This is a genomic window from Mycobacterium sp. ACS4054 (assembly GCF_001667275.1).
Taxonomy (GTDB): domain Bacteria; phylum Actinomycetota; class Actinomycetes; order Mycobacteriales; family Mycobacteriaceae; genus Mycobacterium.
Genome location: NZ_LZHV01000073.1, coordinates 57,672 through 110,737, shown reverse-complemented (window position 1 = coordinate 110,737; position 53,066 = coordinate 57,672). Strand labels below are relative to the sequence as shown.

The 53,066-nt window shown below is 70.0% G+C and carries 45 protein-coding genes (1 of these 45 only partly in view); 25 read left to right on the top strand and 20 right to left on the bottom strand.

Features of this window, described 5'->3' with window-relative positions:
• From A5730_RS23295 to A5730_RS23285, 3 genes are all read left to right on the top strand, one after another.
• On the top strand, positions 1–792 hold a 792-nt coding region (locus A5730_RS23295), incomplete at its 5' end, for a L,D-transpeptidase family protein (RefSeq protein ID WP_067905752.1).
• Between the two features lie 122 nt (positions 793–914).
• Positions 915–1,490 (top strand): TetR/AcrR family transcriptional regulator, encoded by a 576-nt coding sequence (locus A5730_RS23290; protein WP_156745907.1) that lies wholly within the window; start codon positions 915–917, stop codon positions 1,488–1,490.
• Between the two features lie 2 nt (positions 1,491–1,492).
• A complete protein-coding gene (locus tag A5730_RS23285; RefSeq protein ID WP_067905729.1) occupies positions 1,493–3,739 on the top strand; it encodes a molybdopterin-dependent oxidoreductase in 2,247 nt (748 codons plus the stop codon).
• Here the strand turns inward: A5730_RS23285 and A5730_RS23280 are convergent.
• Positions 3,723–5,708 carry a M13 family metallopeptidase gene (locus A5730_RS23280; RefSeq protein ID WP_067905727.1) on the bottom strand — a complete coding sequence of 662 codons (1,986 nt, stop codon included), beginning with the start codon at positions 5,706–5,708 and terminating at the stop codon, positions 3,723–3,725. The genes A5730_RS23285 and A5730_RS23280 overlap by 17 nt on opposite strands.
• Positions 5,709–5,749: 41 nt before the next feature.
• Between A5730_RS23280 and A5730_RS23275 the strand changes: the two genes are divergently transcribed.
• On the top strand, positions 5,750–6,391 hold the full coding sequence (locus A5730_RS23275; protein ID WP_067905724.1) for a hypothetical protein: 642 nt from the start codon (positions 5,750–5,752) through the stop codon (positions 6,389–6,391).
• Positions 6,388–7,071, top strand: coding sequence for a hypothetical protein (locus A5730_RS23270; protein WP_067905722.1), 684 nt, complete (start codon positions 6,388–6,390; stop codon positions 7,069–7,071). The genes A5730_RS23275 and A5730_RS23270 overlap by 4 nt, the downstream gene beginning before the upstream one ends.
• Here A5730_RS23270 and A5730_RS23265 read toward each other — a convergent pair whose 3' ends face one another.
• Both A5730_RS23265 and A5730_RS23260 read right to left on the bottom strand, forming a co-directional pair.
• A complete protein-coding gene (locus A5730_RS23265) occupies positions 7,072–7,596 on the bottom strand; it encodes a hypothetical protein (RefSeq protein ID WP_067820525.1) in 525 nt (174 codons plus the stop codon).
• Positions 7,593–10,640 carry an efflux RND transporter permease subunit gene (locus A5730_RS23260; protein WP_067905750.1) on the bottom strand — a complete coding sequence of 1,016 codons (3,048 nt, stop codon included), beginning with the start codon at positions 10,638–10,640 and terminating at the stop codon, positions 7,593–7,595. Before A5730_RS23260 ends, A5730_RS23265 begins: the two co-directional genes overlap by 4 nt.
• Before the next feature lie 315 nt (positions 10,641–10,955).
• Between A5730_RS23260 and A5730_RS23255 the strand changes: the two genes are divergently transcribed.
• Complete coding sequence (locus A5730_RS23255) at positions 10,956–11,441, top strand: hemophore (protein ID WP_067905747.1); 486 nt, start codon at positions 10,956–10,958, stop codon at positions 11,439–11,441.
• Here A5730_RS23255 and A5730_RS23250 read toward each other — a convergent pair.
• Positions 11,438–12,607 carry a TIGR00374 family protein gene (locus A5730_RS23250; protein ID WP_055401098.1) on the bottom strand — a complete coding sequence of 390 codons (1,170 nt, stop codon included), beginning with the start codon at positions 12,605–12,607 and terminating at the stop codon, positions 11,438–11,440. The two genes, A5730_RS23255 and A5730_RS23250, sit on opposite strands and share 4 nt — an antisense overlap.
• Before the next feature lie 168 nt (positions 12,608–12,775).
• On the opposite strand from A5730_RS23250, the gene A5730_RS23245 reads away from it, so the two are divergent.
• The gene (locus tag A5730_RS23245; protein WP_067905720.1) at positions 12,776–13,912 is read left to right on the top strand and encodes an AI-2E family transporter; all 1,137 of its coding nucleotides are present in this window, start codon (positions 12,776–12,778) and stop codon (positions 13,910–13,912) included.
• Between the two features lie 12 nt (positions 13,913–13,924).
• Here the strand turns inward: A5730_RS23245 and A5730_RS23240 are convergent, their stop codons facing one another.
• Genes A5730_RS23240 through trmB form a run of 3 tightly spaced genes read right to left on the bottom strand, consistent with a single transcriptional unit; the run spans position 13,925 to position 18,344 of the window.
• Entirely contained in the window at positions 13,925–16,801 is a 2,877-nt protein-coding gene (locus tag A5730_RS23240) for an MMPL family transporter (protein WP_067905719.1), read from the bottom strand.
• Positions 16,802–16,850: 49 nt separating this feature from the next.
• Complete coding sequence (locus A5730_RS23235) at positions 16,851–17,555, bottom strand: NYN domain-containing protein (RefSeq protein ID WP_055401169.1); 705 nt, start codon at positions 17,553–17,555, stop codon at positions 16,851–16,853.
• A gap of 9 nt (positions 17,556–17,564) precedes the next feature.
• Positions 17,565–18,344 carry a tRNA (guanosine(46)-N7)-methyltransferase TrmB gene (trmB, locus tag A5730_RS23230; RefSeq protein WP_067905716.1) on the bottom strand — a complete coding sequence of 260 codons (780 nt, stop codon included), beginning with the start codon at positions 18,342–18,344 and terminating at the stop codon, positions 17,565–17,567.
• A 171-nt stretch (positions 18,345–18,515) separates the two neighbouring features.
• Here trmB and A5730_RS23225 point away from each other — a divergent pair, with 171 nt between their 5' ends.
• The 3 genes from A5730_RS23225 to A5730_RS23215 all read left to right on the top strand — a co-directional run bounded on the left by A5730_RS23225 (position 18,516) and on the right by A5730_RS23215 (position 23,134).
• On the top strand, positions 18,516–19,583 hold the full coding sequence (locus A5730_RS23225) for a hypothetical protein (RefSeq protein WP_067905714.1): 1,068 nt from the start codon (positions 18,516–18,518) through the stop codon (positions 19,581–19,583).
• Positions 19,580–21,157: a hypothetical protein gene (locus tag A5730_RS23220; protein ID WP_067905746.1), complete on the top strand. Its 1,578-nt coding sequence runs from the start codon at positions 19,580–19,582 to the stop codon at positions 21,155–21,157. Before A5730_RS23225 ends, A5730_RS23220 begins: the two co-directional genes overlap by 4 nt.
• A 147-nt stretch (positions 21,158–21,304) precedes the next feature.
• Positions 21,305–23,134 (top strand): phosphoenolpyruvate carboxykinase (GTP), encoded by a 1,830-nt coding sequence (locus A5730_RS23215; protein ID WP_067905711.1) that lies wholly within the window; start codon positions 21,305–21,307, stop codon positions 23,132–23,134.
• A 13-nt stretch (positions 23,135–23,147) separates the two neighbouring features.
• Here A5730_RS23215 and A5730_RS23210 read toward each other — a convergent pair whose 3' ends face one another.
• Complete coding sequence (locus A5730_RS23210; RefSeq protein WP_067905709.1) at positions 23,148–24,236, bottom strand: sensor domain-containing diguanylate cyclase; 1,089 nt, start codon at positions 24,234–24,236, stop codon at positions 23,148–23,150.
• A gap of 151 nt (positions 24,237–24,387) precedes the next feature.
• Here A5730_RS23210 and fadD4 point away from each other — a divergent pair, with 151 nt between their 5' ends.
• Together fadD4 and A5730_RS23200 are read left to right on the top strand one after the other, a co-directional pair.
• Positions 24,388–25,905: a fatty-acid--CoA ligase FadD4 gene (fadD4, locus tag A5730_RS23205; protein WP_067905707.1), complete on the top strand. Its 1,518-nt coding sequence runs from the start codon at positions 24,388–24,390 to the stop codon at positions 25,903–25,905.
• A gap of 47 nt (positions 25,906–25,952) precedes the next feature.
• Entirely contained in the window at positions 25,953–26,849 is an 897-nt protein-coding gene (locus A5730_RS23200) for an enoyl-CoA hydratase/isomerase family protein (protein ID WP_067905744.1), read from the top strand.
• 7 nt (positions 26,850–26,856) lie between these two features.
• Here A5730_RS23200 and A5730_RS23195 read toward each other — a convergent pair whose 3' ends face one another.
• Positions 26,857–27,300: a CD225/dispanin family protein gene (locus tag A5730_RS23195; RefSeq protein WP_067905705.1), complete on the bottom strand. Its 444-nt coding sequence runs from the start codon at positions 27,298–27,300 to the stop codon at positions 26,857–26,859.
• 116 nt (positions 27,301–27,416) lie between these two features.
• Entirely contained in the window at positions 27,417–28,562 is a 1,146-nt protein-coding gene (locus A5730_RS23190; RefSeq protein WP_067905742.1) for an acyl-CoA dehydrogenase family protein, read from the bottom strand.
• Positions 28,563–28,592: 30 nt separating this feature from the next.
• Here A5730_RS23190 and A5730_RS23185 point away from each other — a divergent pair, with 30 nt between their 5' ends.
• The 3 genes from A5730_RS23185 to A5730_RS23175 are packed head-to-tail and all read left to right on the top strand — an operon-like array spanning position 28,593 to position 32,103.
• Positions 28,593–29,594, top strand: a complete 1,002-nt coding sequence (locus tag A5730_RS23185; RefSeq protein WP_231994779.1) for a MaoC family dehydratase — start codon at positions 28,593–28,595, stop codon at positions 29,592–29,594.
• A 17-nt stretch (positions 29,595–29,611) separates the two neighbouring features.
• Positions 29,612–30,805: a CoA transferase gene (locus tag A5730_RS23180; protein WP_067905701.1), complete on the top strand. Its 1,194-nt coding sequence runs from the start codon at positions 29,612–29,614 to the stop codon at positions 30,803–30,805.
• A complete protein-coding gene (locus A5730_RS23175) occupies positions 30,799–32,103 on the top strand; it encodes an amidohydrolase family protein (RefSeq protein WP_067905699.1) in 1,305 nt (434 codons plus the stop codon). The genes A5730_RS23180 and A5730_RS23175 overlap by 7 nt, the downstream gene beginning before the upstream one ends.
• A gap of 7 nt (positions 32,104–32,110) precedes the next feature.
• Here A5730_RS23175 and A5730_RS23170 read toward each other — a convergent pair whose 3' ends face one another.
• Complete coding sequence (locus A5730_RS23170) at positions 32,111–33,010, bottom strand: alpha/beta hydrolase (protein WP_067905697.1); 900 nt, start codon at positions 33,008–33,010, stop codon at positions 32,111–32,113.
• Positions 33,011–33,071: 61 nt separating this feature from the next.
• On the opposite strand from A5730_RS23170, the gene A5730_RS23165 reads away from it, so the two are divergent.
• The 7 genes from A5730_RS23165 to A5730_RS23135 all read left to right on the top strand — a co-directional run bounded on the left by A5730_RS23165 (position 33,072) and on the right by A5730_RS23135 (position 40,314).
• The gene (locus A5730_RS23165; protein ID WP_197506329.1) at positions 33,072–33,902 is read left to right on the top strand and encodes an alpha/beta fold hydrolase; all 831 of its coding nucleotides are present in this window, start codon (positions 33,072–33,074) and stop codon (positions 33,900–33,902) included.
• Positions 33,903–34,060: 158 nt separating this feature from the next.
• On the top strand, positions 34,061–34,729 hold the full coding sequence (locus tag A5730_RS23160; RefSeq protein WP_067905695.1) for an SAM-dependent methyltransferase: 669 nt from the start codon (positions 34,061–34,063) through the stop codon (positions 34,727–34,729).
• A 187-nt stretch (positions 34,730–34,916) separates the two neighbouring features.
• Positions 34,917–36,095 carry an alpha/beta hydrolase gene (locus A5730_RS23155; RefSeq protein ID WP_067905694.1) on the top strand — a complete coding sequence of 393 codons (1,179 nt, stop codon included), beginning with the start codon at positions 34,917–34,919 and terminating at the stop codon, positions 36,093–36,095.
• A 44-nt stretch (positions 36,096–36,139) separates the two neighbouring features.
• The gene (locus tag A5730_RS23150) at positions 36,140–37,549 is read left to right on the top strand and encodes a wax ester/triacylglycerol synthase family O-acyltransferase (RefSeq protein WP_067905692.1); all 1,410 of its coding nucleotides are present in this window, start codon (positions 36,140–36,142) and stop codon (positions 37,547–37,549) included.
• Positions 37,550–37,654: 105 nt separating this feature from the next.
• Positions 37,655–38,431, top strand: coding sequence for a crotonase/enoyl-CoA hydratase family protein (locus A5730_RS23145; protein WP_067905690.1), 777 nt, complete (start codon positions 37,655–37,657; stop codon positions 38,429–38,431).
• A 96-nt stretch (positions 38,432–38,527) separates the two neighbouring features.
• Positions 38,528–40,021 carry a class I adenylate-forming enzyme family protein gene (locus A5730_RS23140; protein WP_067905688.1) on the top strand — a complete coding sequence of 498 codons (1,494 nt, stop codon included), beginning with the start codon at positions 38,528–38,530 and terminating at the stop codon, positions 40,019–40,021.
• The gene (locus A5730_RS23135) at positions 40,018–40,314 is read left to right on the top strand and encodes a hypothetical protein (RefSeq protein ID WP_067905686.1); all 297 of its coding nucleotides are present in this window, start codon (positions 40,018–40,020) and stop codon (positions 40,312–40,314) included. Before A5730_RS23140 ends, A5730_RS23135 begins: the two co-directional genes overlap by 4 nt.
• A gap of 4 nt (positions 40,315–40,318) precedes the next feature.
• On the opposite strand, the gene A5730_RS23130 is transcribed toward A5730_RS23135, so the two are convergent.
• The 4 genes from A5730_RS23130 to A5730_RS23120 form a co-directional block, all read right to left on the bottom strand.
• Entirely contained in the window at positions 40,319–40,885 is a 567-nt protein-coding gene (locus A5730_RS23130) for a TetR/AcrR family transcriptional regulator (protein ID WP_055404545.1), read from the bottom strand.
• 89 nt (positions 40,886–40,974) lie between these two features.
• Positions 40,975–41,106 (bottom strand): hypothetical protein, encoded by a 132-nt coding sequence (locus A5730_RS25320; RefSeq protein ID WP_255353617.1) that lies wholly within the window; start codon positions 41,104–41,106, stop codon positions 40,975–40,977.
• Between the two features lie 210 nt (positions 41,107–41,316).
• Positions 41,317–42,798 (bottom strand): aldehyde dehydrogenase, encoded by a 1,482-nt coding sequence (locus tag A5730_RS23125; protein ID WP_067905684.1) that lies wholly within the window; start codon positions 42,796–42,798, stop codon positions 41,317–41,319.
• Positions 42,799–42,893: 95 nt separating this feature from the next.
• The gene (locus A5730_RS23120) at positions 42,894–43,673 is read right to left on the bottom strand and encodes a class I SAM-dependent methyltransferase (protein WP_067905683.1); all 780 of its coding nucleotides are present in this window, start codon (positions 43,671–43,673) and stop codon (positions 42,894–42,896) included.
• A 57-nt stretch (positions 43,674–43,730) separates the two neighbouring features.
• Between A5730_RS23120 and A5730_RS23115 the strand changes: the two genes are divergently transcribed.
• Positions 43,731–44,897, top strand: coding sequence for a glycosyltransferase family 4 protein (locus A5730_RS23115; protein ID WP_067905682.1), 1,167 nt, complete (start codon positions 43,731–43,733; stop codon positions 44,895–44,897).
• Here A5730_RS23115 and A5730_RS23110 read toward each other — a convergent pair.
• Entirely contained in the window at positions 44,877–46,571 is a 1,695-nt protein-coding gene (locus A5730_RS23110) for a hypothetical protein (protein ID WP_067905681.1), read from the bottom strand. The two genes, A5730_RS23115 and A5730_RS23110, sit on opposite strands and share 21 nt — an antisense overlap.
• Before the next feature lie 8 nt (positions 46,572–46,579).
• Positions 46,580–47,854 carry a DUF3068 domain-containing protein gene (locus tag A5730_RS23105; protein WP_197506328.1) on the bottom strand — a complete coding sequence of 425 codons (1,275 nt, stop codon included), beginning with the start codon at positions 47,852–47,854 and terminating at the stop codon, positions 46,580–46,582.
• A 147-nt stretch (positions 47,855–48,001) separates the two neighbouring features.
• Between A5730_RS23105 and A5730_RS23100 the strand changes: the two genes are divergently transcribed.
• Positions 48,002–49,183 (top strand): acyltransferase, encoded by a 1,182-nt coding sequence (locus tag A5730_RS23100; RefSeq protein WP_156745905.1) that lies wholly within the window; start codon positions 48,002–48,004, stop codon positions 49,181–49,183.
• Here the strand turns inward: A5730_RS23100 and A5730_RS23095 are convergent.
• Genes A5730_RS23095 through A5730_RS23085 form a run of 3 tightly spaced genes read right to left on the bottom strand, consistent with a single transcriptional unit; the run spans position 49,180 to position 52,160 of the window.
• Complete coding sequence (locus A5730_RS23095) at positions 49,180–49,656, bottom strand: YbjN domain-containing protein (RefSeq protein WP_067905678.1); 477 nt, start codon at positions 49,654–49,656, stop codon at positions 49,180–49,182. The two genes, A5730_RS23100 and A5730_RS23095, sit on opposite strands and share 4 nt — an antisense overlap.
• A 49-nt stretch (positions 49,657–49,705) precedes the next feature.
• The gene (locus tag A5730_RS23090; RefSeq protein ID WP_067905676.1) at positions 49,706–51,187 is read right to left on the bottom strand and encodes an AMP-binding protein; all 1,482 of its coding nucleotides are present in this window, start codon (positions 51,185–51,187) and stop codon (positions 49,706–49,708) included.
• A complete protein-coding gene (locus A5730_RS23085) occupies positions 51,180–52,160 on the bottom strand; it encodes a phosphotriesterase (protein ID WP_067905674.1) in 981 nt (326 codons plus the stop codon). Before A5730_RS23085 ends, A5730_RS23090 begins: the two co-directional genes overlap by 8 nt.
• A 98-nt stretch (positions 52,161–52,258) precedes the next feature.
• Between A5730_RS23085 and A5730_RS23080 the strand changes: the two genes are divergently transcribed.
• Positions 52,259–53,066, top strand: the beginning of a protein-coding gene (locus A5730_RS23080; RefSeq protein ID WP_067905672.1) for an acyl-CoA dehydrogenase family protein. Its footprint extends 890 nt past the window's final position; only the first 808 of its 1,698 coding nucleotides appear in the window; it begins with the start codon at positions 52,259–52,261; the stop codon falls past the right edge of the window.

Sequence of the window (53,066 nt, the reverse complement as noted above, 5' to 3'; positions counted from 1 at the left end):
CCGCCCCCGTGGATGCCCCCGGCCGCGCAGCCGGCGGCGACCTCGGCCGACGGGCAGAACCCCGCACCGTTCACCGGCACGGCGCCGTTCGGCCCGCCGTCGTTCGTCCCCAAGGGCGGTTCGACCGTGGGCGTGGGCCAGCCGATCATCATCAACTTCCCCGGAACGGTCGAGAACGCCGACGCGGCGATCGCCGCCGTGCACGTCTCGTCGGTGCCGCCGGTCCCGGGCAAGTTCTACTGGATGACCCCGACGCAGTTGCGCTGGCGCCCCATCAATTTCTGGCCCGCGCACACCGCGGTCACCGTCGACGCCGGCGGGACCGTGTCCACCTTCCAGACCGGTGACACGCTGATCGCCACGGCCGACGACGCGACCCATCAGCTGACCATCACCCGAAACGGCACCGTGGAGAAGACCTTCCCGATGTCGATGGGCATGACGTCGGGCAACCACCAGACCCCCAACGGCACCTATTACGTGCAGGACAAGAAGGCGTCGGTGGTGATGGACTCCTCCACCTACGGGGTGCCGGTGAATTCGACCTACGGCTACAAGGTGACGGTGGAGGACGCGGTCCGCTTCGACAACGTCGGCGACTACGTGCACAGCGCGCCGTGGTCGGTGGACGACCAGGGCAAGCGCGACGTCAGCCACGGCTGCATCAACATCAGCCCCGCCAACGCGAGGTGGTTCTTCGACAACTTCGGTCCGGGTGACCCGATCGTCGTGAAGAACTCCAGCGGCGGCTCGTACAAGAAGAACGACGGCTCCGCCGACTGGATGAACTAAGCGCTTAGTCCAGCAGTCGCAAAATCGCCCATTCCGATCCGGAATTGGGCGATTTTGCGTCTGCTCGCCAATGCGAGCTGGGGGCTTTCGCGGGCCGGGCGATTATGTATAGCATCATACATATGCGCAGTCCACGCGAGCGGATGGTGGTCTCCGCCGCGCTGTTGATCCGGGAGCGGGGCGCGCACGCCACCGCGATCTCCGACGTCCTGGAACACAGCGGCGCGCCGCGCGGATCGGCCTACCACTATTTCCCCGGCGGGCGAACCCAATTGCTCTGCGAGGCGGTCGATTACGCGGGCGAGCATGTCGCGGCGATCATCGCCGAGGCCGAGAACGGGCCGGCGCTGTTGGACACCTTGATCGACAAGTATCGCCGGCAGCTGCTCGACAGCGACTATCGCGCGGGCTGCCCCGTGGTCGCGGTGTCGGTGGAGGCGGGGGAGGAAGAGCGCATGGCGCCGGTCGTCGAGCGCGCCGCGTCGGTGTTCGACCGCTGGACCGGCCTGATCGCGCAGCGCTTCATCGCCGACGGGGTGGCGCACGAGCGGGCCGCCGACTTGGCGGTGCTGGCGACCACCGCGCTCGAGGGCGCGATCGTGCTGGCCCGCGTGCGCCGCGACCTCACCCCCCTCGACGTCGTGCACCGCCAGCTACACCGCCTGCTGTCGGCCGAGGCGACCAGGAAGGACGTCTGACAATGACCGGTGAATGGAAGTCCACGGCCTGCATCCTCTGCGAATGCAACTGCGGCATCGTCGTGCAAGTCGAGGACCGGCGGCTGGCGCGCATCCGGGGCGACAAGGCGCACCCCGCGTCGCAGGGCTACACCTGCAACAAGGCGCTGCGGCTGGATCACTATCAGAACAGCGGCGCTCGGCTGACCTCGCCGCTGCGCCGGCGCGCCGACGGCAGCTTCGAGGAGATCGACTGGGACACCGCGATTGTCGAGATCGCCGAGGGGTTCAAGCGGATCCGGGACAGCTACGGCGGGGACAAGATCTTCTACTACGGCGGTGGCGGCCAGGGCAATCACCTGGGCGGGGCCTACAGCGGCGCCTTCCTGAAGGCCCTGGGGTCGCGCTATCGGTCAAATGCCTTGGCGCAGGAGAAGACCGGTGAGGCCTGGATCGACGGGCAGCTGTACGGCGGTCACACGCGAGGTGAATTCGAGCACGCCGAGGTGTCGGTGTTCGTCGGGAAGAACCCGTGGATGTCGCAGAGCTTCCCCCGCGCCCGGGTGGTGCTCAACGAGATCGCCAAGGACCCGGCCCGCTCGATGATCGTCATCGACCCCGTCGTCACCGACACCGCCAAGATGTCCGACTTCCATCTGCGGGTCCAGCCCGGCACCGACGCGTGGTGCCTGGCCGCCCTGGCGGCGGTCCTGGTCCAGGAAAACCTCTGTGACGAAACGTTTCTCGCCGAGCACGTGCGCGGGGCGGAAGGTGTCCGGGCCGCGCTGCGCGCCATCAACGTCGCCGACTACGCGCAACGGTGCGGGGTGGACGAGGAGTTGTTGCGGGCGGCGGCGCGGCGCATCGGCGCGGCCGCCAGTGTCTCGGTGTTCGAGGACCTCGGGGTGCAGCAGGCGCCCAACAGCACGCTCTGCTCGTATCTGAACAAGCTGCTGTGGATCTTCACCGGCAACTTCGCGAAAAAGGGTGGCCAGCACCTGCATTCGGCGTTCGGGCCGCTGTTCGGCCAGTTCTCCGGTCGCACGCCGGTGACCGGCGCCCCGATCATCGCCGGATTGGTGCCCAGCAACGTCGTGCCCGAGGAGATCCTCACCGACCACCCGGACCGGTTCCGGGCCATGATCGTGGAAAGCAGCAATCCCGCGCACTCGCTGGCCAACTCGGCGGCCTGCCGGGAGGCCTTCGAAGCGCTGGAGCTGATGGTCGTCATCGACGTCGCGATGACCGAGACGGCCCGGCTGGCGCACTACGTGCTGCCCGCGGCCTCCCAGTTCGAGAAGCCGGAGGCCACGTTCTTCAATCTGGAGTTCCCGCACAACGCCTTTCAGCTGCGCCGGCCGCTGTTCGAACCGCTGCCCGGAACGCTGCCCGAGCCGGAGATCTGGGCGCGCCTGGTGCGGGCGCTGGGCGTCGTCGAAGACGCGGACCTGCGACCACTGGCCGAGGCGGCCCAGCGCGGCCGACAGGCGTACACCGAGGCGTTCCTGACCGCCACCGCGACCAACCCGACCGTCGCGAAGCTGCTGCCCTACGTCCTCTACGAGACCCTCGGGCCCACCCTGCCGGACGGCCTGCGCGGCGCGGCCGCCCTGTGGGGGCTCGCCCAGAAGGCCGCGCTCACCTATCCCGAGGCCGTGCGCCGCGCCGGTCACGCCGACGGCAACGCCCTGTTCGACGCGATCCTCGACAGCCCGTCCGGGGTGACGTTCACCGCGCACAACTATGAGGACGACTTCGTGCTGATCAGCCATGCCGATCACAAGATCGCGCTGGAGATCCAGGAGATGCTCGACGAATTAAGTGCGTTGGCCGCCGCGCCGCCGCAGCTGACCACGCCGGAATTCCCGATCGTGCTGTCGGTGGGGGAGCGCCGCGCCTACACCGCCAACGACATCTTCCGCGACCCGTCGTGGCGCAAGCGCGACGCGGACGGGGCGCTGCGCGTCAGCGTGGAGGACGCCCAAACGCTGGGCCTGGTCGACGGGTGCCGCGTCCGCATCAGCACCGCGGCCGGCAGCGCCGAGGCCACCGTCGAGATCACCGAGACCATGCTGGCCGGGCACGCGGCCCTGCCCAACGGTTTCGGGCTGGACTACGTCGACGGCGACGGGCGCACCATGGTTCCCGGCGTCGCCCCGAACGCGCTCACCTCGACCGACTGGCGCGACCCCTTCGCCGGCACGCCGTGGCACAAGCACGTGCCGGCCCGGATCGAACCGGTGCCGGCCGCCGTCAGTTCCAGATCCTGACCCGGCGCTGCTTCTCCAGGAACAGCGCGTCGCCCTCGGCCACGTCGAAAGCGTCGTAGAACGCGTCCATGTTGCGGATGACGCCGTTGCAGCGGAACTCCGGCGGTGAGTGCGGATCGGTCGCCAGCCGCCGGATCGCTTCGGCCGCACGGGATTTGGTGCGCCACACCTGCGCCCAGCCGTAGAACACGCGCTGCACTCCGGTCAGCCCGTCGATGACGGGCGCGGGCCGGCCCTGTAGCGACAGCTGGTAGGCCAGCAGGGCGATCGACAACCCACCCAGGTCGCCGATGTTCTCCCCGACGGTGAACGCGCCGTTGACGTGGTGGCCCTCGCCCAACCCGCGCGGCGTGTAGGCGTCGTACTGCTCGATGAGAGCCTTGGTGCGGGAACCGAATTCGGCGCGATCGGCGTCGGTCCACCAGTCCACCAGGTTGCCGTCGCCGTCGTACTTGGCGCCCTGGTCGTCGAAGCCGTGCCCGATCTCGTGCCCTATCACCGAGCCGATCCCGCCGTAGTTGGCGGCGTCGTCGGCGTCCGGGTCGAAGAACGGGGGCTGCAAAATTGCCGCGGGAAAGACGATTTCGTTCATCCCCGGGTTGTAGTAGGCGTTGACCGTCTGGGGCGTCATGAACCACTCGTCCTTATCGACCGGGCCGCCCAGCTTGGCCAGCTCGCGGTCGTGGTTGACCGCGTAGCCGCGAAGGAAGTTGCCGTAGAGGTCGTCGCGGTCGATCACCAGCGCGGAGTAGTCGCGCCACTTCGCCGGGTAGCCGACCTTGGCGACGAATTTGTCCAGCTTCGCCAGGGCGCGCTCCCGGGTCTGCGGGGTCATCCAGTCCAGCTCGTGGATGGACTGGCGGTACGCCGCCTTCAGGTTGTCCACCAGGGCGTCGATGCGAGCCTTGGCGTCCGGCGGGAAATGCCGCTGCACGTAGAGCTTTCCGACGGCGTCGCCCATCAGGCTCTCCACCAGCGACACCGCCCGCTTCCAGCGCTCGCGGATCTGCTCGGCGCCGGTGAGCAGGCGGCCGTAGAAGTCGAAGTCCGCGGCGACCAGGTCGTCGGTCAGCCAGGACGCGCGGGCGCGGATCAACCGCCAGCGGGCCCAGCTCTTCCACACCTCGATGTCCTCGTTGCGCCACAGCTCGGCGAACGCGCGCAGGTAATCCGGTTGGCGCACAATCACTTCGGCGAGGCCCTCGGGGCCGGCACCCAGGGCGGTGGCCCAGGCGGCCCAATCGAACCCCAGCGATTCGTCGCGCAGTTGCGCGAACGTGCGCAGGTTGTAGCTGAGGTCGGCGTCGCGGCGCTTGACCACGTCCCAGTGCGCCTCGGCGAGCCTGGCCTCCAGCGCGACGATGCGCTCCGCGTCCCGGATGTGTTCGGCCGCGTCACCGCCGAACACCAGGGCGAACATCCGCGCGATGTGACCCGGGTAGGCCTCCAGCACCTCGGCGTGCCGCTCCTCGCGGTAGTAGGACTCGTCGGGCAGTCCGAGGCCGGATTGGGTGAGGTGCACCAGGTAACGGGCGGAGTTCTTGGCGTCGGTGTCGATGTAGGCCGCCACGCCGCCGCCCACCCCGGTGCGCTGCAGCGCGCCCACGGCGGCCGTCAACGCGTCCGCGTCGGCGGCGTCGTCGATGGTGGCCAGCTCGTCGCGCAGCGGTTGCAGGCCGCGCCGCTCGACGGTCTCCTCGTCGAGGAAGCTGGCGTACAGGTCGCCGATGCGTTGCTGATCGGTGCCGGGGGCGGCGCCGGTCTGGCTGGCCTCGATGATCAGGTCGCGCACCTGCTCCTCGGCGCGGTCATAGAGCTGACGGAACGCCCCGTCGGTGGCCCGGTCCGCCGGGATGTCGTATTCGGCCAGCCAGCGGCCGTTGACGTGACCGAACAGGTCGTCCTGGGGGCGGGTGTTGGCGTCGACGTGGCTCAGGTCGATGCCCGAGCGAATGGCCTCTACAGTCACCCCGCCATCCTTCCATCTTTCCCGGGTGCGACGATCGGGCCATGTCAGACGGCGAGCGAACCGAAGCAGCGACGGAAGAGGTGGACCTCGAAGATCCCGACGAAGCCGTCGACGAGGAATCCGCCGACGGCCCGATGTTCTCCCCGTACGGCATCGCGTCGGCCGTCCTGGGGGTGCTGTCGGTGGCGGCGGTGGTGTTCGCATTCGTCCTGTGGTCCGGGCACCGCGACGACATGGCCGAACGCCGCTACCTCACCCAGGTCATGCAGACCGCGGCCGACTGGACGGGCGTGCTGATCAACATGAACAGCGGCAACGTCGATTCCAGCCTGCAACGGCTGCACGACGGGACGGTCGGCGAACTCAACACCGACTTCGACGCGGCCATGCAGCCCTACCGGCAGGTGGTGGAAAAGCTGCAGTCCAAGAGCGCCGGGCGGATCGAGGCGGTGGCCGTCGAGACGGTCCACCGCGACCTGGACACCCAGCCCGGTAGCTCGCGGCCCGTGGTGACCACCAAGCTGCCGCCGTTTGCCAGCCGCCTGGACTCGGTGATGCTGGTCGCGACGTCGGTCAGTGAGAACGCCGGCGCCAAACCGCAGACGGTGCACTGGAATCTGCGCCTCGACGTGTGCGACGTGGAGGGCAAGCTGATGATCTCGGGGCTGGAGTCGATCCGATGAGAAACGTCTGGCGCCTGGTCGCCTTCGACATCCTGGCCCCGCTGGCGGCCATCGCGGCGTTGCTGGCGATCGGGCTGGTCCTGGGCTGGCCGCTGTGGTGGGTGTCGGTGTGCTCGGTGCTCGTGTTGCTGATCGTCGAGGGCGTCGGGGTGAATTTCTGGCTGCTGCGGCGCGATTCGGTCAGCGTCGGCACCGACGACGACGCGCCGGGCCTGCGCCTGGCCGTCGTCTTCCTGTGCACGGCGGCGCTGGTGGCCGCGGTGTTCACCGGTTACACGCATTGGACCCAGTCGGACCGCGAATTCAAGGACGACTCCCGTGACGTGGTGCGCGTCGCCACGGGGATGGCGGAGGCGATGGCCTCGTTCAGCCCGGGCGCCCCGGACAGCTCCATCGACCGGGCCACCGCGCTGATCGTCCCGGAGCACGCGGCCGCCTTCAAGGAGCAGTACACGAAGTCCAGCTCGGAGCTGGCCCAGCACAACGTCACCGCGCAGGCCGCAACGCTGGCGGCCGGGGTCGAGGCGCTGGGGCCGGCGGCGGCGAGCGTGGCGGTGATCCTGCGGGTCACCCAGAACGCGCCGGGGCAACCGCCCAACCAGTCGGCGCCCGCGCTGCGGGTCGCGCTGACCAAGCACGGCGACACCTGGCTGGTCTCGGACGTGCTGCCGATCAGGTGATCAGTTGGACTCCGCCGAGCGCGTCGACTTCACCTTGACGAACCGGTCCGACAGGCGGCGCATCCGGATCATCAGCGCCGCCGACGGGCTGGTGCTGCCGTCCAGGTAGGCGGCGAGTTCCTCGGCGCTCGCCCCGATGCGGGAGGCGAATTCCTGTTGCGCCAGACCGGATCGGTCGATGAGCAGCCGCACATGCCGGGCCACCTCGGCGCGCTCGTTGGCCTCCAGGTGGGTGCGGGCGCGTTCGAGCACCTCCCACAGCGCCTTGGAGATGCCGTAGGGGCGGGTGCCGTCGAGCACCTCCTCGACCTGGCGGGCGGTGCGCCCGTACGGGTCGCGCTTCAGCGCGGCGGCGATGCGTTTCCAGGTGGCGATGTCGCCGCCCTGCAGGGCGGCGCGAATGGCCGAGGTCGGCCAGAACTCCACCGGCTGGTCGGGGTCGGGGGCGGGCGCACCGTCGCGGCCGCGCGGCTCGGCGGCCGGCCGGTGGGGCGGTGCGGGGCGTCGGTCAGGTGCCAACGTCACCTCGCCTCCTCCAGCATCGCTACGGCCACCGACAGGCAGCGCTGCCTGATCTCGTCCCAGTCCGAGCGGGCGGCGTCCTCGGACCCCTGCTTGTCGTCGAAATCGCAGGGATCGGGATCAGCGAGTCGACGGACCAGCTGGCTGGCGATCCACTGCCGCCTGGGCGACTGACAACAGTAGTACCTGTCCATGCCCGCCAGCACCACGGCGGCGGTCTCGGGCTCCAACGTTTCAACCATATCCGCAAAGTCGGCGTAATCGCGGCGGCTGTTACGGCACATGATGAGGTAGCCCTTGAGGCGCAGCGTCTCGGCGCCGGTCGGGACCAGCAGCCGGTCGCCGGTGGGCAGCTGCACGTGGGTGGTTTCCACCGGGCTGCGGCGCTCGTAGAGCGACCGGTCGGCGCAGTCGTTCTCGTTCTCCAGCGCGTCGATGGCGACCGACAGCCGCCCCCGCCACAACGTGACGGGGTGCACGGGCCGGTCCGCGCCGACGATGGCCTTGGCGATGCCGTTGCGCGAGGTCAGCCCCCCGACCAGCTTCTTGGCCCCGGCAGCGCCGTTGGTGTGCCCGTTGGTGCCGGTCCTGCGGTCGGCGGCGCCCACCCCCGCGCCCGCCTTCTCGTCGTCGATGTTGACCTGATGGGGGATCTGACCGGGGTCGCGGCCGCGATCCGGGTCGGCGCCGGCCACCGCGGCGCCCTGCCGCTGTGTGCCGTTGCGCCCACACCCGGTGAACGCCAGCGGATCGGTCACGCAGATGGCATCGGGCGCCAAGTGCTTGAGCTTGGCGGCCGACTTGAGCACCATCCGCAGGTCGGCGTTGGGCGCCGTCAGGGCCGAGATGTCGTCGGGGATGACCACGACGTCGGCCAGGTCGACCGCGGGCAACGGTCGGTCGAAGTCGACCGACGGCAGAATCCGGGACAGCCACCCGGGGATCCACCAGTTCCACTGAGCGAACATCGCCATCAACGCCGGGACCAGCACCAGCCGCACGACGGTGGCGTCCACCGCGATCGCCACCGCGCAGGCGACGCCGATCTCGGCGACCAGCGGCATGCCCGCGAACGCGAAGCCGACGAAGACCGCGATCATGATCAGGGCCGCGCTGGTGATGGTGCGGGCGCTGGTGCTCACGCCGTACGCGACGGCGTCGCGGGTGTTTCCGGAGTGCAGGAAGCGTTCCCGGATGCGGGTCAGCAGGAAGATCTCGTAGTCCATCGACAACCCGAAGGTCATCGCGAGCACCAGCGGCGGGACGGTGCTGTCGATCGAGCTGATCTGGGCGAAGCCGAGGTCCTTCAGCCAGCCCCACTGGAACACCATCACCAGGCTGCCGTACGCGGCCGCGACCGACAGCAAGGTCATCAGCACGCCCTTGAGCGCCAGGAACACCGAGTGCACGGACACCAGCAGCATCACGAACGCGATCAGCGCGACGATGGCCAGCACCAACGGCTCGGTCTGGGAGACCTGGTCGTCGAAGTCCTTGATCAGGGCGGTCGGGCCGCCGACGTCCACTCGCGCGGTTCCCCGGTCGGGCACCTTGGGCAACTGCGCGCGCATCCACCCGACGGTCTCGCGCGCCCGCATGTCCTCGGGGTCAACCGACAGCACCGCCGACAGCAGGGCGCTGCCGTTGTCCTCGGCGAACTGCGGCGGGGCCACCGAGACGATGTTGGGCGCCTGCGTCATCCGCTGCCGGATCGCGCCGATGGTCTGGCCGTGTTCGGGTGAGGCCGCGCCACCGTCCGGGAACGTGATCAGCACCCGAACCGGGCCCAGGGCGCCGGGGCCGAGGGCCTCGGCCGCCGCGCCCACCCCGGCGCGGATTTCGTGCGACGAGTCGAACTGGCGCAGCAGGCTGTTGCCCAGCACCATCGAGGAAGCCGGGGCGGCCATCACGAGCAGCACCAGCGAGGCCGCCAGCGCCGACATCCACGGCCGCCGCATCACCCAGCCGATCCAGCGGTTCCAGAACCGGGATTGGGCGCCGTCGGGCCGGCGGGACCAGTGCAAAAACGCCGACCTCTTGGCGGCCGACCGGCCGAACGTCGCCAGCGCCGCCGGGGTCAACGTGGTCGACGTCAGCATGGCGACCGCGACGGCCAGGATCGCCCCGGTCGCCATCGACTTCAACGCCGGGGTATTGATGACGTAGATCCCGGTGAGTGAGGCGACGACCGTCATCCCGGACAGCACCACCGCCAGCCCCGAGGTCGCCATCGCCGCGTCGACTGCGTCCTGCGGCTCGCGGCCGGACCGCAGCTCCTCGCGGAACCGCATCAGGATGAACAGCGAATAGTCGACCGCGAGCGCGATTCCGAACATCGACACCGTCGACGTCACGAACACCGACATGGTCGTGTAGGACGACAGCAGGTAGACCAGGCCCATGGTGACCACGACCGTGCAGACGCCGAGCGCGAGCGGTATCGCCGCGGCGGCCAGCGAGCCGAACACGGCCAGCAGCACGATGAGGATCACCGGCAGGTTCCAGCGCTCGGCGGCGGCGATGTCGTGCTTGGTGTTCTGCGCGGCGGCCGCGCTGAGCGCGCCCTGCCCGATGACGTACAGCCGCACCCGGCCGTCCGCGGTCTGGCCGGGCTGGTCGCCGTTGACGCCGACCTTTTTGCGCAGCTGCTTGGCGACGTCGCTGGTGTTGCGGGAGTCCAGCCGCAGCGACAACACGTACGGCCGGTCGGGTTGCGGCGGCCGCTGGGTGGGGTTGGGGACCTCCGAGACGCCGGGCAGCTCGGCGGCGGTGCTCCGCAGCAGCGCGACGGCGTCGTTGATGTCGGCGTAGCTGGCATCCGGCCGCGGGGCCGCCACCAGGGCCAGCGAGGACGAGCCCTGGTCGTGGTAGAGCTCCTCGAGCTGGTCGTGGACGAGCAGCGACTGCGAACCGGCCACCTCGAAACCGCCGCCGGTCAGATTCCCCGACTGCGTCAGGGCCAGATAGACCGCCGGAACCAAAGCCAGCAACCAGCCTGTGAAGACCAACCAGCGGTACTTACGCAGGCTGCGGCTGAGGCGCATCATCAACTGCTGGATTTCTTCACTCCCCTCGCGCAACGCGTGCAGGCGAGGATACCGCAGCCGCCTGTGGATGATGTCGGCTTCGTAGTTCCTGAGCTGCAGCGACGGGGTTGTTGTCAAGACGCCGCCAACTCGTTGTGAAGCGGTTACCGGGTGGGAGTTTCCTCACCCGCGATCGCGCGGGCTGGCAGGGGCGCGACCGACGATGGCAGGATGTCGGATGGCCCGCGGGGCCATGGGGAACTCCGCGTTCGATGGGCCGTCTAATGCAGCCGTTTGCAGGCGTCGGTGCTGCGCGCGAACACCAAAGGAGTTTCCATGACGAGAGCCACCGCGACCGGGCGGCGCAGGATCGTCGCCGGGCTGATCGCCGCCGCCGTGCCGGGCGCCGCCCTGGCCGTCCTGGCGGGGGCCCCGGCGACCGGCGCCAACGATCCGTGCGCGGCCAGTGAAATCGCCCGGACGATCGGTTCGGTCTCCAAGTCGATGGGCGACTACCTGGACGCGCACCCGGAGACCAACCAGACCATGACCTCGATGCTGCAGCAGCAGGCCGGCCCGCAGTCGATGACCGGCCTGAAGTCCTACTTCGAGGCCAACCCGAAGGTCGCCGGCGACATGACCTCGATCGCCCAGCCGTTGACCAACCTCTCGCTGCAGTGCAAGCTGCCGATCTCGCCCACCCAGGCGATGGGCATGATGCAGCAGGCGCAGGGCGCGGCCGGTGGTCTGCCCGCGCTGCCGGGTAACGCGGCGGGGGCGCTGCCGCTGGCCGGCCCGCCGCGGGGCAACACCGCGGGCTAGTTCCCGGCTTCGGGGCTGCGGTCCGGCGGTAACGGGCCCTGCAGGGCGGTCTCGGTCGGATCGTTGGCGGCCGGGACCTGCGGCGCCGGCGGCTCGAGTTCCGGCGCGGCCTCCTCATCGTCCGGGACGGTGACGTTCTCCGTGCGGAACACGAAGAAGAACACCACCCAGCCGATCGCCGAGATGAACAGCCAGCTGATCAGCCGGTAGATCAGCATGGCCGAGATCGCGTTGGGCAACGACATGCCGCTGGACACCAGGCCCGGCACCAGCACCGCCTCGACCACCAGCAACCCGCCCGGCATCAGCGGGATGGTGCCGACCGCGCGGGCGGCCGCGTACGCCACCGTCAGCCCGGCGACCGACGCGTGGTCGCCGGCGGCGTAGGCCGCGAAGCCGAGGCAGGCCACATCGGCGATCCAGTTGAACATCGACCAACCGAACGCGGTGCCCAGGTCGCGGCGGCTCAGGCTCACCGATTCGAGCTGCATCAGGGTCTCGCGCCACCTCGCCAGGCCGGTGTCGGCGGGCCGGCCACGCACGGAGTTCACCCACGACAGCAACCGGCAACCGATCCCGTCGATCAGCTCCGGTCGCGACGCGACCGCCTGGGCGAGGATCAGCAACGCGACGAAGCCGCCGAGGGTGAACAGCAACGAGAACGGGTTGTTCTTGGCGCCGAGGAAGAACGCGCCGCCCAGGCCCAGCAGCGCCAGCCCGACGGCCTGCAGGACACCCGCCATCACCAGCTGCCAGGACGCCACCACCGTGGAGGCGCCCCAAATCCGTTGCTGCCGAAACAAAAACGTCGCCGAGAGCACCGGCCCGCCCGGCAGCGTGGTGCTCAACGAGTTGGCCGCGTAGAAGGCGGCCTCCGACCGCAGTTGCTTGACGTGCACCCCGGCCGATCGGAGCAGGGTGCGCTGGATTTGCGCGAAGCTGTGCATCGACGCGGCCGACGCGACGACCGATGCCAGCAGCCACCACCAGTTCGCCTCGTACAGGCTCGTCCAGGCCTTGGCCAGCTGACGCCAGCCCAGGGCGACCTCCACGGCAAGCACGATCGCGACGATCCCGAGGATCACCCAGCGCACCCACCAGTACTTCCCGCGCGGGGTCTCTTCGCGCGGGAAGTCGAGATTGCGGGCCGGTGCGTCGTGCGGCACGTGATTTAGGGTAACGGTGCAGGTGGCGCGGGGATCGTCGCGCGGGGCCGACCGTGTCTGGGAAGTTCCGGGGTCGTAACCGGATCGTGGCGGCATGGCCGCGCCCGGGTGGCGCGCGGTGGAGTCCGCGCACGTTTGGCGACGCCGCCGGCCGGATAGGCTCACGCCATGCCAGCAAACACCGACGACGCTTCGGTCGAACCCATTGTCCGCAAGACCGCAGCCTGGGCCTGGCGTTTGCTGGTGATCCTTGCCGCGTTGGTCGCCCTGCTGTGGGTGGTGAAGAAGCTCGAGGTCATCGTCGTCCCGGTACTGGTGGCGCTGCTGCTCAGCGCGTTGCTGCTGCCGGTGGTCGACTGGCTGGATCGACGCGGCCTGCCCCGCGGCGGCGCGGTGACACTCGTGCTGTTCGGCGGTTTCGCGCTCCTGGGCGGCATCCTGGCGTTCGTCGTCAACCAGTTCGTGGATGGTTTGCCGGGCCTGACCGAACAGGTGACCCACAGCATCGAATCCACCCGGCGCTGGCTCATCCACGGGCCGGCGCACCTGCGCCGCGAACAGATCGACAACGCGGGCAACGCCGCGATCGAGGCGCTGCGCAACAACCAGGCGAAGCTGGAAAGCGGCGCCCTGTCCACGGCGGCCACCATCACCGAACTGGTCACCGCGGCGGTGCTGGTGCTGTTCACGCTGATCTTCTTCCTCTATGGCGGGCGCAACATCTGGGCCTACGTCTCGAGGATCGTTCCGGCCGACGTCCGCGACCGGGTGAGCGAGGCGGGCCGTGCCGGCTACGGGTCGCTGACCGGCTACGTGCGGGCCACCTTCCTGGTGGCGCTCACCGACGCGGCCGGGGTAGGCACGGGCCTGGCGATCATGGGCATACCCCTGGCGCTGCCGCTGGCCTCGCTGGTGTTTCTTGGCGCCTTCATCCCGTTGATCGGTGCGTTGGTGTCCGGGCTGCTGGCCGTGGTGGTCGCGCTGTTGGCCAAAGGCATTGTCTACGCGCTGATCACGCTCGGTCTGCTGATCGCGGTGAACCAGCTCGAGGCCCACGTGCTGCAACCGCTGGTGATGGGGCGCGCGGTGTCGATTCACCCGCTCGCGGTGGTGCTGGCGATCTCCACCGGCGGCGTGCTCGCCGGCATCGTCGGCGCGCTGCTCGCCGTCCCGACGGTGGCGTTCCTCAACAACGCGATCCAGGTGCTGACCGCCCCGGACCCGGCCGCCGAAGCCGAGAAGCAGGCCGAGGAGGCCGACGAGGGCGCGATCTTGCAGGCGGAACCGGACGAACCCGCAACCTAGCCGGACCGGGGTCTACAGCCGTCCCTCGCGACGCAGCAGGTCCTGGGCGGACACGCCGCCGCCGGAGCGCCGGCGCTGGCGCGCGTCGCCGTTGTCGCCCTGTGGGTGCGAGGTGAGCTTCTCGGTGGCCGGTTCGGAGTCGTTGCCCTCCGACCGTGCGGACGGAAACGCGGTGGTCGGTTCGGCGTCGCCCGTGTCGTCAGATCGATTGCCGGGCACCGGGATTGCGCGGGTCTGGCCGCCCGATGGCGGCGGCGGCGCCGCGGGGCCCGGGGTGGGAGGCCGCGCGGGTGCCGGCGGCGCCGCGTTGGCGGGGCCGGCGTTGGGCACCGAAAGCCGCGTCGTCTTGGCTTCCGTCGGCGGCCGGGCCTGCGACCGCGCGGCGTCGGGCGCCTGCGCCGGGGCGCGCATCGCCGCGCCCGCGGGCACTTCCTGACCGGGTTTCGGCTCGGCCGGGCCCGGACGCGTCGCGCGCGACGGCTCGAGGGCCGCGGGGTGGGTGGGATCGTGCGGTGCGCGCGGCGCGGCGGCGACCAGGCTGGCCGACACCGGCGGGCGGGCGGGGCGCCCGTTGAGGGTCGGCCGCTTGCGCTCGTCGGGCAGGTCGATCTCGCCCAGCCCGATCCGGTTCTGCAGCCGCCTGGCCCAGCGCGGGGCCCACCAGCAGTCGTCGCCGAGCAGTTTCATCACCGACGGCACCAGGAACATCCGGACCACGGTGGCGTCCAGCAGCAGCGCCGCCATCAGCCCGAACGCCAGGTATTTCATCAGCACCAGGTCGGAGAACACGAACGAGCTGGCCACGACGGCGAGCACCAGGGCGGCGGCCGTGATCAAGCGCCCGGTCGTCGCGGTGCCGATCCGGATGGCCTCGGCGGTCGACATGCCGCGCTCGCGCGCCTCGACCATGCGGGACACCAGGAACACCTCGTAGTCGGTGGCCAGGCCGAAACCCACCGCGACCACCAGCGAGATCACCACCACCATCAGGGGGGTGGGCGTGAAGTTGAGCACGCCCGACAAATGGCCGTCGACGAAGATCCACGTCAGGATGCCCATCGTCGACCCCAGCGTCAGCGCGCTCATGAGCACCGCCTTGACCGGCAACACCACCGACCCGAACGCCAGGAACATCAGCAGCAGCGTGGCGCCCAGCAGTAGCACCAGCATCAGCGGAGCCTTGTCGAACAGGCTGTGGATGCTGTCCTGCTCCAGGGCCGGAGTACCGCCGACATAGAGGTTGAAGCCCTTCGGCGGATTTATCGCCCGGAGTTCGCTGATCTTCTTGGCGGCGTCGTTCTTATTGACCAGGCCGTTCTGGATCACGCGCACCGAGCCGTCCTTGGGCACCGTCGTGCCGTTCGGTCCGGCGACGCAGGGGTTGCCGGCAATGGTCGGGCACGGCCGCTCCTCCCAGGTCTTGTCGGTGAACCCGCCGATCGAGGAAATCCTGTTGCGGATGTCGGCGACCTGTTGGTCGGTGACCTTGCTGTGATTGGTGCTCTGGATCACCATCGTCAGCTGTTCGGTGCGGTAGCCGGGGAAGAGCTTGTCGAAGTGTTCCTGCGCCTGACGCACGGGATTGGTTGGCGGCAGGTACTTTTCGCTCATGCCGCCGAACGACAGGTTGCTCAGCGGGATGACCAGCAAAATCATGGCGACGGCGATCGGGATGGCGAACGCCAGCGGCCGCTTCATCACCCAGTTGACGAGCTTGCCCCAGAACCCGGCCTCGACCTCTTCGCGGGTCTTGGTCTTCTGCAGCCGGTCGGCCAGCCAGTTCAGGTAGGCCCGCGACCACTTCCAGTTCCGCAGGAAGGGCACCCGGAATGCGGTCCGCACGCCCAGTGCGTCGACGTGGCGGCCGAGGATGCCCAGGCAGGCCGGCAGGAACGTGATCGACAGCAACGCGGCGAGCCCCACGGCGGCGAAGATCGCGTAGGTCAGCGAGTGCACGAAGCCCTGCGGCAGCACCAGCAGGCTGGCGCTCGACGCGATGATCAGGACCGCCGAGAACGTCACGGTGCGCCCGGCCGTCATCACGGTGCGCCGCACGGCGGTCTCGGTGTCGTAACCCTCGGCGATCTCTTCTCGGAACCGGCTCACCACGAAGAGCCCGTAGTCGATCGCGATACCCAAACCGATCAGCGACACCACCGGCTGGGCGAAATAATGCACCGGCCCGAACACGGCGACCAGCCGCAGAATGCCCAGCGAACCCGCGATGCTGAGCCCACCCACGATCGCCGGCAGGCCCGCGGCGACCGCACCGCCGAACACCAGGAACAAGACCACCGCCACCATCGGGACCGCGAGGACCTCCATGCGGCGCTGGTCGGTGGCGATGGTGCCGGTCAGGGCGTTGGCGATCGGCTCCAGCCCGGCCAGCGCCACCGTTCCGCCGTCGAGCTTCTGCAGATCGGGCGCGATGGCCTTGTAGTTGTTGAGGATGCTGTCGTCGTCGTCACCCTTGAGCGGGATGGACACGAAGGTGTGCTTGCGGTCCTCGCTCACCATCCCCTTGATCAACGGGTTGGTGCTGTCGGGCGCGGCCAGCCAGCCGGCCCAGCCGACGACCTGGTCGGCGTGGTCGGTCTTGAACTTGTTGAGCTGCGCGACGATCTTGTCCCGCCAGGCCGGGTCGTCCACCGTTTTGCCCTCGGGGGCGGTGAAGGTGGCGACGATGTGGCTGGTGCGGTCGCGGCCGTAGGTCTGGTCGCCCAGCACCGAGGCCTTCACGGATTGGCTGCCCTCGTCGTAGAAGCCACTCTGTGTGACATGCTTGCCAAGGCTCATCCCGAAAACGCCGCCCAGCAGGCACAGAGCTACCGTGACCCCGATCACGATGTACCGGTACCGGTACACAGTTCGACCCCACCAGGCGAACACGCAAGCTCCTTACTGGATCGTTAACGACCCGCGCATCGGTTTTCCAGTGTCACACACGCGCGGTCAACAGAGCGGACAGCGGCCGGAACGGCTGCAGCCATGCTCCCTGGTCAGGCAGCGAATCCAGGCCGATTCGCGGCAACGGCTCCCGGAACACACCGCTGATGTCTTCCAGGTCGACAAAGTCCAAGGTATCCGACGCTAGCGCCCAACTCGCATGTTCGCGAAATCCGATGACCTGGACGGTGACTCCGGTGCGGGCGATTTCCTCCAGCGGTTGACGAAACGCCTGTCCGTCGGCCGAGGCCACCACCAGCGCCGCCAGCCCCTGGCTGCGCCGCAGTTCGATGTGGGCGAGCATGTCGCGGTCGACGTCGCTGTCCTCGTCGATCTTCGGCTTGGCGAATACCGCGAACCCCACGTTGCGCAGGGCGTCCACCCACGGGCGGACGACGTCGGCGCTGCCCGGCGCGATGTTGGTGAACACGGTGGCCTCGGGTTCGACCACGACGCCCGGCCGGCCGGCGCTGACCTCGGCCGTGCGCGCCAGCAGCCAGCGCCCCAGGGCGTCGAACCGCGGGCGCTCCAGCGCGGTGGGGCGCCGACCCAGGATCGAGCCGAGCCCCATGTCGAGGTTGGGCGCGTCCCACACCAGCAACACCCGGCCGCCCGGCGGGGAGAAGCCGCCCAGCGCGTCGTCGGACAACACCGCCACCGGCTGTTCTGCCACGGTCTTTTCTTCCGCCAGGCTCATGGTCATCGCCTACTCATGTCGTAGCCAGATGAATTCGGTGACGGCGCTGCCCGCATCGTGGGCTTTCGTCTCGTATTTGGTGGTCGGCCGCACCACCGAGATCGGCAACCCGCCGGCGTCGTCGACGCGCGACAGCCGCGGCTCGGCATCGCCGAGGGCGCCGATGTGTTCGGCGTAGCCGGCATGGTCCGTCGCGGCATGGAGGACACCACCAGGGAGTAACCGGTCGGCGATCAGGCCAATCGTGCCGGGCTGCAGAAACCGGCGCTTGTGGTGCCGGGCCTTCGGCCAGGGGTCGGGGAAGAAGACGCGCACCCCGGTCAGGGAGCGGGACGGGATCAGCCGCTGCAGCACGTCGACCGCGTTGCCGCGGATCAACCGGATGTTGCCAACCCCCTCGCGGTCGATCGCGCAGAGCAGTTGCGCCAGCCCCCGCTTGTAGATCTCCACCGCGATCACATCTATAGCGGGCTCGTCCTTTGCCATCGCCAACGTCGAAGTGCCGCTGCCGCAACCGATCTCGAGCACCAGCGGCGCCTGCCGGCCGAACCACGCGCGGGTGTCCAGCGGCGACGGGTCATCGCTTTCGCCGCCCCCCAGGGACAGCCCGAGCTCCGGCCACCGTCGTTCCCAGGTCTGCCGCTGGGCGTCGGACAGGGCCGACCGTCGGGAGCGAAACGTCGATGCCGGAAGATAGCGCTGGTCGCGGCGGTCGTCCGATTGCTCCTCCGGCGCGACCCGACACATTCCCACCCCGGGTTGCGCATGCATTTGTCCATCGTGACCCATAACCGAGTGATGTAGCCGCCCCTGGTCCAGATTGATACCCAACAGTTGCCTTCAGCTGGTAACAGTCAGACGGTGGCTCGCATCAAAGTGACGCAAGTGCCACGATTCGGTGGAACTCCGATCGGCCCCCGGGTCGGAACCGTCGCACCGCACGCAGGACATGAGAGGACCATGAGGGGACAAGGACACCGGGATTTCGTCGACGAGCTGGCGCGATTCGCCGCCGGTCACGTCGACCCACGGGTAACAGCCATCGCCGAGCGGACCGCCGCGCCGTTGCGCGTGCGCGTCCGGGGACGCCGCGGCGTGGGTTGCGCCACGGTGGCCCGGGCGCTGGACCGCGGCGGAACGGCCGCGGGGATCTCGGTGACCACCGCCGATGACGCCGACCTCGTCGTGTACGTGACCACCGAGGTGGTCAAGCCCGAGGACATCGACGCGATCGCCGCCGCGCAACGCCCGGTGCTCGCGGTGCTGAACAAGGCGGACCTGGCCGGGCCGCTCGCCCGCGGCGACGGGCCCATCGCCACGGCGCGCACCCGTTGCGCCGAGCTCGCCGAGGTCGCCGGCGCGCCCATGGTTCCGCTGGCCGCGCTGCTCGCCGTCGCCGCGCTCGACGGCCTGGACGCCCCGCTATGGGCGGCGCTGCGGACGCTGGCCGCGCATCCCGGTGCGGCCGCCGCCCTCGACGGCTCGTTCGCCGGCTTCCTGTCCGCGGACAACCCCGTGCCGGCCGAGATGCGGCTGCGCCTGCTGGCCACCCTGGATCTGTTCGGCATCGCGCTCGGCGTCGCCGCGGTCCGGCAGGGCCGGACGCCCGCGCAGGTGCGGGCGCTGCTGCGCCGGACGAGCGGGGTCGACGCTGTGCTGTCCCGCCTCTCGATCGCCGGCGCCGAGACGCGCTACCAGCGGGTGCTCGAGGCCGTCGCCGACCTGGAGGCGCTCGCGGTGGGCGACGAAACCATCAGCGGGTTCCTGTCCCGCGACGAGACGGTGCTGGCCCGCATGGCGGCCGCCGTCGACCTGGCCGCTGCGGCCGGGCTGGACCAGGACAACGCGGGACCGGCGGATTGGGACGGCGACCCGTCCGCGCACCTACCGCGCGCGGTGCGCTGGCAGCGGTACAGCCGAGCGGCGGAGAGCGACCTGCACCGCGCCTGCGGGGCGGACATCGCCAGGGGATCGATGCGGCTGTGGTCGCAGACCTGCGGTTCGCTGGCCCGGGGGGACTGGCGGTGAGCGGCGAGACACACGACGATCCGGTGGCCCAGGTCGACGCGCTGGTGGCGGGCATCGGACCGGAGCTGGACGCCCCGGCCATCCACCGCCGCGACGTGGTGCTGGTGACCGGGCCGTGGATGGCCGGGGTCAGCGCGGTGGCCGCGGCGCTGGCCGAACGGCTGCCGGAGCACAAGTTCGTCGAGTCTTCGGAACTGGGGCCCGGTGACGTACCGATGGCGGTGGTGTTCGTGGTGTCCGCGGCGGCCCATCTGACGGCGTCGGACTGCGCGCTGCTGGACGCCGCCGTCGCGCAGACCGATGCCGTGGTCGGCGTGGTGTCCAAGATCGACGTGCACCGGGGGTGGCGCGACGTCGTCGCCGCGAACCGGGAGACGCTGGCCGCGCACGCGCCGCGCTACGGCGAGGTGGCATGGGTGGGCGCGGCCGCACTGCCCGACCTGGGCGAGCCGAACGTCGACGACCTGGTGGCGGCGCTCTCGGCGCGGCTGGCCGACCCCGAGCTCGCCCGCCGAAACAGGTTGCGCGCCTGGGAGTTCCGGCTCAACACGGTCGCGCAGCGGTTCGACCGCGATGCCGACGGCGCCGGGCGGCGGGCGCGGGTCGACGCGTTGCGCGCCGAGCGCAGCACGGCCCTGCGGCAGCGGCGCGAGGCCAAGACCGAGCGCACCATCACGCTGCGCGGCCAGATCCAGCAGGCCCGCGTTCAGCTGTCCCACTTCGCGCGCAACCGCAGCTCGTCGGTGCGCAGCGAACTGCAGGAAGACGCGGCCGGGCTGTCCCGGCGCGCCATGGCGAACTTCGAGGCGCACGCGCGCGGGCGGCTGGACGAGGTGGTCGCCGAAGTCAACGACGGCACCGCCACCCACCTCGCCGACGTGGCGCAGGTGGTGGGGGTCGCGACGACGCTGCCGCCGCTCGAGAAGCTCCCGACGGTCGACGTCCCGCCGCCCCCGCTGAAATCGCGGCGGCACGAGACCTGGCTGATGCTGCTGCTGGGCGCCGGGTTCGGCCTGGGCGTCGCGCTGACCCTGAGCCGGCTGCTGAGCGGACTGGCCGCCCGCCTCAATCCCGCCCTGTCCGTCGCCGCGGCCGTGGCCTGCGTGGCGATCGGGCTGGCGGTCACCCTGCTGGTGGTCAACCTCCGCAGCCTGCTGCACGACCGGGCGGTGCTGGACCGCTGGGCGGGTGACGTGACCTCCACGCTGCGGTCGGTGGCCGAGGAGCTGGTGGCCACCCGGGTGCTGGTGGCCGAGTCGGTGCTGAGCAAGGCGGTGCTGGCACAGGACGAGGTGGAGAACGCGGAGGTGAGCGACCAGGTCAGCGCCATCGACCGGGAGCTGCGCGCGCACGCCATGGCCGCCTCCCGCGCCGCCGCGGCGCGGGACCGGGAGATGCCCACGGTGCGGGCCGCCCTGGACGCGGTGCGTGCGGAACTCGGCGAATCGGGTATACCTGCGGCTGATGTGCCCGCTTCGGACGTGAAAAAGGACGCGTCGAGCGAGGCGACCGAAAAACCGGCTTCTTTCAGCGGGGATGGCGATTCCGAGGGATCTTCTGAATCGTTGTTGTGAGAAGGCTTATACCTGCCCGAGACTTCCCCGACAAGTTGCTCACGATAACCTGTAGTTAACGCCACCATGTCCACCGTTGTGTGGGCGACCGCATACGCGATGGCTGTAACGAGAAGCCCGAGACGCAGAAGAATTCAGGAGACTTCGATGACCTCAGCGACCATTCCCGGTTTGGACAACGCGCCCACGAAACATCAGGGGCTGCTGTCGTGGGTACAGGAGGTCGCCGAGCTCACCCAGCCGGAGCGCGTGGTGTTCACCGACGGCTCGGCCGAAGAGTTCGACCGGCTGGCCGGTCAGCTGGTCGAGGCGGGCACCTTCACCAAGCTGAACGAGAAGAAGCACCCCAACTCCTACCTGGCGCTGTCCGACCCGTCCGACGTGGCGCGGGTGGAGTCGCGGACCTTCATCTGCTCCGAGCGCGAGGTCGACGCCGGCCCCACCAACAACTGGATGGACCCGGCCGAGATGCGGTCGAAGATGACCGACCTGTACCGCGGCTGCATGCGGGGCCGCACCATGTACGTGGTGCCGTTCTGCATGGGCCCGCTCGGCGCCGACGACCCCAAGCTGGGTGTGGAGATCACCGATTCCGAGTACGTCGTGGTGTCGATGCGCACGATGACCCGGATGGGCAAGGCCGCGCTGGAGAAGATGGGCGACGACGGGTTCTTCGTCAAGGCGCTGCACTCGGTGGGTGCCCCGCTGGAGCCGGGCCAGAAGGACGTGGCGTGGCCGTGCAACGACACCAAATACATCACGCACTTCCCGGAGACCCGCGAGATCTGGAGCTACGGCTCGGGCTACGGCGGTAACGCGCTGCTGGGCAAGAAGTGCTACTCGCTGCGCATCGCGTCGGCGATGGCCCACGACGAGGGCTGGCTGGCCGAGCACATGCTGATCCTCAAGCTGATCTCCCCGGAGAACAAGGCGTACTACTTCGCCGCCGCGTTCCCGTCGGCGTGCGGCAAGACCAACCTCGCGATGCTGCAGCCGACCATCCCCGGTTGGCGCGCGGAGACCCTGGGCGACGACATCGCCTGGATGCGGTTCGGCAAGGACGGCCGGCTGTACGCGGTCAACCCGGAGTTCGGCTTCTTCGGGGTGGCGCCGGGCACCAACTGGAAGTCCAACCCCAACGCGATGCGCACCATCGCCGCGGGCAACACCGTCTTCACCAACGTCGCGCTGACCGATGACGACGAGGTGTGGTGGGAAGGCCTGGAGGGCGAGCCGGATCACCTGATCGACTGGAAGGGTCAGGACTGGTACATCCGCGAGACGGAAACCAAAGCCGCGCACCCGAATTCGCGGTACTGCACCCCGATGTCGCAGTGCCCCATCCTGGCCCCGGAGTGGGACGACCCGCAGGGCGTGCCGATCTCGGGGATCCTGTTCGGCGCCCGGCGCAAGACCACGGTGCCGCTGGTGACGCAGGCTCGCGACTGGCAGCACGGCGTGTTCATGGGCGCCACCATGGGCAGCGAGCAGACCGCCGCCGCCGAGGGCAAGGTCGGCACGGTGCGCCGCGACCCGATGGCCATGCTGCCGTTCCTGGGCTACCACGTGGGTGACTACTTCCAGCACTGGCTCGACCTCGGCAAGAACTCCGACGAGTCGAAGATGCCGAAGGTGTTCTTCGTCAACTGGTTCCGCCGCGGCGAGAAGGGCGAGTTCCTGTGGCCGGGCTTCGGCGAGAACAGCCGGGTGCTGAAGTGGATCGTCGACCGCATCGAGCACAAGGCCGGCGGCCAGGACACCCCGATCGGCATCGTGCCGACCGCCGAGGACCTCGACCTGGACGGCCTCGACGTGGCCGCCGAGGACGTCGCGAAGGCGCTGGCGGTCAACGCCGCCGAGTGGCGCGAAGAGCTGCCCCTGATCGAGGAGTGGTTCGAGTTCGTCGGCGAGAAGCTGCCGACCGGCGTCAAGGACGAGTTCGAGGCGCTCAAGCAGCGGCTCGCCGACGCCGATTAGCTTGCGCTAGAGCTTATCCCGCGCGCCGTGAGTGCGGGCTCGCCCTCTTCTCGGCGTACATCAGTTCGTCGGCCTGGGCCAGCAACTCATCCAAGCTCGCGTGTTCGGCCACGGGCGCCTGCACCAGGCCTATGCTGGCCGAAAGCCGGTAGGGCCGTTCGCTTTTCGCGTTGAACGAGCGGAAGGCCCGGGTGAGGCGCTCCTTGACCGCTTCCGTGCCGCCGTCATTCTCGGTGACCATGACGCAGAATTCGTCGCCGCCCAGGCGCGCGACGATGTCGGACTCGCGGTGCACGGCGAGCAGCACCCGGGCGACATCCTTGATCAGGGCGTCGCCGACGTCGTGCCCCTGTTCGTCGTTGACCCGCTTGAGCCCGTCGACGTCGAGGAACGCGAGCACGCAGTTGTGGCCGAGGTGGTGGGCGCCGCGCAGCTTCTGCTCACCCAGCAGGTAGAAGCCGCGACGGTTGTTGAGCCCGGTCAGTTCGTCGGTGACGGACAGCCGGCTGATCTCCTCGTTGGCTCTCTGAAGCTCCGCGGTGCGGTCGCGCACCCGCTCCTCGAGTTCGGAATAGACCGCGACGTTCTCCATGGCGATCGACGTCGAATCCGCGAGGGCCTGCAGCAGGCGAACCTCCTGCTCGGACGGCGGATGCCGGTGCGCCCAGTAGTTGCCGATGGCCCCGATCGGGTCGAGCTTGCGGATCGGGACCATCACCAGGCTCTTGACGAACGTCGCGCGGTAGATGCCCTGCGGGATGCGCGAATCCCGGAAGATGTCCGGGATGATCGCCGCTTCCCGATGCCGCATCGCCCAACCGCTGATGCAGATCTCGATCGGGAAGCGGCTGCCCTTCCACAGCGGGGCGATGGCGTCCTCGTCGGCGTAGTAGCAGGTGTCGTTGTCGCGCAGCACGAACGTGGCCCCGTCGCAGCCGGTGAGCTCGCGCGCCGAGGTCCGCACGATGCGCTGGATCTCCGGAAGGCTGCGCGCCAGCGACAATTCCTGGACCGCCTGCAGCAGGCGCTCCATGCCGTCGACATAGTCGTACACGCCGAATTGGCCGGTCGGGGAACAGCACGCGGCGGGCACCGTGTCCATGTGCACCTCCGAACCCGTCGCGCCGGCAAACCGCCGGCGTAGAGGCAATGTACCGTACCGGCAAACGCCCCGGGGGGTGGGAATCCGGCGGTGACCGGGATTCGAGCAACCACTTGACACCCGTCAAGTTTTTCGGCGGTACAGTCTGCGCATGCAGATTCGTGAGTATCTCGGGACCGGCAAGCCCGCGATCATTCTTCACCCGTCCGGCACGGTCATCACGTTCGACGAGCTGGAGGCGCGGGCCAACCGGCTGGCGCACTACTTCCGGCGCGCCGGCCTCACCGAGGGCGACGCGGTCGCGATCCTCATGGAGAACAACGAGCACATCCACGCGGTCATGTGGGCGGCGCGCCGCAGCGGCCTGTACTACGTGCCGATCAACACCCACCTGACGGCGGCCGAGGCCGCCTACATCGTCGACAACAGCGCCGCCAAGGCGATCATCGGGTCGGCCGCGCTGCGCAAGACCTGTGAGAACCTGGCCGAGCATTTGCCGGGCGGCCTGCCCGAACTGCTGCTGATCGCTGACGACGACCTCGACGGTTGGCGGCGCTACCCCGAATGCGTTGCGGGCGAACCGGACACCCCGATCGACGACGAGGTCGAGGGCGACCTGCTGCAGTATTCGTCGGGCACCACCGGCCGGCCCAAGGGCATCAAACGCGAGTTGCCGCACGTGCCGCCGGCGGAGGCGCCCGGCATGATGTCCGCACTCGTCGGCTTCTGGATGACGCCCGACTCGATCTACCTGAGCCCCGCGCCGCTGTATCACACCGCGCCGTCGGTGTGGTCGATGAGCGCGCAGGCGGGCGGCATCACGACCGTGGTGCTGGAGAAGTTCGACCCCGAAGGCTGCCTGCAGGCCATCCAGCGCTACCGGGTCACGCACGGCCAGTTCGTCCCGGCGATGTTCACCCGCATGTTGAAACTGCCTGAGGCCGTGCGTCATTCGTACGACCTGTCCAGCCTGCAGCGGGTAATGCACGCGGCGGCGCCGTGTCCGGTCGAGATCAAGAAACAGATGATGGACTGGTGGGGCCCGATTATCGACGAGTACTACGCCTCCTCCGAAGCCCACGGGTCGACGCTGATCATGGCCGAGGACTGGCTGGCGCATCCGGGCTCGGTGGGCAAACCCATGGCAGGCGCCGTGCACATCCTCGACGAGAACGGCGACGAGCTGCCGCCGGGGCAGGCGGGCGAGATCTACTTCGAGGGCGGAATGTCGTTCGAATACCTCAACGACGCGACGAAAACCGCCGCCTCCCGCTCTAGGCACGGGTGGGCAACCGTCGGCGACATCGGCTACCTCGACGACGAGGGCTACCTGTACCTGACCGACCGACGCCACCATATGATCATCTCCGGCGGGGTGAACATCTATCCGCAGGAAGCCGAGAACCTCTTGGTGACTCACCCGAAGGTCTTGGACGCGGCGGTATTCGGCGTGCCCGACGACGAGATGGGGCAGCGGGTCGTGGCGGCCGTGCAAACCGTCGACCCCGCGGACGCCACGGACCGGTTTGCCGACGAGCTGGTGTCCTGGCTACGAGATCGCCTGGCGCACTACAAGTGTCCGCGCTCCATCGCGTTCGAGGCGCAGCTCCCGCGGACCGACACCGGCAAGCTCTACAAGAACGGGCTGATCGAGAAGTACTCGGTGTGACACTGCGGATCGTCGACCTGACGGAGCCGGCGCCGACCGACGACGTCATGCCCGCGGGGGTGGTCGTCGCCGGCGGACAAGTCGCGGGCGCCCCCGAATTCTGGCTCCAGAACGCGACATTCACGCTGACCGAGGAGGGTGACTGCGCGGACCGCCGGGTGGTCGTCGTCGACTCGGTGCCCGAAGCGCTGGCGGAGCTCACCGAGCGCTGCGGCCGGTGGCCGCGGGCCAGCACCGTGTGCGACGACGTCTTGCGCGCGATCGATCCCGCCGGCCCGACGCTGCCCGCCGTCCTGACCGAATCCTTGGCCTACTCGACCTTGCAGGCGGGCCCCGAGTTCGCGCGCTGGCTGGACGAACGCGGCCCGGCCGGAATGCCCCACAGCGCCGATCCGGTGCGGGCGGAGCGCGACGGCGACACGCTGCGCATCGCGTTCAACCGGCCGCAACGCCACAACGCCTTCTCCACCGACACGCGGGCCGCGCTGCTGGAGGCGCTGACCGTCGCGCAACTGGACCCCTCGGTGACAGGGATCGTGTTGAGCGGCAACGGGCCGTCGTTTTGCAGCGGCGGGGACCTCGCCGAATTCGGCACCTTCGCCGACCCGGCGAGCGCGCACCTTGCCCGCACCCGGCACAGCCCCGCGCTGGCCCTCGACGCGCTCACCGCCCGGCTCGGCCGCGCCTGCAGGGCGGAGGTGCACGGCCGCGTGCTGGGCAGCGGGCTGGAGATGGCGGCGTTCTGCGGCCGGGTCGTCGCGCGGGACGACGCGGTGTTCGGGCTACCCGAACTGGAACTTGGCCTGATCCCCGGCGCCGGCGGGACGCTGAGCGTCACCCGCCGGATCGGCCGGTGGCGCACCGCCTATCTCGTGCTGTCCGGCCGCACCATCGACGCACAGACCGCGCTGGCCTGGGGCCTGGTCGACGCCATCTGCGCCTAAAGCGTTGTCAGAAGCCGGAATACGTGGTGGTCGTGGTCGAGGGCAGGTTGGAGACGGCGATCACGCCGATCGCCACATACAGGATCACCATGATCACCGCGAACACCACGCCGACGATGGCGCCGATGATGGCCCACTTCTTGGCGCTGTCGGCCGCCGCCTGGGCCTCGGCGTACCGCCCCTGCGACCACAGCCCGGACACCTTGGTGGAGTACACGATCGAGACGATGCCGAACGGCAGGCAGCACAGCACGGTGCACAGGATGGCCCAGACGAGGTAGTTGTCCGGCTCGGCCTGGCCGGGCCAACCCGGTTGCGGCGCCTGCCAACCCGGCTGTTGGCCCTGCCAACCCGGCTGCTGCCCCTGCCAACCCGGCTGCTGGCCCTGCCATTCCGGCGGCTGACCCTGAAACTCCGGCGAGCCCTCGTACGGCCCTGGGGGATAACTCATGGCAGCCGACTTTCTTTCGACGCAGTAGCTTTTACCCGCCCGCCGCTTTGCTGGCGGATAAGTCAGGCAAGGATACAGCACACCTCGTCGTCAAGCCCGCACATTCGGACTTGCGCTCAGATGCCGCCCCGCGCCACCAGTTGCCCGGCGATCACGTTGCGCTGAATCTCGTTGGTGCCTTCGCCGACGATCATCAGGGGCGCGTCGCGGAAGTACCGTTCCACGTCGTATTCGCATGAGTAGCCGTACCCGCCGTGAATCCGCACCGCGTTCAGCGCGATCTCCATCGCCACTTCGGAGGCGAAGAGTTTGGCCATGCCGGCCTCCATGTCGCAGCGTTCACCGCTGTCGTAGCGCTCGGCGGCGTAGCGGGTGAGCTGCCGCGCTGCGGTCAGTTTGGTCGCCATGTCGGCCAGGTAGTTGCCGACCGACTGATGCTTCCAGATGGGCCGCCCGAAGCTTTCCCGTTGCTGCGCATACGCGAGCGCGTTCTCGAGCGCCGCCGTACCCACGCCCAGGGCGCGGGCGGCCACCTGGATGCGGCCGGTCTCGAGGCCCTTCATCATTTGCGAAAAGCCTTCGCCCAGCTGGCCTCCCAGGACCGCGGACTCGGGCGCGCAGAAGTCGTCGAAGGACAGCTCGCAGGATTCGACACCCTTGTAGCCCAGCTTGGGCAGGTCGCGCGACACCGTCAGGCCGGGACCGTGCTGGACGAGCACGATCGAGATGCCGCGATGGCGCGGGGTGGCATGCGGATCGGTCTTGCACAACAACGCGATCAGCCCCGACCGCCGCGCGTTGCTGATCCATGTCTTGGACCCGTTGATCCGCAAGCCCCCGCGGCCGTCGGGCACAGCGGTGGTCGTCATGTTCTGCAGGTCCGAACCGCCGCCCGGTTCCGTCAATGCCATGGTGGCCCGCAGCTCGCCTGTCGCCATCGCCGGCAGGTGGGCCCGCTTCTGCTCCTCGGTGCCGAACAGCGTCAGCAGCTTGGCCACCACGGTGTGCCCGCCCATCGCGCCGGCCAGGCTCATCCAGCCGCGGGCCAGCTCCTCGGTGACCCGCACGTAGCACGGCATCGATACCGGCGACCCGCCGTATTCCTCGGGAACGGCCAGGCCGAAAATGCCGATCCGCTTCATCTGCTCGATCCACGCCTCGGGATAGGCATTGGCGTGCTCGACGTCGCGGACGGTCGGCTTCACGTCGCGGTCGATGAACGCGCGCACCGTGGCGACCAGCATCTCTTCTTCGTCGTTCAGCTCACTTCTCACATGTGCCATATTGGCCCCGTGACCTATGCGCGTGTACGGGAGGGCGGGCCCTACTTCGACGACCTTTCGGTCGGTCAGGTCTTCGACTGGGCGCCGGCGGCGACGCTGTCGTCGGGATTGGCCGCCGCCCACCAGGCGATCGTGGGCGATCGGCTGCGGCTCGCGCTGGACGCCAACCTGTGCGCGGCCGTCACCGGCCTGCCCGCCCCGCTGGCGCATCCGGCGCTGGTGTGCGACGTGGCGATCGGGCAGTCGACGCTGGCCACCCAGCGGGTCAAGGCCAACCTGTTCTATCGCGGGCTGGTGTTCCACCGGTTTCCGGTGATCGGCGATTCCATCCATACCCGCACGGAAGTGGTTGGGCTGCGACCCAATTCGCCAAAGCCGGGCCGGGCGCCGACCGGACTGGCGGCGCTGCGGATGACCACCGTCGACCAGGACGACCGGTTGGTGCTCGACTTCTACCGATGCGGCATGTTGCCCACCAGCCCCGATTGGCGGCCCGCGGCCGACGCCGCGCCGCCCGACGACCTGTCCGCCATCGGCACCGACGCGCCCGGCCCCGCGGCCGACCCGACGGCGACGTGGGACGGCGCGGCGTTCCGCGACAAGGTGCCCGGTCCGCACTTCGACCCCGGTCTGGCCGGCGCGGTGCTGCACAGCACCGGCGACGTCGTCAGCGGCGCCCCCGAGCTCGCCCGGCTGACCCTGAATATCGCCGCGACACATCATGATTCGCGCGTCGCGGGCGGTCGACTGGTGTACGGCGGCCATACCATCGGGCTGGCCCTCGCGCAGGCGAGCAGGCTGCTTCCCAATCTGGTGACGGTGCTGGGCTGGCAGTCCTGCGACCACACCGGCCCGGTGCACGAGGGCGACACGTTGTACAGCGAGCTGCACGTCGAATCCGCCGAGCCGACCGCCCACGGGGGCGTGCTCGGGCTGCGGTCGCTCGTCTACGCCGTCGGCGAACCGGATCGCGCGGTGTTGGACTGGCGATTCAGGGCGCTGCAGTTCTGAGGAGACCCGCGAGCACAATGGGGGGCGTGAGCTCGGCCGCGTCGATGTGGGGCAGTAGCGGGCTGGCCTACCTGACCGGTCTGCCGGACGGGCCGCCCGACTTCTCCCGCGCCGGCGTGCTGACCCGCGCCGGGCGGGTGGCCGCGGCCGCCGGCGGGCGCTTGGGCATCACCGTCGACGCCGCCGGACTGCTGGCCGGGCGGGCCGCATTGCTGGGCCTCACCCGCGGCGGCCGGGTGTCCGCCGGCGGCGCCACCCGATTGCTGGTCGCCGCCGACGGCTGGTGCGCGATCACGTTGTCACGCCCCGACGACGCCGCGCTGGTCCCCGCGCTGGTGCAAACCGATGACGTTCCCGATGACCCCTGGCCGACGCTGAGGCACTGGGCCGCAACGCAACCGCGCTCGGCGATCCTCGAGCGCGCGGCCCTGCTCGACATCCCCGCGGCGGCTCTGGGCGAAGCGGCGGCCGCGGCGCCGCGGATGCGACCATCGGGCGTCCGTGGGCCGGCCCGCGACGCCGGCGGCCTGCTGGTCGCCGACCTGTCGTCCATGTGGGCGGGCCCGCTGTGCGGACAGCTGCTGGCGCGCGCCGGAGCGACCGTCGTCAAGGTCGAGAGCCCGGCGCGCCCGGACGGCACCCGGGCGGGCAACCCGGCGTTCTTCGACTGGATGAACGGTGAAAAGCTCTCGTATTGCCTGGATTTCGATGCGCAGGCCGACGAGTTGCGCGCGTTGCTCGCCGCGGCCGACGTCGTGATCGAGGGCTCGCGCCCCGCGGCGCTGACCCGGCGGGGGCTTGGGCCGGACCAGATCGAGCCGCGGGCGGGGCGAATCTGGTTGCGCATCAACGGCCATGAAGAGGACGGCCGACCCGCGTTCGGCGACGACGCCGCGGTGGCCGGCGGGCTGGTCGGCGCCGCCGCCGGCGGGCCGGTGTTCTGCGGCGACGCCATCGCCGATCCGCTGACGGGGCTGGACGCCACCCGGGCGGTCGCCGAATCGCTGGGCCGCGGCGGCGGCGAACTGATCGAGATCTCGATGGCCGCCGTCGCCGCCGGCTACGCGGCGGTGCCCACGCAAGCGTCGGTCGCGAACGGGCCGGCGCCGCCCCCGCCGGTCCCGCCGGCGGCCCGGCCGGCGGCTCGGCTGGGTGCCGACAACGACGCCGTGCGCCGGTTGATATCCGAACGGGCCTGTAGCCCATGCTGATTCGGCGCGCAACCCTGATGGACGGGACGACCACCGACATCAGGGTCGGCGAGCGGATCGACGAAATGGGTGAGACCCTGGTGGCCGAGCACGGCGAGGGCGTGCTCTACGCCGGCGGGGGACTCGTGCTGCCCGGCCTGCACGACCACCACGTGCACGTGCGCTCGGCCGCCTCCGCGCTGGATTCGTTCTTCGTCGGCCCGCCCGGGGTCAGCACCAAAACCGAACTGACTCAACTGTTGTCGAATGCCACGCCGGGACCCGACGGGTGGATCCGCGCCGTCGGCTACCACGAATCGGTGGCCGGCGACCTGGACCGCGCCGCCCTCGACGCGATGGTTCGGCGCGTCCCGGTGCGCATCCAGCATCGCAGCGGTGCGCTGTGGATCCTCAACTCTGAGGCGTTGGGCCGCGTCGGGCTGGCCGACCATCCCGATGGGCGCCTGCGCAGCGCGGACCACGGCTGGTCGGACCTTTTGCAGCGGCGCGAAAGCGACCTGGCCGAACTCGGCCGGCGCATCACCGCGACCGGTGTCACCGGCGTCACGGACGCCACCCCCGATCTCGACGCCGATGACATGGTGTCGCTGATGGTGGCGCACCGGCGCGGCGAGTTTCGGCCGCGGCCGAGCTTCCTGTCCCCGGGCAAGAAGATCCTGCACGACGACCGCCTCGACCTGGACGGCCTGGCGGACTGGATCGCCGGGCACCACCGGGAGGACCGGCCGGTCGCCGTGCACTGCGTGACCGCCGCCCAACTGGTCGTCACCATCGCGGCACTGCGGGCGGCCGGCGGCCATCCGCGGGACCGCATCGAGCACGCGGCCGTGGTGCCCGACGACAACGTGGCCGACCTGGCCGAGCTCGGCGTCACCGTGGTGACCCAGCCCAATTTCGTGGCCGAGCGCGGCGATCACTACCTCGCGGACGTTCCCGCCGCCGAGCATCCTGCGCTTTGGCGGGTCGCCTCCCTGTCGAAAGCCGCGGTGCCGGTGGCTTTTTCCACCGACATGCCGTTCGGTCACGGCGACCCCTGGACGGCCATGCGCGCCGCCGTCCACCGCACCACCCCCGGCGGTGCCGTGCTCAATGCGAACGAATGTGTTTCCGCCCGAACGGCTTTGACGATGTTCCTGGGCCGGCCGGACCGGCCGGGCCAGCCGCGCACGGTCGCGGTCGGTGAGCCGGCGGACCTCTGCGTGCTGAGCGAGCCCCCGGACACGGCGCTGGCCGAGCTCGACGCCGGCATGGTGGCGGCCACCGTCATCGGCGGCGAGCTCGTTTACTTCGCGATGTGACCGGCGATCACGCCGCGAGGGCGAGCGCCGCGCGCAGACTGCCGCATTGGCTGTCGAAAAACCGCTGCGACACTTGCGCTTTGGGCACGACGAGGTCGAAGCCGTGGAAGGCGCCCGGAACGGTCTCGACCTGGCACGGCACCCCGGCGGCGGTCAGGCGTTCGGCGTAGGCCAGGTCCTCGTCGTGGAACAGGTCATGCGTGCCGACCCCGATCCAGGCCGGCGGCAGGCCGCTGAGGTCTTCGCGCCGCCCCGGCACCGCCACCCGCGGGTCGGCGTCGCCGAGGTACGCCGACCAACCGAACTCGTTGCTGCGGTTGTCCCACAGCCGGTAGTTCGGACTGCGGCCGGTGGCCGAGCTGCGGTCGTCGAGCATGGGATAGGTCAGCAGCTGAAACGCGGGGCTGACCTCGGCACGGTCTCGGGCCAGCAGGGCCAGCGCCGCGGCCAGCCCGCCGCCGGCGCTCGCGCCGCCGATCGCCACCCGGTAGCGGTCCACGGACGGCAGCCCGGCCAGCCACGTCAACGCCGAATAGCAGTCCTGAAGCGGCGCGGGATACGGATGCTCCGGTGCCAGGCGGTATTCCACCGACGCGACGATGATGCCCAGCCGCCGGCTGAACTTGCTGCAGAGCCGGTCGTCCTGCTTTGCCGTGCCGATCACGTACCCGCCGCCGTGGATCCACAGCAGCGCCGGGGACGGCTCGGCCAGACCCGTCGGCCGGAAGAGCCGGACGCCGGCCCCCGAACCCAGGGTGATCACTTCAACGTCACGGGCGGGCCTGCCCAGGCGTTCGCGCAACGCCATGCTGGCCCGCATGATCGGCAGGGTCCGGCGACCGACCAGGCGGCGGGGGGCGAAACGGGCGATCCGCTGCAGGTCAGGATGAACTTCGGTGTGCGGCACCGCATCAGTATCCCCGACGCCTCACGGGCGAAACCTGGTATCAGTGATACCGGGAGGCAACGTGAGCGGAAACGCCCCGCGGCTGAATCCGCGGTTCGTCGACACCGGGCTCGGCAAGATTCGCGTGCAGGTCACCCCCGGCACCGGCGCCGCCGTGCTGCTGTGGCCCAGCCTGCTGATGACCGGGGACCTGTGGGCCGGCCAGGCCGCGCGCTTCGGCGAGGCCCACCGCCTGGTGCTCATCGACCCGCCCGGCCACGGCGGCAGCGAGCCCCTCCGGGCGGGCTTCACCTTCGCCGACTGCGCCCGCTGCGTCGTCGACCTGTTGGACGGGCTCGGCATCGACCGCGCCCACTTCGTCGGCAATTCGTGGGGCGGCATGATCGGCGCCACCTTCGCGGCCCACTATCCCGACCGCGCGCACCGCGCCGTCCTGATGAACTGCACGGCGTCGAAAGCCGGTGCCGTTCAGAAGGCGAAGTACGCGGCCATGCTCCGCGTGGCGGCGCTGCTGGGCGGGATCCGGCCGCCCCTGACGCGGTCGGCGCTGCGCGCCTTCGTCGGCCCGACGACGCTGCGCACCCGGCCCGACGTGGTCGAGGCCGTGCGCGCGAACCTGCGGGCGGTCAACATCGAATCGGCGCGATGGGCGGTCCGCAGCGTGGTGCCCGCCCGGCCCGACCAGCACGCCCTGCTGCGAACGATCACGGTGCCCGTCCTGGTGGTCGCCGGCGCGGAGGACGCCACGTTCCCGGTCGCGGAGACCCGGGCCATGGCCGAGTCGATCCCCGGCGCGGCCTTCCGAGTGCTCGACGGGATCGCACACCTGGCGGCGCTCGAGGATCCCGCCCGGGTGAATGACGTGCTGGACGCCTTCCTGTTCGACGGCTGATGCGTGAGAACCCTTGGATTAACCGATCGAAGATCGGGGTATCGAAGCAATGCTGACGAGCGTGTGTCAGCGTGCAGCTGTTGCTAGTTCGTCGTCGCAACGTCCCGGGCCGGGACCGAGCGCGGGCCGCCCGGTGGGGCAGGACGCGAGGGACGTGAATGCTGGGTCATCTCTACGATCGGGCACTCGGCGGCGAGCGATGTTGGATCCGTCACGACGACGGCGAGCTGCGGCCGCTGCCGGCGCACCGCTGGTTGGGCGTGCGATGTCCGGATGACGTGTGTCCCGGTGATGGATCTGGTGACGCCTTCGACGAAGACTTCGACGAAGCCGTCACGCAGATGTGCACCGGGCCGACCATCGAATTGGGTTGTGGGCCGGGCCGGTTGGTGGCCCGGCTGATCCAGCGGGGGATACCGGCCCTGGGCATCGACCGCTCGGTGGCCGCGATCCGGCTCGCGGGCCGCGGCGGCGCGCCGGTCCTGCTGGGTGACGTGTTCGACCCGCTGCCCGCGATGGGGCTCTGGCAGACGGTGCTGCTGGTCGACGGCAACGTCGGCCTTGGCGGAGACCCGCGCCGCATCCTGGGGCGGGCGACCGAGCTGTTGGCGCGGGGCGGGCGCTGCGTGGCCGAGTTCGACGCCGAGGACATCGGCGTCCGTTCGCGCTGGGTGCGGCTGGAGTCCGCGCGCGAGGTCGGGCCCTGGTTCCGGTGGGCGTCGGTCGGCGTGGACAGCGCCGCGGCGCTCGCCGCGCAGGTCGGCCTGACGCTGACCGGTTGCCGGCTGATCGGCGGCCGGGTGATCGCGTGCCTGGCCGCCAGGTGAGCGTGTCGCGACCGGCGCCCCGCCGTTGACTGGCAAATGTTGTCGGCGCGGAGACCAGGTCGAATCAACGCACGGCAATCCCGGTCCGGCCGCCTTTCCCGCGCCGGCCGTCGCGTCGACCCAAACGTCAGTTTCGGAACTGGGGCCGGGGGTACGCTGCCCTCACACGACGGCAAGGAGGCCGACTATGAGTTCGTGCGCGAAATGGTTGCTGCGGGCCCGTCCCGGCGACTACGCGCTGGCCTTGAGCGTCGCGAGCGCTTCGCTGCCGGTGGTCGGTAAACACCTCGAGCCCCTGGGCGGACTGACCGCGATGGGTATCTGGGGAGCCCGGCACGCGAACGACTTCCTTTCCGGACGCAAGGAGCGGCAGCCCTCGGACGGCGACGCCGCCCGGCCCCAGGACGGGGCGAGCCTGCAGGACGTGTCCGTCGCGGCCCTGCGCGGCATCGTGTCCGCCGCGGACCTCGAACTGGAGTGGCCGGCCGCGCTGCGCACGCCGCCGATCTGGGACGGGTTGCGCCAGCGCCGCTACCTGCACCGTCGCGCGGTCCACTATGGCGACCACCCCGCGCAGGTGCTCGACGTCTGGCGCCGCAAGGACCTGCCCGCGCAGCCCGCGCCGGTGCTGATCTTCGTGCCCGGCGGCGCCTGGGTGCACGGCAGGTGCATGGGGCAGGGCTCCGCCCTGATGTCGCGGCTGGCCGAGCAGGGCTGGGTCTGCCTGGCGATCGACTACCGCGTCGCCCCGCACCACCGCTGGCCGCGCCACATCGTCGACGTCAAGACGGCGATCGCGTGGGCCCGGGCAAACGTCGACAAGTTCGGCGGTGACCGCAATTTCGTCGCGGTGGCGGGCTGTTCGGCCGGCGGCCACCTGTCCGCGCTGGCCGGGCTCACCCCCGACGACGCGCAGTACCACGCGAAGCTGCCCGAAGGCGCCAACACCTCGGTGGACGCCGTGGTCGGCATCTACGGCCGCTACGACTGGGAGGACCGCTCGACTCCGGAACGGGACCGGTTCGTCGACTTCCTCGAGCGCGTGGTCGTCCGCAAGCGGATGGACCGTCACCCCGAGGTGTTCCGCGACGCGTCGCCGATGGCGCGCGTGCACCGAAATGCCCCGCCGTTCTTGGTGATTCACGGCAGCCGGGACAGTGTCATCCCCGTCGAGCAGGCGCGCAGCTTCGTCGACCGGATGCGCGCGGTCTCGCACTCAATGGTCGGCTACCTGGAGCTGCCCGGCGCGGGCCACGGGTACGACCTCATCGACGGGGAGCGGGCGGGCGCCGCGGCGCACGCGGCGTCGCTGTTCCTCAACCAGGTCTATCGCACCAAGACGAACGCGGCCAAAGAGGTTATCTGAACTGCCGCCGCTGAGTATGGTCCCTCTATGGGTAAGGGGCAGGGGTGAAACGGCTCAGCGGGTGGGACGCGGTTCTGCTGTACAGCGAAACGCCGAACGTGCACATGCACACCATCAAAGCCGCTGTGGTCGAGCTGGATCCCGATCGGCATGACTTCGACATCGACACGTTCCGCGAGGTCATCCGTGGCCGGCTGAACAAGCTCGAGCCGTTCTGCTACCAGCTGGTCGAAATACCGTTGCAGCTACACCATCCGATGTGGCGGGAGAACTGCGAGGTGGACCTCTCCTACCACATCCGGCCGCTGCGGCTGCCGGCGCCGGGCGGGCGGCGCGAGCTGGACGAGGCCATCGGGCGCATCGCGAGCACGCCGTTGGACCGCAGCCGCCCGTTGTGGGAGATGTACTTCGTCGAGGGCCTCGCCAACAACCGCATCGCGGTGGTCGGCAAGATCCACCACGCGCTCGCCGACGGCGTCGCGTCGGCCAACCTGCTGGCCCGCGGCATGGACCTGCAGCCGGGGCCGGAGGGCGGCCCGTACGTGTGCGATCCGGCGCCCACCACCCGGCAGCTGATGAGTTCGGCGTTCGCCGATCACCTGCGCCACGTCGGACGGATCCCCGGGACCATCCGCTACACCGCCCAGGGGCTCGGCCGGGTCCGGCGCAGCTCCCGCAAGCTGTCCCCGGAGCTGAGCCGGCCGTTCGAGCCGCCACCGAGTTTCATCAACCACAAGATCACCCCCGAGCGCAGGTTCGCCACCGCCACCCTGGCGCTGGCCGACGTGAAGGAGACCGGCAAGCGGCTGGGCGCGACGATCAACGACATGGTGCTCGCCATGTCGGCCGGGGCGCTGCGGACGCTGCTGCTGCGCTACGACGGCCAGGCCGAACCCCTGCTGGCGTCGGTGCCGATGAGTTACGACTTCTCGCCCGACCGGATCTCCGGGAACCGCTTCACCGGCGTGCTGGTGGGGCTGCCCACCGATTCCGACGATCCGCTGGAGCGGGTGCGGTGCAGCCACGAGAACGCCATCGCCGCCAAGGAGAGCAACCAGCTGATGGGGCCGGAGCTGGTCAGCCGCTGGGCGGCCTACATGCCGCCCGCCCCCACCCAGGCGTTCTTCCGGTGGGCCTCCGGCCGGGACGGGCACAACAAGATCCTCAACCTGAACATCTCCAACGTGCCCGGGCCGCGACAGCGCGGCCGGGTGGGTGGCGCGCTGGTCACCGAGATCTATTCGGTGGGTCCGTTGACCGCCGGCAGCGGGCTGAACATCACCGTGTGGAGCTACGTCGATCAGCTCAACATCTCCGTGCTGTCCGACGGCGCCACGCTCAAGGACCCGCACGAGGTGACCGAGGCCATGGTCGCCGATTTCATCGAAATACGCAGGGCCGCAGGGCTTTCCGAGGAACTCACCGTTGTCGAAGCGGCGATGGCGCCGGCCTGACCGGCGCGTCGTCGGAAATGCCACTCTCGCCTGGCGTCAATGGCGTTCTAACCGACCGCTAACATCACAGCAGCCGTCCCTATCCAATGAAGCTGTGGGAGCACCGTGAGCGAAGAAGCCAACGAACCCGAAGTCCTGGTTGAACAGCGGGACCGGATCCTGATCATCACGATCAACCGGCCGAAGGCCAAGAATGCGGTCAACGCCGCGGTGGCCAACGGCCTCGCCGAGGCCGTCGACCGGCTCGACGGCGATCCGGGCCTCTCGGTGGGCATCCTCACCGGCGCCGGCGGTTCGTTCTGCGCGGGCATGGACCTCAAGGCCTTCGCGCGCGGCGAGCTGCCGATCGTCGAGGGTCGCGGCATGGGCTTCACCGAGCGTCCGCCCGTCAAACCGCTCATCGCGGCCGTCGAGGGCTACGCCCTGGCCGGCGGCACCGAGTTGGCGCTGGCCACCGACCTGATCGTCGCGTCCAAGGACTCGGCCTTCGGTATCCCGGAGGTCAAGCGCGGACTGGTCGCCGGCGGCGGCGGCCTGCTGCGGCTGCCGCAGCGCATCCCGTCGGCCATCGCCATGGAGCTTGCTCTCACCGGTGACAACCTGCCGGCCGAGCGGGCGCACGAGCTGGGATTGGTCAACGTGCTGGCCGAGCCCGGCAAGGCGCTCGACGAGGCCATCGCGCTCGCCGAGCGGATCGCGGCCAACGGGCCGCTCGCGGTGGCCGCCACCAAGCGGATCATCGTCGAATCGCGCGGCTGGAGCCCCGAGGAGATGTTCGCCCAGCAGAACAAGCTGCTGGCCCCGGTGTTCTCGTCCAACGACGCCAAGGAGGGGGCGATCGCCTTCGCCGAGAAGCGTCCGCCGCGCTGGACGGGCAGCTGAGGCCGCGGTCCGCGGCCCGGCCTCGGCGTGGTTAAACTACAGTCGGGCATGACACTTTTGGCCAGCTTTGTAACGCGTTGATACCGGAGTGCAAGCGTGAGTATTTCGTTGCTGCTGGAGATGGCGGCGTCGAGCAATCCCCATCGCACGGCGGTTGTCTCCGGTGACCTGCGGCTGACCACCCAGCAGCTCAGCGATCTCGCCGACGGCGGCGCCGGGGTCATCGCGGAATCGAACGCCAAGCACGTGGTCTACGTGGGCACCGGCGGCGCGGCGCTGCCGGTGCTGATCTTCGCGGCCGCGCGCGCCGGGGTGGCCTTCACCCCGATCAATTACCGGCTGTCGGCCGACGGCATCCAGGCGCTCATCGATCGCCTGCCCGAACCGCTGGTGATCGTCGACGGCCGCTACCGGGACATGGTCGGCGACGCCGCGGGCCGGCTGATGACCACCGACGAGTTCCTGGCGGCCGCGCGCGACAACGAGCCGGCCGCGGAATTTCCCGACCCGGACTCGGTCGCGATCGTGCTGTTCACCTCGGGCACCACGTCGCAGCCCAAGGCCGTCGAACTGTCGCACAACAACCTCACCAGCTATGTGACCGGCACGGTGGAGTTCGAATCGGCCGCCGAGAGCGACGCCGCGCTGATCTGCGTGCCGCCCTATCACATCGCCGGGGTGGGCGCCGCGCTGTCGAACCTGTACGCCGGCCGCAAAATGGTGTACCTGCCGAATTTCGAAGCGCAGGAATGGGTTCGGCTGATCAACGCGGAGAACGTGACCACCGCGACGGTGGTGCCCACCATGCTGGACCGCATCGTCGCCGCGCTGGAGGCCGACGGCCACGAGCTGCCGTCGCTGCGCAACCTCGCCTACGGCGGTTCGAAGGTGGGGCTGCCGCTGGTGCGCCGGGCACTGGAACTGTTGCCGGAGGTGGGCTTCGTCAACGCCTACGGGCTGACCGAGACGAGCTCGACCATCGCGGTGCTGACCCCCGACGACCACCGGGCGGCGCAGGATGCGTCCACGCCCGAGGCCGCCCGGCGGTTGGCGTCGGTCGGGCGGCCCGTGCCGGGCATCGAGATCGAGATTCGCGATGAGGACGGCAATGTGCTCTCCCCCGGCGAAACCGGCGAGCTGTTCGTCCGCGGTGAGCAGGTGTCCGGACGCTACACCGGGATCGGTTCGGTGCTCGACGAAAACGGTTGGTTCCCAACCAAAGACATCGCCATGCTGGACGAGGAAGGCTACTTGTTCATCGGCGGGCGCAGCGACGACACGATCATCCGCGGCGGCGAGAACATCGCCCCCGCCGAGCTCGAAGAAGTCTTGGTCGAGCATCCGCACGTGCGCGACGTCGCCGTGGTCGGCGTCGAGGATCCGCAGTGGGGCCAGGCGATCGTCGCGGTGGTGGTGCCCCGCCCCGGCGCGGAACCGGACCCCGAGGAATTGCGCGAGCATGTCCGTAAAAGCTTGCGCGGGTCGCGAACCCCGGACCGAGTGGTGTTTCGCGACGAGCTGCCCACAACCCCCACCGGCAAGGTACTTCGCCGGGAGATCATCGAGACGCTGGAAGGGCTACGCGCATGATCAAGAACGGAACCCGCCTGGCCAGCCAGGTGTGTGACACGCAGGTGATCGTCGTCAGGAGCGCCGACAGCCTCGACGACTTGCGTTGTGGCGGTGTGCCGATGGTGCCGATAGGCGGCGAGCGGTCGGGCGAGTTGGACCCGGCCTTCGCCGCCGGCACCGTGATGGGCAAGCGCTACGTCGACGAGACCGGCGCCGAGGTGCTGGTGACCAAACCGGGCGCGGGCAGCCTGAGCGTCGGTCAGACCGCGCTGCAGCTCAAGGAGGTCAAGCCGCTGCCGGCCAGCGACTGAGGCGTTACTCGCCGATGTTGTTGCGGAGCACGAATTCCCTTGCCTTGATCAGGAATTCGAGCTGATCGCCGACCTGGCGCAGCGGATCGATGCTGCCGCTCGAACGGGACAGCACAATGGCGCCCTCCAGGGCGGCGACCGACATCATGGCCAGTGATGCGGCGCACGGCTCGTCGAAGCCGTCGTGAGTGAACGCCCGGGTCAACGCGGCGCACCAGCGGCCCAGGATGGCGCCGGCCTCCTCGGAAAGCTTGGGATCGGTGTCATCCGAGCCGATCGCCGCGGCCACCACCGGGCAGCCGGCGTTGAAGCCGCCCTCGGTCAGCAGGCGCTCCCAGAACTCGACGAACTTGCCCAGCAGCACCCGGGCGCCCTGGTCGACGGCGTCGTCGATCATCGCGGTGATGGAGTCACCGGAATAGCGCAGCGCCTCGATCAGGATCTGGTTGCGGCCGTCGGGGAAGTGGTAGTAGACGGAGCCGCGCGGCGCGCCGCTGCGGGCGAGCACCGCGTCGATGGTCACCCCGGCGGCGCCGCGTTCACGCATCACCTCGGCGGCGCTGGCCAGCATCTTCTTGCGTGTGCCGCCGCGCTTCGTCGGGGTGAGGTCCTGCACTGCTTCGCTCGTGGTCGCCACTCTCGTGCCTCCCATGGCTAACGTCACGCAGCGTGCGAATGCCGAAGCGCCGGCCAATGCATGCTGCGCGGGTTAAAGCGGAAAGTCCGGCGCTTGAGGTCGGGCATCTCGCGGGTGAATTGATAGCCGCCGATGTTCAGCTCGATGATCCACATGATTCTCTCCCGGCCTTAGCGCCGCCCGTGATTATGCTTAGAAGCATATAAGACATCGGTCCAGTAAGCAAATATATTCCCTAAGTAAGCGCTGAAGCACCGTAAATGCCCGCAAGGGCCGTCTGGGCGCGCGGTTTACCGGGGCGTAACTAACGATTTTCTATGCTATTTTGCATAATTTGGCCGCCGGCGCGGCCGAAACGCCAGGCGTCAGCCCTCGATCGTGTGGCCCATCGGCATCAGGACGCTCTTCTGCTGGGTGAAGTGCTCCACGCCCTCGGGGCCGTTCTCGCGGCCGATGCCGGAGTTCTTGTAGCCGCCGAACGGGCAGCACGGGTCGAAGGCGTACCAGTTGATCCCGTAGGTCCCCGTGCGGATCTTCTCCGAGACCTCGATGCCCCGCTGGATGTCGGTGGTCCACACGCTGCCGGCCAACCCGTACGCCGAGTCGTTGGCGATCTTGATCGCGTCGTCCTCGGTGTCGTATCCAATGATGCTCAGCACCGGCCCGAAGATCTCCTCCTGGGCGATCGTCATCTTGTTGTCGACGTCGGCGAACACCGTGGGCTGCACGAAGAAGCCGCTGTCGAGCCCCTCCGGCCGGCCGCCGCCGCAGACCAGCCGCGCGCCCTCCTCGATGCCCTTGGCGATGTAACCCTCGACGCGGGCGCGCTGCTTCTCCGAGATCAGCGACCCGATCTGGGCGGCCGGGTCGGACGGCAGGCCTACCGGCAGCATTTGCATGAAATTGCTGACGGCGTCGACGATTTCGTCGTACCGCGACCGCGGAGCGAGGATGCGGGTCTGGGCCACACAGGCCTGCCCGGTGTTCATGATCCCGGAGAAGACGAGCATCGGGATGGCGGCGGCCAGGTCGACGTCGTCGAGCAGGATGGCTGCCGACTTGCCGCCCAGTTCCAGGGTGCACGGCTTGAGCATCTCCGCGGCGCGGCGGCCGATCTCCTTGCCGACGGCCGAGCTGCCGGTGAAGGAGAAGAGGTCGACGTGTGGGTTGGAGGTCAGCGCCTGCCCGGTCTCGATGCCGCCGGGCACCACCGAAAGCACGCCCTCGGGCAGCCCGGCCTCGGCGAACACCTCGGCCAAAAGGTTTGCGCTCAAGGGGGTTTCGGCGGCCGGCTTGAGCACCACCGTGCAGCCGGCGAGCAGCGCCGGGCCCAGTTTGTTGACGGCCAGGAAGAGCGGCACGTTCCACGCGACGATCGCGCCCACCACGCCGATCGGCTCGCGGTAGACGATGCTCTGCCCGTAGCCGCCGTTGCGAATGTCCCGCCACTTGACCTGGTCCACCGCGGGGCCGGCGAAGAAGTTGAGCGCGCCGATCGAGCTCATCCAGTGCATCGTCTCGATGCCTGTGGGCGGCTGGCCCGTCTCGCCCGCGAGGACGGCGGTGAACTGCTCTTTGCGTTCCTCCATCAGCGTGAGCGCCTTGGCGATGACGGCCGCACGCTCCTTCGGCGGCGTCGTCGGCCAGGGGCCGCTGTCGAACGCCGCACGGGCCGCGGCCACCGCGGCGTCGACGTCGGCCGCCGCCGCCAGGGGAGTCTTGCCGATGTACTCGCCCGTGGCCGGGCAGTGCACCTCGATGACGTCGGCGCTGGACGGTTCCGTCCACTTGCCGCCGATGAAAAGTTTGTCGTATTCGGTCGTGGCCGCAGTCTTGGTGTCGCTCATCTAGCGCCGCTCCTCCTCATTGCTGCGCGCTGCATCGTCGTCGGCGCGCATGGCGCCACCCTACCCAAGCCGACGCAAAACGAGAACACGTTTCACTATTGGGGTTGCAGGACCAGCACCAGATTGCTCACGCCGAATTCGCGCAGCACCGGTACGCCGGTCAGCCACCACGCCCATCGGGGGTGGTAGCGGGGAAATGCGGCCACCGCCGCCCCGGTGCTCGCGGCCCACGTCAGGCCGTCGGCCGCGGACACGGCGAACAACGACGACCCGTAGTTGTTTTTGGCCGGATGCCCGTGTTTGCGGGCGTACCGGGCGGCGGCGCGGGGGCCGCCGAGGTAGTGGGTCAGGCCCATCTCGTGCCCGCCGAACGGGCCCAACCAGACGGTGTAGGAGAGCACGGCCAGGCCGCCGGGCTTGGTCACCCGCAGCATCTCGGCGCCGAGCTGCCACGGCCGCGGCACGTGCTCGGCGACGTTGGACGCCAGGCAGATGTCCACCGAGTCGTCGGCGAACGGCAACGCCATGCCCGAGGCGCGCACGAAGTTCCCGGCACCCCCGGCGGTCCGGGGGCCGGCCGCGTGCATCTCGCTCGGGTCGGGTTCGACGCCCACGTAGCGGATCCCGGCATCGGCGAAGGCGGCCGAGAAGTAGCCGGGCCCGCCGCCGACGTCGAGCAGGGTGCGGCCCGCCGGCGGCTCGCCGCGCGCGCCCAGCCACAGGTCGCTCACCATCGCGGCGGTGTCGGCCGCCAGCGCACCGTAGAACCGGGCCGGGTCCGACTGCTCGAAGCGGAATTCGGAGAGCAGTCGCAGGGCGCGGGGCAGGGTCGCCCGCCGAGCGAAGACTTGGGTCGGATGCCGGGTCGCGGCCACCGGCCAACCCTACGCAGCCCCGAGCCCGCACCGGCCCGCAAGCTAGGCTGACCAGTGATGTCCGATCTGCGCTCCGTGCTCCTGCTGTGCTGGCGCGATACCGGCCATCCCCAGGGCGGCGGCAGCGAGGCCTACTTGCAGCGCATCGGCGCGCAGCTGGCCGCGTCGGGCATCGCCGTCACCCTGCGCACCGCCCGATACCCGGGCGCGCCCCGCCGTGAGGTGGTCGACGGCGTCCGCATCGACCGCGCCGGCGGCCGCTACTCCGTCTACGTCTGGGCCCTGCTCGCGATGGCCGCGGCGCGGCTGGGGCTTGGACCGCTGCGTCGGGTGCGGCCCGATGTCGTCGTCGACACCCAGAACGGCCTGCCGTTCCTCGCCCGCCTGGTGTACGGCCGGCGGGTGGTGGTGCTGGTGCACCACTGCCACCGCGAGCAGTGGCCGGTGGCCGGGCCGGTGCTCGGCCGGTTCGGCTGGTTCGTCGAGTCGACGCTGTCGCCGCGGCTGAACCGGCGCAACCAGTACGTCACGGTGTCGCTGCCGTCGGCGCGCGACCTGGTCACCCTCGGCGTCGACAACGCGCGAATCGCGGTGGTGCGCAACGGCCTCGACGAGGCGCCGGCGCGATCGCTGTCCGGCCCGCGCGCCGCCGCGCCGCGGGTGGTGGTGCTGTCGCGGCTGGTGCCGCACAAGCAGATCGAGGACGCGCTGGAGGCCGTCGCGCGGCTGCGGCCGCGCATCCCGGGTCTGCACCTCGACATCGTCGGCGACGGGTGGTGGCGCCAGCGGCTGGTGGACCACGTCCGCCGGCTCGGCATCTCCGACGCGGTGACGTTCCACGGCCACGTCGACGACATGACCAAACACCATGTGCTGCAGAGCTCTTGGGTGCAGCTGCTGCCCTCGCGCAAGGAGGGCTGGGGCCTGGCGGTCGTCGAGGCGGCCCAGCACCGGGTGCCGACCATCGGCTACCGCTCCTCGGGGGGCCTGTCCGACTCGATCGTCGACGAGGTGACCGGCATCTTGGTGGACACCCACGCCGAGCTGGTGGATCGTCTCGAGGAGCTGCTTTCCGACCCGGTGCTGCGCGAACAGCTCGGCGCCAAGGCGCACACCCGCAGCGGTGAATTCTCGTGGCGGCAAAGCGCCGACGCGATGCGCACCGTCCTCGAGGCGGTGCGGGCGGGCCACCCGGTGAGCGGCCTAGTCAGCGGCCGGGGCTGACCGGCGCCGCCACCCGCCGACCGCCGCGCCGGCACCGCCCGCCAGCAGCGCCGCCAGCCACGCCAGGTGCGCGATCAGCGTCACCGTCCGCGCGCCTGCGGACACCCCGGCCGCCTCTCCGCCGATGCGATAGAGCGCGAGCCCGTCGTCGCGGTAGACCGGCGTCAGCGCGGAGAGGGTGCGGGCCGAGACCCCCATGTCGCCGGCGGTGTCCGACTCCACGACCAGCCACGCCACCCCGGCCGGGGCCAGGGCGGACGCGTTGGGCCCGGCGAGCAGCAACTGCTGCACCGCGCGGGCGCGATTGCCCTCGCCCGGGATGACGGTCCCCGAGATCACCAGGTCGCCGGTGCTCAGCACGTCGGCGCGCACCCAGCGCGGCAACGGGTCCAACACCGGCGCGCGGCCCGACCAGGTGTAGAGCCGCATGGTGCCGGCCGGCAACACCGCCACCGGCCCGGGCCGTTGGTTGATCGCGGCGGCCACCGCGGCCCACCCGCTCGGATACCGCACCGGCGACAGCTGGCCCCACACGCCCCAGGCCAGGTCCGGCAGCGCGACGACCAGGGCGAGGCAGCACACCGGCGCCACGACAGCCGGCCACACCCACCGGCGCAGCGTCACCACCGCCCCCGCCCCCGCCAGCGCGTAGCCCGGCACGGCCAGCGCCACCCACTTCTGCCCGTCCCGCAACACCCCGAACGCCGGCGTGGCGTCGACCAACGCGCCCAGCAGGTGCAAACCGGGGCCGGTCGCCAGCGCGACCGGCACCAGCACGGCCGCCGCCGCCAACACCAGCAGCGGTCGCACCGCCGGGCGGCGCACCGCGGCCGGCAGCCCGGCCGCCACCGCGCCCAGCAGCACGACGGCCGACGCCACCGCGAACAGCGTGGTCCGCGAGATCGGCACGGCCTCGCCGTTCCAGATGCCACCGAGGCTGGCGAGGCTGCCCAGCGTGCCGAGACCCGGCTCGGCGCGCGGCGCGAACGCGGTCACCCCAAGCGTGTTCGCCGCCGCGTGGGGGGCCAGCGACGCGCCCAGGGCCGACGCGGTGAGCCACGGCAGCGCGGCCACCAGCGCGGCGGCCGGCGCCGCCGCGGCGCACAGCGGCCGGGACCGGCCCGTCCCCGGGGCGGCCACGCACACCAGCCCGACCGCCGCGGCGAGCAGCAGACCGGTCGGCGTCAGCCCGGCCAGCGCGATCCAGAACGCCAGCCCGAAGAACGAGGACGACGACGCCCGCAGCCGCAGCATCGCCGCCGCGACCCAGGGCAGGCAGCCGTAGCCGAGCAGCAGGCTCCAGTGGCCCTGCAGCAGCCGCTCGGCGACGTAGGGGTTCCAGATCGCCAGGGTGCTGGCGACCAGCTCCCCGGGCACGCCCGCGTCGGGCAGCGCCGTCGCGACCAGCCGGGCCGCACCCCACCCCGCGAGCCAGAGGCCCAGCACCAGCAGCGCCTTGACCACGACGCCGCCGTCCAGCACGTGCGAGGCGAGCGCCACCGCGAAGTCCTGCGGCGTGGCCCGCGGCGCCGCCGTCAACCCCAGCGCGGTGTCGGAGAGGTACGAGCGCGGCGTGGAAACGGCGTCGCGCAGCAGCAGGTAACCGGGCTTGAGCAGCGGCCCGACCACCAGCAGCGCCAGGACCAACGCGTAGCCGGGCCGGGTCCAGCGCACGCGGCAGGCTACTCCCGTTCGGGTGGGCTGGTGGGCTCGGGCGGCGGCCCCGCATCGGGCGGCTCGTCGGCGCCCAACGTGGGCGCCTCGGGATCATCGCGCGAAGCGGGGCGCTGGGTCGGCAGCTTTTCGGTCTCGGCCTCGGCGCCGGGCACCGGCTCCTCGAGCCCGCTGCGGCCGAAGAAGTCCTGATCCCCGCGGTCCAGGCCGGGATCGGTCAGCGCGCTCTCGGTGCGCAGGCTGAACGAGGCGAGCAGGCCGCCGCCGACCAGGGCGATCAGACCGACCGCGGTGAAGGTGATCGGCAGCACCCGCGACCACAGCGACAGCCGGTCGCGCTCGTCGCGGGCGGCGTTCACCTGCGATTCGACGGTGTCCTGGTTGGAGGTGACCTTGTAGTCGGCCAGCGTCAGCTCCGGCTTGAGCGGATCGCGGGCGAAGTAGTGGTTGGCGTGTTCGGTCTGCTTGACGATGGTGCCCGACACGGGGTCCACCCAGAAGGTGCGCTGCGCCGCGTAGTAGCGGGTCATGGTGATCTGCTCGTTCGGGTCACCGCCCTGGACACCCCACATCGACGCGGACGTGGTCTGCTTGGCGTCCTCGTTGCCCGCCAGCAGCGACGGGTACGCCACCGGGGCCACCAGCTTGCCGTCGGCGTTGTAGCCGATGTTCTGGGTGAACTTGTAGGTCGTCAGGCCGTTGACGTCCTCTTGGCTGTCGTAGTTGACGTCGAACGGCTTCTGCGCGATCGGGTCGAAGTAGGGGTACGTCTTCTTCTCGGTGTGGAACGGGAACCGGTAGGCCAGGCCGTCGTGCCGCAGCGGCATCGCGGTCGGCGGGTTCTCGTCGTTGAAGGCGCGCGGCTTCTGGACCGAGCCGCCGGCGTGGGTGTCGTCGGAGACGGCCAGCGCCGTCTTGCGGTTGAGCGTGACGGTGTCGACGATCGCGAGCAGCAGGCCGCTGTCCTTCTGCTTGTCGGTGCGCCGCACCGAGCTTCCGACCTGCAGCGTGACCACGTCGGCGTTCGCGGGGGACTCGACGCTGACCTGCTGCTGGGACACCAGCGGCACGTTCTGGTTGACGACGACGTGATCGGTCGACAGCGACGCGGAGTCGAGGGCGGTTCCGGTGCCGTCGCTGACCAGCGTGGTGTCGAGGTTGAGCGGGATCTTGGTGATCCTGCTGGTGGTGTACGTCGACAACAGCAGCGCGGCAATCAGCAGGGCGGCTCCGAGTCCGATGATCCCGCATGCGGCGAACCGCAACATGACTGCTCGGTTCACGTGGCCGTGCCCTCCTAGTGCTCTCTTGCGTCGTCAGCCGCAAACCCGTTTGACCCTAACAGCCGAACGTAAGGCCCCGGCTTACGAACCGGTTGCCGTCGCCCCGCGGGTGCTTCGGGTGTACCCATTCGTTCGCAAACGCATCAGATGCAGACTGTGGGGGTGACGGATGGCCAGCGGGCGGGCGGGACCCGCAGCTTCCTGCCCGCGGTGGAGGGGATGCGCGCCTGCGCGGCGATGGGCGTGGTGGTCACCCACGTCGCGTTCCAGACCGGGCACTCCAGCGGGGTCACCGGGAGGCTCTTCGGCCGCTTCGACCTCGCGGTCGCGGTGTTCTTCGCGCTGTCCGGTTTCCTGTTGTGGCGCGGCCACGCCGCGGCGGCACGGGGTTTGGGAGCGCGACCCCGCACGGGCCACTACTTGCGGTCCCGGGTGGTGCGCATCATGCCGGCCTACTTGGTGGCGGTCGTGGTGATCCTGTCGCTGCTGCCCGACGCGGATCGCGCCAGCCCGACGGTGTGGTTGGCCAACCTGACCCTCACCCAGATCTACGTGCCCCTCACCCTGACCGGCGGGCTGACCCAGATGTGGAGCCTTTCCGTCGAGGTCAGCTTCTACCTGGCCCTGCCGGTCCTGGCGTTGCTGGCGCGGCGCCTGCCAGTCGGTGCGCGGGTGCCGGCCATCGCCGGGCTGGGGGCGCTGAGCTGGTTGTGGGGCTGGGTGCCCATCCATTCCGGGTCGGGCACCAACCCGCTCAACTGGCCGCCCGCGTTCTTCTCCTGGTTCGCCGCCGGCATGCTGCTGGCGGAATGGGTGCACAGCCCGGTCGGCCCACCACACCGGTGGGCCCGCCGGCGGGTCGCGATGGCCGTCGTCGCCGTGCTCGCCTACCTGCTGGCGGCCTCCCCGCTGGCCGGACCGGAGGGCCTGATCCCCGGCACCGCAACGCAGTTCGCGGTCAAGACGGCGGCGGGCTCGCTGGTGGCCTTCGCGCTCGTCGCCCCCCTGGTGCTGGACCGCGTCGACACTTCGCATCGCCTGCTGGGCAGCACCCTGATGGTGACGCTGGGGCGGTGGTCCTACGGCCTGTTCGTGTGGCACCTGGCCGCGCTGGCCATGGTGTTCCCGGTGCTCGGCACGTTCGCGTTCACCGGCCGGATGCCCGCCGTGCTGGCGCTGACCCTGATCTTCGGGTGGGCGATCGCCGCCGTCAGCTACGGCCTGGTCGAGTCGCCCTGCCGGGAAGCGTTGCGGCGCTGGGAAAAACGCGAGGCGCCGGCCGAGAGCCGCGGCGCCGTGGACGCCGAGGCGGACGCGATCGCGCCCTAGCCGGTGCGGTCCATCCACTCTTCCAGCGTGTCCGCGGACGGCAGGCAGATGGCCCGGTCGATCTTCTCGAACAGGTCGGCCCCGTACTCGACGGTGGACCGGATGAGGCCGCCCAGCGCCTCGACGTGGATGCCGTCGGACAGCAGGTAGGCGTTCTCGCCGACGACGCTGACCTGGCTGGGCCGGGCCGTCTCGCGCACAAACGCCTTGGGCCAATGGGTTTCGCGATTCCAGTCGTTCACCAGCTCCATCAGCCGCGGCCGCTCGGTGGCGGGGTAGTAGCCGGCGGGGCTGACCGAGATCTCGAAGACGTCGCGCCGCAAACCGTTGATCCGCAGGTTCACGTGCAGCTTGCCGCGCTCGTAGCTGGGCAGCATCATGAACTCCTCGCCGTCGTCGCTGCGGAAGAACCGCAACTGACGCGATTGCAGATAGCGTTCGATCAGCTCCGTGCTCAGGGGTTCGATCTGCATGGGCCCGATGATGGGGCCGCGGGCTTGGAAGATTCTTGGTGCGTTGGGGTCAGGCCGGCTCGGTGGCCTGCAGGCGCGCCATGATCTCGGCGCGCACCGCCGATCGTCGGGCCTTGCCGGCGTCGTCGCGCAATGGGGCGTCGACGAATTCGACGAACGCCGGCACCTTGTAGCCCGCGATGCGTTCGCGCAGGAACTCGCGCACGCCCGCGGCGTCCAGCGTGGCGCCGTCGGCCGTGTGCACCAGCGCGTAGGGCACCTGGCCCAGGTCGCCGGAGTTCGGGTCGGGCACGCCGACCACGAGGCAGGACAGCACATCGGGGTGCGCGGACAACGCGTTCTCGATCTCGGCGGGGTAGACGTTGCGCCCGCCTACGGTGAACATGTCCACCCGGCGGTCCGACAGATATAGGAAGCCGTCGGCGTCGAAATGGCCTAGATCGCCAAGGGAATCCCAGCCGTCGCGGGACTTGGCGGTGGCGCCGACGTAGCGGTAGGTGGGCCCGCTGCCCGGACCGGGCCGCATGTAGATCTCGCCGACCACGCCGGGCGGACACGGGTTGCCGTCGTCGTCGAGCACCCGCATCTCACCGGCGACCACCACGCCGACCGAGCCGCGGTGGCTCAGCCACTGGTCGCCGGAGATGAAGGTGAGCGCCTGTAACTCGGTGCCGCCGTACAGTTCCCAGACGGCCTCGGGCCCCAGCAGGTCGATCCAGGCCTGCTTGACCGCCGGCGGGCACGGCGCCCCCATGTGCCAGAACCGGCGGATCGACGACAGGTCGTAGGAGCCGGGGTCGGCATGGTAGACCGGCAGCGTCCGCTGCATGATCGTCGGCACCGTCGTCAGGAACGTGACGCGATGGTCGGTGATCAGCCGCAGGAATTGCCCCGGGTCGAACCGGCTCATCACGACGAGGTGATGCCGCATCAGCAGCGCGATGGTCGCGGTGGTGAACCCGGTGTTGTGGGACAACGGGATCGGCACCAGGGTCGTGTCGCCCTCTTGTGCGCCCAGCGGATAACCGATGGCTGCCGGTATCCGGGTGTCGCCCGCGGATTCGATCAACTTCGGACGGCCGGTGCTGCCGCCGGATCCCATCGCCTTCCACACGGGCGAGACCGCCTCCGGCAGCGCGGCGTCGGAGTATTCCGGGCCGGGCATGAAACCCACTGGGACGCTGGGCATTTCGGGGCTTTCGCGGCCCACCAGCAGGGCGGACGGCCGCAACTCGAGCAGGCCGGCCAGCTCCGCGTCCGGCAACCGCGCCGACAGCGGCTGGGGCACCGCCCCCAGCTTCCAGCACGCCACCGCCGCCTGGATCCACTCGACGGAGTTGGGCAGCACGATCGTCACGTAGTCGCCGACCCCGACGCCCCGCTCCGCGTAGGCGCGCGCCAGCCGGTTCGTCGACGCGTCGAGTTCGGCCCGGGTGAGGGTCAGCCCGTCGCAGGTGACGGCGGGTTCGTCGGGCGCGAGTGCGGCCAGCGCCGCGATCTGGGTGCCGATCGGCGGGATCGGCTCACTCATATGCGCCCTGCCGCTCGAAGATGCGGCGGGGGTTGTCGACGAGCATGGTCTTCAGCTGCTCGTCGGTGACGCCGCGCTCCTTGAGCGCGGGGATGACGTCGTTGTGGATGTGCAGGTAATGCCAGTTCGGTGCGGCCACCGCCAGCAGGTCCTCGGGTATCGCGTCGAAGTAGCAGTTCGCGTCGTGGGACAGCACCATCTTGTCGGCATGCCCACGCTCGCACATCTGCGCCACGGTGTTGACCCGGTCCTCGAACGGCAGGTACACGTCGATGCCGAATCGGTCCATCCCGATGTAGGAGCCGGCGGCGATGAGTTCCTCGAGGTAGCCGAGATCGGTGGTGTCGCCGGAATGGCCGATGACCACGCGGCTCAGGTCGACGCCCTCCTCCTCGAAGATGCGTTGCTGCTCGAGCCCGCGCCGCAGCCCCGCGTGGGTGTGGGTGGAGATCGGCACCCCGGTGCGCTTGTGCGCCTGCGCGACGGCGCGCAGCACCCGCTCGACGCCGGGCGTGACGCCGGGCTCGTCGGTGGCGCATTTGAGGACCCCGGCCTTGACGCCGGTGTCGGCGATGCCCTGCTCGATGTCGCGGACGAACAGGTCGGTCATGATCTCGGGGCCGTCGAGCGGCGCGCCGGGGCCCAGATAGTGGAAACAGAACGGCACATCGTTGTACGTGTAAAGACCGGTCGCCACAACGATATTCAGCTCGGTGGCCGCCGCGACGCGCGCGATGCGCGGAATGTAGCGGCCCAGTCCGATCACGGTCAGGTCGACGATGGTGTCGACCCCGCGGGACTTGAGTTCGTTGAGCCGGTCGATGGCGTCGGCCACCCGGCGTTCCTCGTCGCCCCAGGCTTCGGGATAGTTCTGGGCGATCTCGGTGGTCATGATGAACACGTGCTCGTGCATGAGCGTCACGCCGAGGTCGGCGGTATCGATGGGGCCGCGGGCGGTATTGAGTTCTGACACGTGACTGATGCTAGGTCGACTCGGTGGTCGCACAACAGGGCCGGACAGTTTTGTCCGGTGCGTTCCGGCGGCGGCGCCGGTGCAGTACCGTCCACGCCATGTTGCTCAATCCCAACCATTTGCAACGCCGCTACCCGGATCGCCGTTCGGGGGAGATCATGGCCGCGACGGTGGACTTCTTCGAGTCGCGCGGCAAGGCGCGGCTGAAGTCGGACGACCACAACCGGGTCTGGTACTCGGAATTTCTGGACCACATCGGACGCGAGCGCATCTTCGCGTCCCTGCTGACGCCGTCCGAGTACGGCGCGGACGATTGCCGCTGGGACACCTACCGGATCAGCGAGTTCGCCGAGATCGTGGGCTTCTACGGGCTGAGCTACTGGTACCCCTTCCAGGTCACCGCGCTGGGCCTGGGGCCCATCTGGATGAGCCCCAACGAGGAGGCGAAGCGCAAGGCCGCCGCGGAGCTGGAGGCCGGCGAGGTTTTCGCGTTCGGGCTGTCGGAGCAGACCCACGGCGCCGACGTCTACCAGACCGACATGATCCTGACCCCGTCCGAACACGGCTGGACGGCGAGCGGCGAGAAGTACTACATCGGCAACGCCAACGTCGCGCGGATGGTCTCCACATTCGGCAAGATCGCGGGTTCTGACGAATACGTCTTCTTCGCCGCCGACTCGCAGCACGACCGGTACGAGCTGATCAAGAACGTGGTGAACTCCCAGAACTTCGTGGCCAACTACGCGCTGCGCGACTACCCGGTCACCGAGGCCGACATCCTGCACCGCGGTCCCGAGGCGTTCCACGCAGCGCTGAACACCGTCAACGTCTGCAAGTACAACCTGGGCTGGGGCGCCGTCGGCATGTGCACCCACGCCATGTACGAGGCGGTCACCCACGCCTCCA

Coding starts and splice junctions, on each gene's coding strand:
- A5730_RS23160 (WP_067905695.1), top strand. CDS start 34,061: ATGCTGGGTCATCTCTACGATCGGGCACTCGGCGGCGAGCGATGTTGG.
- A5730_RS23100 (WP_156745905.1), top strand. CDS start 48,002: ATGCAGACTGTGGGGGTGACGGATGGCCAGCGGGCGGGCGGGACCCGC.
- A5730_RS23255 (WP_067905747.1), top strand. CDS start 10,956: ATGACGAGAGCCACCGCGACCGGGCGGCGCAGGATCGTCGCCGGGCTG.
- A5730_RS23125 (WP_067905684.1), bottom strand. CDS start 42,798: ATGAGCGACACCAAGACTGCGGCCACGACCGAATACGACAAACTTTTC.
- A5730_RS23275 (WP_067905724.1), top strand. CDS start 5,750: ATGTCAGACGGCGAGCGAACCGAAGCAGCGACGGAAGAGGTGGACCTC.
- A5730_RS23285 (WP_067905729.1), top strand. CDS start 1,493: ATGACCGGTGAATGGAAGTCCACGGCCTGCATCCTCTGCGAATGCAAC.
- A5730_RS23200 (WP_067905744.1), top strand. CDS start 25,953: ATGCCCGCGGGGGTGGTCGTCGCCGGCGGACAAGTCGCGGGCGCCCCC.
- A5730_RS23235 (WP_055401169.1), bottom strand. CDS start 17,555: ATGAGCCTGGCGGAAGAAAAGACCGTGGCAGAACAGCCGGTGGCGGTG.
- A5730_RS23195 (WP_067905705.1), bottom strand. CDS start 27,300: ATGAGTTATCCCCCAGGGCCGTACGAGGGCTCGCCGGAGTTTCAGGGT.
- A5730_RS23155 (WP_067905694.1), top strand. CDS start 34,917: ATGAGTTCGTGCGCGAAATGGTTGCTGCGGGCCCGTCCCGGCGACTAC.
- A5730_RS23115 (WP_067905682.1), top strand. CDS start 43,731: ATGTCCGATCTGCGCTCCGTGCTCCTGCTGTGCTGGCGCGATACCGGC.
- A5730_RS23225 (WP_067905714.1), top strand. CDS start 18,516: ATGAGGGGACAAGGACACCGGGATTTCGTCGACGAGCTGGCGCGATTC.
- A5730_RS23180 (WP_067905701.1), top strand. CDS start 29,612: ATGGGGGGCGTGAGCTCGGCCGCGTCGATGTGGGGCAGTAGCGGGCTG.
- A5730_RS23090 (WP_067905676.1), bottom strand. CDS start 51,187: ATGAGTGAGCCGATCCCGCCGATCGGCACCCAGATCGCGGCGCTGGCC.
- A5730_RS23215 (WP_067905711.1), top strand. CDS start 21,305: ATGACCTCAGCGACCATTCCCGGTTTGGACAACGCGCCCACGAAACAT.
- A5730_RS23270 (WP_067905722.1), top strand. CDS start 6,388: ATGAGAAACGTCTGGCGCCTGGTCGCCTTCGACATCCTGGCCCCGCTG.
- A5730_RS23290 (WP_156745907.1), top strand. CDS start 915: ATGCGCAGTCCACGCGAGCGGATGGTGGTCTCCGCCGCGCTGTTGATC.
- fadD4 (WP_067905707.1), top strand. CDS start 24,388: ATGCAGATTCGTGAGTATCTCGGGACCGGCAAGCCCGCGATCATTCTT.
- A5730_RS23210 (WP_067905709.1), bottom strand. CDS start 24,236: ATGGACACGGTGCCCGCCGCGTGCTGTTCCCCGACCGGCCAATTCGGC.
- A5730_RS23135 (WP_067905686.1), top strand. CDS start 40,018: ATGATCAAGAACGGAACCCGCCTGGCCAGCCAGGTGTGTGACACGCAG.
- A5730_RS23175 (WP_067905699.1), top strand. CDS start 30,799: ATGCTGATTCGGCGCGCAACCCTGATGGACGGGACGACCACCGACATC.
- trmB (WP_067905716.1), bottom strand. CDS start 18,344: ATGGGTCACGATGGACAAATGCATGCGCAACCCGGGGTGGGAATGTGT.
- A5730_RS23130 (WP_055404545.1), bottom strand. CDS start 40,885: ATGCTGGCCAGCGCCGCCGAGGTGATGCGTGAACGCGGCGCCGCCGGG.
- A5730_RS23260 (WP_067905750.1), bottom strand. CDS start 10,640: ATGATGCGCCTCAGCCGCAGCCTGCGTAAGTACCGCTGGTTGGTCTTC.
- A5730_RS25320 (WP_255353617.1), bottom strand. CDS start 41,106: ATGTGGATCATCGAGCTGAACATCGGCGGCTATCAATTCACCCGCGAG.
- A5730_RS23095 (WP_067905678.1), bottom strand. CDS start 49,656: ATGCAGATCGAACCCCTGAGCACGGAGCTGATCGAACGCTATCTGCAA.
- A5730_RS23245 (WP_067905720.1), top strand. CDS start 12,776: ATGCCAGCAAACACCGACGACGCTTCGGTCGAACCCATTGTCCGCAAG.